This is a genomic window from Nostoc sp. JL23 (assembly GCF_017115065.1).
Lineage (GTDB): Bacteria > Cyanobacteriota > Cyanobacteriia > Cyanobacteriales > Nostocaceae > Nostoc > Nostoc punctiforme_A.
Window position 1 is genome coordinate 1 of sequence record NZ_JABXKN010000123.1, and the last position, 51,828, is coordinate 51,828.

Sequence of the window (51,828 nt, forward strand, 5' to 3'; positions counted from 1 at the left end):
TATCTAGCATCTATAGATTCCATAGGTGATATTTTTTGTCAATGCGTAAGTCCTAGTCACAATGTCGGAGATATTTTGCTCAGTTGCTAACTCTACAGTTAACCCACATTCCCCAATTAACTGATGATTTTCTTGCAGTGCTGATAAACATAACCGGATATTCTCTTTCGGTACACCATCCAGATGCAGCCAATGAGCAAATTTCAGCGCGTCATCGGCTGGCCCCCCACCCGTGACATTCCAAGCAGTTTCGTGGTACTTTTCAATACCCACAATTAAGCCAAATGTCCGCTCAGGTTTAGCCATCAACTGCATGATGACTTAGCCTCTCACGTTATGGGGAAAAAGACCTAACCCCCTAACCCCCTTCCCGACGCGGGAAGGGGGAAAATTTAAAGCCTCTCTGCTTGTAGAGGCTACGGTGTACACACAAGTCTGGAGTAGTTTACGAATCTGGTTTTTACCCCACCCTAACCCTGCCCTTGTAAAGGGGAGGGAACTGGATTTCCGGCTTCCCCCCTTTCCAAGGGGGGATTGAGGGGGGTAATTTGACTTGTCTGTACACCGTAGCCTTGTATGGCAGAGGTTTGGAGTGGGGTTTTCTAGATACCGTAAAAAGTAAACCATTATGGCAACCTCGAAATAATCGCCTCCCAGGTTTTGGCATTTGTCCAATAAGCACCGTGGGAACGGGGAAACGGTTGTCTACTATCCACTTGCACATCCTGCACGCGATCGGGGAAAATTCTATTACCCACGTAACTGAGAAAATCCCGTAAATCGTAGATATTCAACCATTGCGGGAAATGCTCTGGCAATAACTGCCCATATTCTAAGCTGTAGAGGGCGTTAATCTCATATAAAAATGGTGCTTGCGAACCAACTGTTACCAATAATTCCACCTGAGACAACTGCTGCTGCACTAGCAAATCTACACAAGCGATACCTCCCAAGCTATGGGCGATTAAAACCACTGGCGGTTCTGCTTGGGCAATTTGTTGCTGGATAAACGCCCTGATTTTTTCACCCCGCGTCTGATACAACAAAATATCACCGGGCATAGGCGAAATTTTATCAGTTAACTCAAGGCGGTTTCCTCTGACATAATTTGTTCCGCCGTGCTGTGCTAGTGCAACAAATGGCTTTAATAACCAGCCACCCAATCCTAACTCCGCCTCTGTCAAAGCCAGAGTCAGCAATTCCACAACTTTGTCGCGCAACTGGGCATCGGTGAGTATAGGGGGAAATTTTTCTTGCTGTTCGCTAATAAACATTGCTTGAGCCACAACTGCTCTAGCTATTGGTGCATAATATTCACTCAAATCAGATTCGGAAACTGTGAGCAACGCCTGATGATACGGTTCACTGTGGATAACTGCCTCTCGTGCTGGCTCAAATACCTAATTATCTGAAAGGTTTCGTTATATTCTCGTTCTCTAATGCCTGTGCCATGTACAAATATTACAGTAGTCATTGTGATAAGGCTGGCTAGCGATCGCAATCCTCTGTATTATTCCTCACTACTTTTTCTGACACAAGTTGATTTTAGGGACTTCTAATTATCTAAATAAACGAACCACAGAGCCGCAGAGAACACAGAGAGAGGAGAAATGAGAGGGGTTTTGTGTCTGTTTTGGGATATTTTTTATTTGGAAGTACCTTATTCACTTTGTTTATTGAAAACTTCTAAAATCTGTCGGCAAATTTGTTTGAGCTTATCCTCGATTTCATCAGAAGGCGAAGATGCGCCGACAACACTCCAGTTTTCTACCGTAGAAAGTCGCCACGCTTCGCCGCGATGATCAAATCCAGCTACCTCCACGCCGATCGCACGCCGGGAATTATTGATGGGATCTTGATAAAATCGGATTTGAATCAAAATACTGCGACTTCGCCAAGATTTGCTAATACCAGGAAAGTGAAAGCCAATATCTATAGAATCTGGATCGACTAACTCCCTAGTTTCCGGGTCATTTTTCCAGGGTTTTAGATCGGATTTGGCATCAGGAAACTCGAATTTGAACAAATTAACTACCGTGGCAATGTTGCTGGCGAGTTCAAGGTTCGTTGCCTGTTCAGCTGCGTTCACTAAAAAACACTCCTATATTGCGTCGGCATCTTCGGGGATGTGAAGACAGAAAAACCGCCAGAAGGCTTATATATATTGGTGTTTCAGCTTATCAAGACCTTTAAGATTTAGCAACTCTAAGTCATATTTCCCTAACAATATCAGTTAACGTGAGTTCGACAAGTTTTATTTGACCTCTCCCCCAGTCCCTCTCTGTGTCGGAGAGGGGAGCAAAAAGCTGAATTTTTCCTTGCTCCTCCCTTTCCGTTTCGGAGAGGGAGGATGGGAGGGAGAGGTTCATCGAACTCACGTTCAGTTACTAACAGAAACCAAATATCGCTTCTTGTTGGGACTGCCTAACACCTATTAAGTAATTGTACTTAAAAATTACTCAAAAGCAGATGGAACTCTGCTCTTTGGAGAAAATATCAAGATTTTCTGCAAAATCCTTGGCTGACAAGAACGATTGACTGCGCTAGCGATCTAAAATGACACTGTGAATCGGTAAACCAAAAGCAATTAAGTTGAATATATGGTGCGTCAACGCTCGATTTTTTCATTTTTCCTAGTACTATTGGCCACATTCCTGATTAGTTGTGGTGGCCCTGGTGTTGCGGTGGCACCTCCGACTTACACAGCAGTACAACTTGAAAAAATTCAGGCTTATGTTCCTGAAATTCAGGCTGTGCGCGATCGCTCACAAGAGTTGACAAACCTGATTAAAAGAGGTGATTGGATCAATGTGCGTAATTTTATACATGGGCCCATAACAGAAGCAAAGCTGAATCTGACTTATGTCACTCCTAACCTTCTACCCAAAGACCAACCCACAGCACGTCAAATAACGCGAGATTTTTTTAAAGACCTGGTTAAACTCGATAAAGCTACTAGTGCTGGCAATCCTCTAGTTGCCTTGAACCAATCCCAAGCTGCTTTCGCAGAGATTGACAAATTTCTCCAACTGCTTCCGAAAAAAGAAGAGAGTTAGGAGTTAAGAGTTAGGAGTTAGGAGTTAAGAGTTAGGAGTTAGGAGTTAAGAATTTTTAACTTCTCACTTCTAACTCCTCACTTGAAACACAAGTTATGAATGTAGTTATTATCGGTTGTGGTGTGGTTGGGGCTGCGATCGCTTACGAACTGAGTCTAGTAAAAGGGCTGAAAATTACAGTTTGCGATCGCCAACCACCAGCACAAGCTTCCACGGGCGCTGCACTTGGCGTTTTAATGGGCGCAATCAGCCAAAAAATCAAGGGTAAAGCTTGGCAGATGCGACAAACCAGCATCCAACGCTATGAAACCTTGATTCCTGAACTAGAAGCTTTAACAGGTCGCAAAATCCCTTTTAATCGTCAGGGAATTCTCATGCTTTTGTCTGATTCTTCCCTAGAGGGAATGTCAGCATGGGAAAAACTTGTAGAAGTTCGCCACTCTCAAGACTGGAATTTAGAAATTTGGGACACTGCTAAACTCCAGAATATCTGTCCTCAAGTCTATTGCGAAAAAATTACTGGCGCTGTCTATTCTCCCCAAGACCGTCAACTCGATCCAACAGCCCTGACATTAGCTTTAGTTGAGGCTGCCCAGCGAAATGGTGTAACTTTCAAATTTGGCGTGACTGTTTTGGATGCCTCAACTTCAACACCTGAATTTTGCAATCAACTTGAGACTACAGAAGCAAAAATAGCCGCTGATTGGTTTGTAATTGCAGCAGGGTTAGGTTCAACACCGCTAACGGCAAAATTAAATCAGATAATTGATATCCGCCCTGTACTTGGGCAAGCGTTGCACATGCGTGTGGGGCATCCATTAGGCAATCCCGATTTCCAGCCAGCGATAACGGGTAATGATGTTCATATTGTTCCTGTGGGCGGCGGAGATTATTGGGTAGGCGCAACAGTGGAATTTTCTAGCAATGGCGATGAGATACCGCCAAATCAAGAACTTCTGGAATCTGTTAGAGAACAAGCGATCGCATTTTGCCCAGAATTAGCCACAGCAAAAATTATCCGCACTTGGTCAGGGTTACGTCCCCGCCCTGAAGGACGACCAGCCCCAGTTATTGGTAAGTTGCCAGGGTTTAGTAACGTCCTCCTAGCTACCGGACACTATCGCAACGGCGTTTTACTAGCACCCGCTACAGCTTATGCGATTCGTGAGATGATTATTTCTCAGGGAATAGGGGGATGAGGGAGCAGGGGGAGCAGGGGAAGCAGGGGGAGTGCGGGAAGAAAGAATAACTAATGCCCAATGCCCAATGCCCCATGCCCAATTCCCAATGCCCAATATAGGAAAATAACGTGTCAATAACAGAACATAAAATCAATGTAGATTCACTGGAATGGTTTTATCGGGAATCTTTACCAATCGGTAGAAGTGACTTAGCGCCTGTGTTGTTGCTACACGGCTTAGTTTCACAAAGTTATAGTTGGCGTCATATTATACCTGCGTTGGCGAATCAGGGGACAAGAGCGATCGCTCCAGATTGGATTGGTTACGGCTTTTCTGCTAAACCAGAAAAACGAGATTTTGCTTACACTCCCGATGCTTTTATCACAGCTTTAGAAGGATTTATTAAAGCTTTAGAACTCGAGCATTTTTCTTTAGTTGTCCAAGGTTTTTTAGGTTCTGTAGGACTACAATATGCTTTGCGTCATCCAGAACAAATTGCTAATTTAGCTATTTTAAATACACCAATTTCAACAGATGCTAAATTACCCTGGAAAATTAAACAAATGGGTTTACCTTTAGCAGGTGAAGTCATGACCCAAGACCCCTTATTAGTCGATCGGACGCTAGAAGGCGGAAGCCGTTATCGCATAGGAGATAAGGATTTAGATATTTATCGAAAACCATTTTTAAAAAGTTCTTCATCTGGTCGAAGTCTCTTAGCAAGTATTCGCAATTTACAGCTTGATTCAGCCATGACAGAAATACAAACTGGCTTTAAAGAATGGCAACAACCAATTCTAATTCAATGGGGTATGATTGACCCTTGGCTACCTATAGATATTGCCGAAAACTTTGCCAATTCCGTACCAAATACTGAATTAATAAAACTTAATAACGTTGGACATTATCCTCAAGAACATTACCACGAGGCGATTTTGGAAGACCTTTTACCCTTTGTACGTCGTAAAGATGTTCATTGACAATATAGCTTTGGCAAAAATCGATATTATAAAAATGGATGTCACGATTCAAGAGTCAGAATTCAGAATGGGCTAAACGCCCCGCTACCGATAATAGGAGTCAGAATCAATTAGTAGAGGATGCAAAATCATCACTGTAGTTCGCTAAATGGAAGATTGAGTGGCAGAATTCAAATGTTATTTATTGTTAAAACTCCATCCTTTAATAGGTGGAATATTCTGAATTCTGAATTCTGGCGACTGACTACTTTTTATTACCATTAAAAATGGATCACAACCACAAGTAAAGGAGATTATGATTCGTGGCTTATTCATGGTTTAAAGCCTTTCATATTGTCGGGTTTGTAGTTTGGTTCGCTGGTTTATTCTACCTTGTACGTCTTTTTATCTATCACGTTGAAGCGAACGTTGAACCTGAACCAGCACGAACGATACTGAAAAATCAGTATCAAATTATGGAAAAGCGCCTTTACTCTATCATCACTAACCCAGGAATGTTTGTGACGATCGCAATGGCCATTGGTTTAGTAAGCACTGAACCGGATATTTTAAAAGAGGGTTGGTTGCATATCAAACTGCTGTTTGTGGCTATTTTAATTGGCTATCATCATTACTGCGCTCGGCTGATGAAGAAATTAGCAGTAGATGAATGTCGCTGGAGTGGTCAGCAATTACGTGCTTTAAATGAAGCGCCTACAGTTATGTTAGTAGCGATCGTGTTGCTGGCTGTGTTTAAGAATAATCTCCCTACAGATATCGCTGCTTGGGCTATTTTCGCTATGATTATTTTGATGGCAGTCACTATTCAACTTTACGCCAAAAAACGCAGGCTGGATAAAGAGAAATTGACGGCACAAATAGGGCAACCACAAGAGCAAAGTTAGACATTGAGTTCATTCACTTACGGTTACTCACCGCATCACCCCACCCCGTTTTGTCTAAAGCCAAAACTGGGGTGGGGTAAACCGTATGTGGTACATGTGTTTGAGCTTAAGTTTACACCAATGAACTATGCGCCTCTACTACACGTTGCATCACAACAACAAGTACTACCAATTAACTATTACTTCATTCTGGAAACTTTACAGTAAATCATCTCCAGGAATCACGGTAGTGTAGAAAGTATATTTACGATTAGCCACATAACGGCGGTCTTGTTTAATAATTGCCATAAACTCTCTATGTCCCTCACGGGTACGCCCCACTAAACAACCCGCGCTAGCAAGGCGAATATCATTCCGGGGGAAATCAAAGCCGTAGTGTTGATTAACGTAAAAATTATCACCTGTATCAAGTTTGTCGCCAGTCCGTGTAAAATCTTTATTGAAATCTCTACAAACAGTTATATCTCCAACTTGCACTAACGCTTCATGAGGTTCGGCTGTGCCGTGAGTACCAACAGCCCAAGCTTTGTATTGTCCAAACTGAATCCTAGCTGCTCCTTTGGGATTCATCGGATTATAAGTGTAGTACCTCCCTGGTTCTGTAGTCGCTTCCCAGTGATCTACGATTTTGGGAACGCCATTTACTACTTCAATCACAATACGGCGATCGTTAAATTGATTGGGTGTATCACTGTTGAGAGTCCAGTCTGCATCTATGCCCTCTACATAAACAATGTTGTATTCTTTGGGATTGGTAAATACCTGATAACCTTTGGATAGCATGTATTTCACAATCTTACTAGCGATGTCATTGCCTAGTTTTAAGGGGGGTTTAGGAAGATCGTCTATTTTGGTTTCAATTAGTTTTTTGGCTGTGACTGCTCCTAAAAAGCCACTCTCTTCAGTCTTTATTAATTCTTGAAATTTTTTGAGAGCTATCACAGAAACAGGGCCAAATTTACCATCGGCTGGAGGTTCCAGCAAACCTAAGCCGTTTAACAATATCTGAATCTGACGAGCTAAGTCTGCATCTTCTGCGATCGCATCAAATGACCATTTCTCATCTTTTCCCAAGAAATCTTGTAGTTTCATTATGCACCTGCTTTCATTTATTGAGTTCTAAGTATAAACATCATTTTAAAAATTGATGTCGTCTAAAACTATACTCTAACCTCAAATATGATGTCATCTGGAGTCTGCCAGCACAGTTGCAAAATGAACTGGAACGAAAGCGAGATGAATCATTGACACATCGGCTAGGAGATAGCAATCAAGAAGAAAAACCCATTATCAATAGTCAATCTGCAATGGAATTCGAGAAGGAAATTTTCATCTCTTATGCTTGGGGCGGAGAAAGTGAGCAATTTGTCAATAAACTAGATGGGACTTTCCAGGCAAAAGGAATCAAAATCATCCGCGATAAACGCGATTTGGGCTACAAAGGACTGATTAAAGCTTTCATGGAACGGATTGGACGCGGTAAATGTGCGATCGCGGTTATTAGTGACAAGTATTTAAAATCTCCCAATTGCATGTTTGAGCTAGTGCAAATTGCTAAAAATGGAGAGTTTTATAATCGGATTTTCCCGATTGTGTTAGCGGATGCCCAAATTTATAAGGCTGTTGCAAGACTTAAATATATTAAGCATTGGGAAGACGAAATTAAAGAATTAGACGAAGCTATGAAAGAAGTTGGTGCAGCTAACTTACAGGGATTTCGTGAAGAAATTGACCAATACACCGAGATTCGCAACACGATCGCGGAACTGACTAACCTGCTAAAAGATATGAACACGCTTACCCCTGATATTCACAGCGAATCAGACTTTGAGGAGTTGCTGAATGCGATCGCACACCGTTTAGATGAGTAAAAATAGCCTATTGGTTCGGCTTAGAGGTTGAGCAATGTCTCCGACAGGCTATGCCTACGCCCTTTTAACTCGACAATTTGTATTCTGAGGTGCAAGCTTTAAGTTCAGAAGCAGAATGATGAGGGTTAAAGGTGCAACTTTGAGGGTTAAAGGCGCAACTTTGAGGATAAAAGGCTCAACTTCGAGGATAAAAGGTGCAACTTCGAGGATAAAAGGTGCAACTTCGAGGATAAAAGGTCAAGCGATCGCCCTTTTAACTCGACAACTCGTGTTCAAAGGTGCAAGCTTCGAGTTCAAAAGTTAAACAGTGAAGGTTGAAAGTAAATCTTTGGCTCTTTAATTCACTTTGGAGTTTCCACTGTCCAATCCTGTGTCATCAAGTTTGGAACTTTGCTAAAGTCGCTAGTGTTGCGAGTCAATAATACTAAGCTCCGTGAAAGTGCAATCGAAGCTATTCTTTAATCCATTGTGGCTATGCGAACCCTTTGCGCTCGTAACCCTTCAAATATGGTTATTGCTCCAGCATCAAATGGTAAAATTGGTGCTGCCGAAAACCCCCGAATGATTTCCATTAGTAGAGTATATCCCCGAACGACATCAGCAGGTGTTTGGGAACGAGTAATAAAGGTATGAGCGCCAATTACTTGCTCATGGAAACTAACAATAGAAAAAGCAAAATCTGTAGCCTGATGCTGGGCAATATGAGCAGCTAATGTTAAAAACTCTGTTCCTGAGCGTCTTTGAAGAAAACTGATATGGTCAGTGTCCAATAGATATCTCACAGTTGTTCGCCAGTCTCTTCTGTAAATATGTCAGCGTGGCGTAATGACCGACCATACTCTAAAGCTTCCAAAAATGCTGGTTCATCAGAGATTGAGCCAATAACCTTTTCCAGCCAATTACTATAGGTAGGCGCATCAATAACTTGATGTTTGATATCTGCAACTGTTTGTTCAAGAATCGCTAAACGTTGTTCAAGATTTGCTTCATCTAACATAATTTTCTTTGAGACTCTAGTTTCAATGTTAATGCTTATCCGCGCCTGGACAACGCGGATGAGCATCTTGTCCATCACAATAAACTAAGGTTAGGTGTAGCTGTAGTTTTAGCCTGATAAGCCTTTTTGACACCAACCCAGTTACTAGCGATGGGCATTCGCCAACCAGTTCCAAAGGCGCGATCGGTGATTTTTAAGCCGGGAGGTGCTTGTCGCCGTTTAAATTCAGCCCGCGCCACCATTTGGATTACTCTGTCTACAATCACCGGATCGTGACCGGCTGCAACAATTTGCGCTGCTGATTGGTGGTTGTGAACTAGGCGTTGCAAAATATCGTCCAAAATTTCGTAAGGCGGTAGAGAGTCTTGATCCACTTGGCTTGGTTTGAGTTCGGCGCTGGGTGCTTTAGTCAAAACGTTTTGCGGGATGATTTCATTATTGCGATTTAACCAATGGCAAAGTGAATACACGCGGGTTTTAGGAACATCTGCAATCACCGCTAACCCGCCATTCATATCGCCGTAGAGAGTACAGTAACCCACAGCCATTTCTGACTTGTTACCTGTAGATAAAAGCAAATAACCAAATTTATTAGCGATCGCCATTAATAAATTACCGCGAATCCGAGATTGGATATTCTCCTCAGCCAGTCCAAACTCCGTACCCGCAAACAAATCACCTAATGTTTGATCGAAGCCTTGCATTAACTCGCCAATTGGTAAAAGATTAGTCTTAATCCCCAAATTTTCGGCTAATGCCACAGCATCACTGATGGAATGCTCCGAACTGTAAGGGGAAGGCATGAGAACGCCAAGGACATTTTCTTTACCAAGTGCAGCAGTTGCGATCGCAGCTACTATTGCAGAGTCAATCCCGCCACTTAAACCCAACACTACTTTAGAAAAGCGACACTTACGAGCGTAATCTCGCACTCCCAAAACTAAAGCTTGCCAGATTTCTTCATCTTCCGATTCATACACAGGTGCTATAGTACCTAATTGAAAATCACATTGGGTTTCATCAAATTCAACAACTACTAAATCTGTATCAAAGCCACAGGCGCGACACATAACTTCACCTTGACGATTCAAGGCAAAACTCTGCCCATCAAAAATTAGGTCATCATTTCCCCCAACCTGATTAGTGTAAATCATCGGTTGTTGAAAACGTACTGCACTATGCCTGAGCATAGTTTCACGAAACTGCTGCTTGCCAACTGTGTAGGGCGAAGCAGACAAATTGACAATCAAATCTACACCCAAAATTGCTAAGTCAGCAATCGGATTTACTGTATAACTACGTTTGCCCCAAAATTCCTCGTCGTTCCATAAATCTTCGCAAATAGTTACGCCAATATCGATATTATCTAAAGTGAAATAATTAGCTTGCAAGCCTGGTTCAAAATAGCGACGTTCATCAAAGACATCGTAAGTAGGCAAAAGTCGCTTGTGAAAAACTTGCTTTACCTGGCCATTTTCTAACAAAGCCATGCTGTTAAATAAGCTTTTACCGCCACTAATATGTGCATTGAGGTTCGGTTCAACAGTTCCTACCAACACAGCTAAATTTGGTGGTAAATCCTCAGCCAAGTTTTGTAAAGTGATGCCCATTGCTTCCACAAAACTAGGATTTAGTAATAAATCTCTTGGTGGATAGCCACACAAAGAAAGTTCTGGTGTCAACAACAAACGCGCACCGCTAGATGCTGCGCGTTGTGCTGCCTCCAGGATTTTTTGGGCATTTAAAAGCAAATCACCAATAGTAGGATTAATTTGAGCGATCGCAATTTTCATATTATTTGTCATTTGTCATTGGTCATTTGTCATTTGTCAAGAGTCATAAGTTACTCTGGACTTAAGACTTTTAACTCTGGACTTGGGGTCGAGATTGATTAAATAAACACCAAAGGTTTATCTTTTAAGGGAGCAAAAGCTTCGGCGTCAAACTTATACAAGCTAGCCGGACGGCCAGCACCCCGTGATACTTTAATTCCGGTATCGCATAAAAAACCTAACTTGAGTAGACGCGCCCGAAAATTAGAATAATCGGAAAAGTTATCACCTAAAACTGTGGCGTATAACTGATATAAATCATTCAAGGTGAACATTTCTGGCAAGACTTCAAAAGCCACCGGGCTATACTCTAATTTATTTCGTAATCGCCTGTGTCCATAAGCCAGAATTTCGTTATGGTCAAAAGCTAATTGCGGCACTTGTTTTACCGGATACCAAGCTATGCCAGTCATGCGATCGGCAATCAATTCGGCTTCTTCAAATCGCACTAGGGCAAAGTAACTAACTGATAAATAACGCACACCATAACTATCAGTTGCTTCCCGTGGATCGCGATTTGGCCCGCCAAATGTATACAGTTGTTCTAAATAGAGATTGTTGACCTTAATTTTCTCCGCCATAATGCGATAAGCGGCATCTTCTAAAGACTCTCCTGGACGTACCAAAGTACCAGGAAGACTCCAATGATTTAAAAATGGTTCTTGCTGTCGCATTACGAGTAGAACTAACAGCCGATTTTGTACAGTATCTACAGAAAAAATTACATTATCAACACCAACCTTGAAATCGGCCAAAGGTTGTTGGTTTAACGGAGTTGGTATCTTTTTTTGTGAACGTCCTGGCATTCGTACAAATGCTCTCGATTAATATAGGCAACTACAGGGGCTGTGAGGGCATGGGGATCTCCATGTTCGCGGTACGCTGTTGAGGAAACATCTAGACCGGTCAGACTAGCGATCGCAATTTTCCCTCCCAGCTTTTGCACTACCTCTGAACTAGATTCATCTATTGCATATCCGGGTCGCGGTACAATCAGTAGTTGCACTTGCTGTAACAAATCTTCAATGCGATACCAACGTGGTAGCTGACTCAGTAAATCTGAACCAATGATCATCGTTAATTCAGCGTCTTCACCCCAAATAAGCTTCGCTTTTTCCACTGTTTCCAGCGTTCGGAAGCTACTCAATTCTTGTTCCAAAGCAATATTGTGCCGTGGCGCGTCTATATCCGCAATCAACAGTCGCAACATTGCCGCCCGATGTTCTAAGGGTGTTTGATGAGACTTAAACGGATTATCCGCCGCCCAAACCGCAACCCAATCATAACGCTCAGACAACCAACTCAGAATTTTTTGATGTCCCGCAGTTGGTGGATCGGCACTAGTTCCAAACAAAGCAATTTTCATCATCTTACTTTGCGTCCTTTGCGTCCTTGGCGGTTCGTTTCTTAGTTTCTTCAGTCAACACCCGTAACCCCTCAGAAATTTCCACCTGCATCGAGACAGGATCGTGCAAACGCCGTGTTTCCTGTGGCAAACTCGCAACTGAGGCGGCGGTACGCTGACGAATTGTTGCCAACGACTCCAACGCCTGCACCCGTTTACCTTCTTGCACTACCAACTGCAACAAAGGTTCTTCTTCCACAGAACTTTCACCTAAAAGTCCCAACCTGTCTGCTTTTACCTTACCTCCCGTAAACGAGCGAAAAATCTGCTTCCGTCCTGGATAAGTAACTTTACCACTTGACTGCTTCATCACTGGGATGCCATCAATGTCTACAAGTTTATAAACTCCGTTGACAGGCGAACCTGTAACTAGTCGCGTTCCCAGCCCGTAACCATCAATTTCGGCCCCAGCAGCTTTTAATCTGGCAATTTCCCACTCATCCAAGTCGCCACTGGCAAAAATTGGCACACCGGGAAGGAGCGATCGCACCTGCTTTGATAAGGTAACTAAATCTCCTGAGTCTAATCTCACTCCTGTTAATTGCATTTCCCCGGAATTTACTTTTTCCGCCAAGCGCTGGGCAGCAGCAATGGTATCGTAAGTATCAATCAGCAATGGCGCACCCGGAAAATATCGATGAAATGCACTAAAAGCTTGTTCTTCAGTGCCTTCTATTGCTGACAATGCCATCACTAAGGCGTGTGCCATCGTACCACTTGGCTTTTCTCCCAGTTGTAGTGCTGCTAACACATTGGAAGTGGAATCTAACCCACCCGCCAACGCCGCCCGCGCCGCCCACAAAGACCCTTGGGGGCTAAATGCCCGTCTTGTCCCAAATTCTAAAAGTGTTGCTGATTCCCCCGCTACATCCCGCAACCGGGCTGCTTTTGTGGCAATCAAAGTCTGGTAATTAATCGTATTTAAAAGGTAAGTTTCCACTAGTTGCGCTTGCCAAAGGGGTGCTTCCACCCGCAACAGTGGTTGATTGGCAAACACAGCCGTCCCTTCCGGTACTGCCCAAACATCACCCGTAAACTTTCCCTCAGCTAAAAGTGACCAAAAGCGATCGCTTGCGTGAGCGAAAATTCCCGTTGCCTGTAATGCCGCAATTTGCGCGGAACTAAAGCGGATTTTGGCTAAATATTCTAATGCCTGCGTCAGCCCCATTGCAATCAAATAACCAAAACCCTCTGGCAATCGTCTGACAGACAATTCAAAGCTTGCCCGTCGTTGTTCTATACCTTCGCCTGTGTAACAAGCTGCCATTGTTAACTGGTAAAGGTCGGTCAGCAAGCTGTAGTCATCGGCAGAAAGGTTTAGTTCCTGGTTCTGCTGGCTTTGCTGTTTATATACATAGTCCAAATCTGGCAAAGTTGTCATGCAAGAGCTTCCTTACAAGATGCTTCTTTTATTTATGGTAATATTTACCATAAATAATGTCAACTCCCTGCAAGTATATTGCCTGAGATTGCTGTAGAGCAGTAGATTTATCGCTAGCTTAATACTAACTTCATCAAATACTTAATATTTTTTAATAGTGATGGCGCGCAATAATGTTAATTAGAGCGGGTGGCTAATCAAGGAAAATAATATCCTGTCAGAGAAAGTTTGTTTTGCTTCGCTATTTTCCCAAATGGGTTGAAAGAAACAACTATGTTACAATTAGAATCGAAGAGAAGAGTTTGACTTTTTGACAAGCTAAAGTATTGCAAAGTTATCTGAATAAACATTGCATATAGTCTCAATATATTGAGAATAAGAGCAAGGCTTGAATATCAGTATTACAGTATAGCTAGCACAATTAAAGCGACTCAAAAATAAGGAGTCCAATATTATGGCTATTTCCAACATCATTGCGAACATAACCAAGTATATTTCTGAAGCTGCAATGCGGATTTTTGGGCCTAATGATGACGCTTATCCTGCTACAGGTGTACAACCTTTTACAGGTGAACCTTACGATAAGCGTAAAGATGATAATAATTAGGTGCTGATATAGTAGGTGCTGATACGGCATGTGAAAAACATTTATGAACGAAAAGATCCCCGACTTCTTCAAGAAGTTGGGGATCTGATTTTCTCGGTGGAGGGGCAATCAAATAGAATTGCTATAATTGCGTTGCGATTTATATAAACTACTTGGCAACAGATTGTCCAGTCGAAAATATTTGTTGTGCCGTTAATTGCAAGTTAGGAAAGATTGAGGAGATAAGTCGATCGTTGTTTTGAAATAATTGTTTTTGATACTCATCCTCTATTAGGTTACAAATTGTCACCGTTGGCTGTTTGGGTTTCCCAATATATTCTCTGCCACCAAGACCTAAATAATCAACAATCCAATATTCAAGAACTCCTAACAGGGCATAGTCTTCAGCTTTCCGGGCGTAATCATTCTGCCAGTTTGTGCTAACAATTTCAGCAATCAGTTTTATTGAGTTTCCAGATGTAATTACAGGCTCTTGTTTCCACAACGGTTCATTAATCAATTGAGTTTGGTCTAACACAATTACATCGGGGCGAAAAGCTGTTTCTGTTCCTAAGAGTTTGATTAGACAGCGATGGGGAATAAAATAGCTTAGATCCTGACGATCAATTTCTACATTCAGTTTTCGCCCAATCAATGCAGATACTTGCTCGTGTGGCCCGGTTGGTTCCATCTCAATTAATTCACCATCAATTAGTTCATAGCGATCGCACTCACCGTACTGGCTAATAAATTCATCAACATTTAGAATTTTTGGGGCTGATTGAACCATTGTGATTATTCCTCAAGGTACGAGCCAGTAAGGTAAGGCGTTATAGCGATGAATTATGCTCAATATAAGAGCGCAGAGCAGAGTTAATTAGAGTTTCGTAGCCTTTTCCTTTGCTTTTAAACCTAATCCAAAATATCTCGATCTAGTTTAATTAATGTGGCTTCTTGGCTAACAGCTTTTACCCTTTTGGCTGTATCCCACAATTGCCGATCTAATTCAGGAATATCTGAAGTATCAATCGCTGTATCAGGGATATTTTGGAGTTCTTTAAGTCGACTGGGCGAGATGCTCATAGAGTCAAGTGTAATAAATAAAATAAAGGCATGAGGAAAAACTCACGCCTTTTTATTTAAACTTTTTTCCCACCGCCTGCTAAGAGTTCCAGAATGACTCCATTTGTCCAGCCGAAGCCAACTTCGTTAGAACTATATCCAAAGGAGATTTCATCGGAAACGTTGGCAGAACAGCGTTCAACATCATATTTCTCAACTAGGGTATTGTGACGCTCGAATTCTTTAATTACCATAGCCAGAAATTTGTTGGCAATGCGATCGCCTTCTGTATGAAACCCATAACGGTGAAGTCCCTGGATAGCAATGAACGTCAATGGTGCCCAACCGAAGGGAGCATCCCATTGGTTTCCGGTGATATGAGTACTGGTAAGAATTCCGCCTGGGGCTTCAAACAAAGAGAGATTTTCCACGACGCGCTGCGCTTGGGCTTGAGAAGAAATTCCTAGCCACAGGGGATAGAATGTGGTAGCAAATTCGTAGCAACGGCGTTTTCCACTCTGGAAGTGATAGTCGCAATAGAGTCCTCGTTCTTCATTCCAGAGAAATTGATCGATCCGATCGCGCCGATATGCACCGCGATCGCGCCATTGTTTTTCTAGTTGTTCGTTCCCCAAAATAGCGTTAATTTGCGCTAAGTCTTGTTCTACCTGATATAGCAAACTGTTGAGGCACACAGGAGCATAGTGGAGGATATCAGCACTGAAGGGGCCAAATCGGTTGGTGATATCAAAACCGGACTCGCGCATGGTGCGATCGGCCTTGTAAAATAGATGGGTCAGTTTGTCATCTTCCCGATCGTAGTAAAGATTAACGTCGTAATCGTCAATCTCAAAGGTTTGGTAATATTCCTTGACGCGATCATAGTGGCTTTTTCCCTCCTCATCTCGCTCGGAGAACACAACTTCTGGCGCGGGGCCTTCGCCAAAGGCATAAAATCTGGATAAGCCGGTTCCGGGATTCAAATGGGGCGGTACTACCCAGTAATAATAAAATTGCTCTAGCAGTGGTACGGTTGATCTCAACCACTCTTCATCCTGGGTGTGCTGGAATAGTGCCAAAACCATCATGCTGAGGACGGGAGGTTGCGATCGCGACAGCATATAAGTCCGGTTGGCGTTGAGGATCGTGCCGTAATGTTGCACTTGGTACAATAATTGGTCAACCTGGCTTTGCGCTAGCTCCCATTCTTCATCGTGCAAAAGTCCTAGTAATATAAAGTAGCTGTCCCAGCCATACATTTCGTTAAATCGACCACCTGGTACGACGTAAGGGCCTGGTAGGTATAGTAACCCATGCTGTTTAATCGCTTCGACTTCTGCGGGCAAAGTGCGAATTTCTAGCTGTTGCATATCTTTGGAAGATAGCGATCGCTCTAACACTGTCTGAATGTTGGGACAATCTTCTAAGGGGGAAATGTAGACGATCCAGGGAGTGCCTGGTTTGTGGTCTAGTTTGGTATCTTTGGCAGATTGTAATAAGTGTTCGTGCGATCGCGTTAAGGTTTTCCAGGTTTTTTTGATATGGGCCCGCACGCTGTCAATCCGGGTGGTGGTAAGTGCTGGGGGAGTGATCATAATTCAATTTGACGGGGTGTGAGGAGGTTGGAAGAATTTTTTTTAAGGCAGAGGAACACATTCGCAAAGCGTCTCGTAGAGAAGGGAATCGCAGAGATACGCAGAGATTTGACGGCATTTCTCTGCGTGAGATAGATTTATCTTTTTACTCAGCGCTACTAACTAATAGGGCGACTGGAAAATGAGCGAGGGCAGATCCGATAGATAATGTTTCTGTTGCCTGTAAGGGTTCTTGAGTGATGACGTTTTTCCAGGTGAGGGGAGTTCCAGGGGGTAGTAGCAGGCGTGTATCTTGCCATACTGACAAGCCGTTGGGGTTTTCTCCTGGCTGGATGAGGCTGGTTAAAAAGCGAGGTGCGATCGCGATCGCTGTTTGATTCCCCTCGCGCCGTGCAAAGGCGATAATGTGATTGGCGTAGGTTCCTTGAACTTCTAACGGTACATAGTCGCCATCCTGGAATAATGAGACATAGTTTGTTCTGGCTTGGAGTAATTGAGCCGTTAAAAACAGTTTGATTCTGCCGTCTGTTTTGTCGTTTAGTAACTCCTGAATTAATCCGAGAATGTCTGTTTTTACCTGTTCGCGGATGGCGCTTAAGTAAGTACGTCGCTGTTCAAAATCCACGGGACGGCGATTATCTGGATCGACTAGACTCAGTTCCCAAAGTTCCGTTCCCTGGTATAAGTCGGGTACGCCGGGTGCGGTAATCTTCAGTAGAGTTTGGGAAAGGGAATTGAAGATACCATACTCTGCAATTCGCGCTTGAAAGGGACGAAAGGCTTCTAGAAATTCGCCGGAGATAGCAGGATTTAGTACTTTCTCAATAAAGGAGGTACAAGCTTCCTCATACTCGCTATCAGGTCGTAACCAGGCTGTATGCACCTTCGCTTCTCGTATTGCCTTTATTATATAGTCCTTTACTCGTTCCACGAAGGATGCATGGTCTTGTTCGGCAAAAGGAAACGCCCCTACTAGGGTTTGATAGAGAAAATACTCATCGTTGCGATCGGGTATAGCGAAGCCGTGGCGATCGCTACGATGTCCCCGATTAATCGCACTCCAGGTATTTACCTGCTGATCCCATTCATCGGGGATTTCTGAGAGGACATTCAATCTGGCCCGCACATCTTCGCCGCGTTTGGTGTCGTGGGTAGCTGTGGTGTTCATTGTGTGAGGCCAGGTTTCTTGATGCTGTTTGTTAAATGCATGAAATTTGGCTAAGTTGATGCCAAAATGACCAGGATTTCCCCCGACTTCATTCAGCGACAGCAACCGATTGTAAACATATAATGTGGTGTCTTCTACGCCTTTTGCCATTAGCGGGCCGCTGTATTGCTGCATCCGTAAGACAAAATATATCCACTGTTCGCGTTCTGTTTGAGTCAGAGAATTATCAAACTCTAACAGCATTAACTTTTCAATAAAGGTCAGTTCGTTTTGCAATAGGGGCGCTTGTTCTTTGGCTTGGCGAATTACTTCTTGAATGGTAGCGCGATCGCTATCTCCAATTCCATCGGGGGTAATGTAGGTGCGGTAAATTGGGAACAGTGTCAAAACTTCGGCGATCGCTCTTTTTAATCCATTCAGTGTAAAATCATTGCCATAGCGATATTTGCTGGAAACGTTCTTTAACAAAAGAGCCAGATTGTCAATATCACCTGCTAAATTCTTTTCCAAAATCAGGTGCTTTTTATCTTTTACTACCGATGCATAATCTACTCTGGAACTGATAAAGTTTTGGTAAATTTTATCAAAGGATAATTCATTTTCTGTTTGACAAAATACCCCATTTACATAATTTAAAAAGTCATATCCAGACGTACCTTCTATTTCCCAGTTTTCTGGCAGTTCTTCGGTGAGTTCTAAAATCTTCTCGACGGTGATATAAACATCTCCTGTCTTTTCCCGCAGCCTTTCGAGATATTGGATTGGGTTATAAAGTCCATCAATATGATCGATGCGTAAACCTGTAAATTTGCCTTCCTCAACCAGCTTTTGAATTAAGCTATGGGTATTATTAAAAACCCGCAGTTCTTCAACTTTAACGGAAATCAGTTCATTGACAGTAAAGAAACGACGGTAATTCATTTCCTCTGCGCCAACTTTCCAGAAGGCGAGGCGGTAAAACTGGTCGTTCAGTAATTCATCTAGGAGGTTAAAGCTTTCTGAATTACCGGGTTCTCCGTTAAAAGTTTCGATATTTTCGTCAATTAACTCGCGGATAGCATCGTTTGTATTATAGAGTTCCCAAAGTAATCCTTTAATAAATGCGATTTGGTCTTGTCGCTGTTTTCCTGCAACTTCTGAGGGCACACTTTTGAGAATGTAGAGAATCCCCAATAGTTTAATAAAATCGGGATGATTGCGTCCCAGTGTACGCGTGAGTTTCCCTAAATTATAGGTGATAAATTTTGTGTAAGATTCTAAGCGCAACGGCAATTTCAAGCTGTAATAGTTGACGGTTAAACCGTTTTCTTCGTATTGCAGTTGAATATGTCCGTTTTCCAGGGATGCACCATAGAAATCTCCCAGTAGTGGCGCAAGAATTCGCTCTTGGCGATCGCCAAAGGGAGCATTCCAAGAAAGGTCAAAGTAGTCGGTATAGCTGGAATCTGGGCCGTGTTCCAATACGTCCATCAAGTAATCGTTTTCGCTGCTATAAGCCATGTGGTTGGGCACAATATCTTGTAACCAGCCCATACCAAGGGATTGGATTTCATCAACTAATGCATCAAAGGATTCATTAGTTCCCAGTTCTGGGTTAAGTTGAGTGGCATCTACTATATCGTAGCCGTGTGTACTCCCGGATCGTGCTTTGAAAATGGGGGAGGCGTATAAATCAGAAATACCCAAATCTGCTAGATAGGCTGCGATCGCTTTGGCGTTGTCAAAGCCAAACTGAGGTGTAAACTGAATTCGATAAGTGGCGGTGGGAATTCGCATAGTTTTTTAAAGTCGAGAGTAAGGGGAATGAGGGAAATGGGGGAGTTTGAGGTTTTGAGCTTGAACGTTGAGCCTTTTATAGGATGTTTGAAAATTCCTCTTCTCGGTAGTGAAAAGTTCTAGATCCCCCTAAATCCCCCTTAAAAAGGGGGACTTTGATTCCGTTGATTCCGGTTCCCCCCTTATTAAGGGGGGTTAGGGGGGATCAATAAGTACCTAAAATCACAGCCAACCACTTTTCAAACAACCTCTTAGCTCAAACATTAAGCCTTTATGCTTGAACCTTAAGCCTTATTGCTCAAACATTAAGCCTTTATGCTTGAACCTTAAGCCTTCTTGCTCAAACATTAAGCCTTTATGCTTGAACCTTAAGCCTTCTTGCTTGAACATTAAGCCTTATTGCTCAAACATTAAGCCTTTATGCTTGAACCTTAAGCCTTATTGCTTGAACATTAAGCCTTATTGCTCAAACATTAAGCCTTTATGCTCGAACCTTAAGCCTTATTGCTCAAACATTAAGCCTTTTTACTTGAACCTTTAAGTTCTAACTCTTCGCCTCATCCTTTTTCATAGAGTACTAAACTAGTAGGTTGCAATTTCACTTCTTGACCCACAGACAAATGTTCAGCAGCTTCAGAACCATGCCCAGACCATGAGGTATCAGCAGAGTCCAACAACTTATTATTAGCATTATGCTTAAACGGCAGAGTCACTGTCACTGGAGACGAATTGAAATTCATCACAAATATTAGTTCACTTGATTCGCACCAACGGCGCACGATGACCAACTTCTTATCTTCATCGCTAGTCGCTTCGATGAAATTGCGGTCTTGGTTGAGAAGTGCTGGATGCGTCTTGCGTAAATTAATTAACTGACGATACCAATCCCACAGAACTTTGTGCTTACCTTCATTGCGTAATTCCCAATTAAGTTTAGACTTGAGGAAAGTTTCTGCCGATTCGGGATCTGGGGGATCGTCTGCATAGTGGAATGCTTCAAATTCTTGTTTGCGTCCGGCTCGAACTGCTTGAATTAAATCGGGATCGGAGTGACTGACAAAGTAAATGAAGGGTGCAGTTTCGCCGTATTCTTCTCCCATAAATAACAGAGGTAAGTTGGGCGATAGCAGCATAGCGCCAGCAGCTAACTTTAATCCTTCAAAAGAGATCCGCTGGGTGAGGCGTTCTCCTTTCATTTGATTGCCGATTTGATCGTGATTCTGAATGCAGACTGTAAACTGTGATAAAGGGCGATCGCGGCAAGATACGCCATGAAACCGTTTGCGATCGGGCGAGTACTTCCAATCGTAGACAAAAGTATCACTATAAGCTTTTGCTAAATCAGCCAACTGCCCAAAATCTTGATAATATCCTTGGCGATCGCCTGTCAACAGTGTATGCAATGAATGGTGAAAATCATCACTCCACTGAGCATCAAGACCATATCCACCCAATTCTGCCGGACGAATTATTTTCGGATTATTCAAGTCACTTTCAGCAATTAAATGGCGTTTCCATTTTTGCCCTTGTTGTGAAAAATGATGAACTGCTTCCGCCAATTCCCATAAAAAATGCTTCGCCCCCAAGTCGTAAATTGCTTGAATGGCATCCAGGCGCAATGCATCAATGTGGAATTCACCCAACCAGTAAAGCGCATTTTCGATAAAATAATTTCGCACACCCTGACTATGGGCATCGTCGAAATTCAGTGCTTCGCCCCACGGCGTTTTATAGGTTTTAGTAAAATAGGGCGCGAACTGACTCATATAGTTGCCTTCTGGCCCAAAGTGGTTATACACCACATCCAGCACAACGGCGATATTATTTTGATGGCAAGCATTTACCAGTTGCTTGAGTTCGGCTGGACTACCGTAGGAATTTTGGACAGCATAAGGATAAACGCCATCATAGCCCCAGTTGCGATATGCAAGAGTTGCTTCAACATGAGTGTCTCCCGGAAACTGGGAGATGGGCATGATTTCAATGGCGTTAATTCCCAGTTCCCTCAGTTCTGGTAAACGGGGAATGATGGCGGTGAAACTTCCTTCTGGGGTGAATGTGCCAACGTGAACTTCATAGAAAATCATCGACTCTACAGGAATCCCAGTCCACCCTTCATCAGTCCACTCAAAATGTTGATCGACAATTTGCGACGGCCCATGCACCCCTTCCGGTTGATACTGCGATGCCGGATCGGCAAAGTTGTCTTGGCCATTCAAGACATACCGATAAAGCGTACCCGGATATACATCGTTGACTTTCGTGTGCCAGTATCCCTCAGATTGAGGCTTGAGGGGAATTAACTGCTGTTCTGGCGTCAAAATTTTTACCGTGACGCTATCTAATAGCGGAGACCAAACTGTAAATTCACACTCTCCGTTACCCAAGTATTGAGCACCAATTTTCACGCAGTATCCTCCCGTCAGTTCAGTTTGTTGTGCCAAATTGCGGCGCGATGGCGTACCCGCCCTTTCCGGTGGCGATCGCAAATGTCATTGATTGCACAATGTTTACAAACACGCCAGATAGCATAATGGTTGGTCTAGCAGACTTTTTGCTAGCATCTGGAGGCGGATTTTTTACCAGAAAAAATTCTGTCTAATGACCAAAGAGGCAGGGGAGCAGGGGGCAGGGGGCAGGGGGAGAAAGATGCTGGAATTCCCCCGCACTCTAGGGTTATGAGCTAATAAATGTATTTATGCTCAAGGAAAAAATATTTATTTTGAGCGAAAAGTGCGACGATAAATAATGCGTATTTGTCTCAGAGCCAATACATTTATTTATGGGGTTTCCCTTCATCCCCCTGCCCCCTGCTCCCTGCTCCCCCTGCCCTCTGCTTCCTGCCTCAGACTGGGAATACCTTCACCTTTACTACCTACGGCTTGCAGCTACCATCAACACAGTACGATGATTGATATGTATTAGAACGTTCACCAAAGAGTGCATAGCGGTTATCGCGGATTTGTTCGTAAAAGCGATCGCCTGCCCATTTCATCCCCGGTAATGCTCGATAAGCGTCTACAAATATACTTCCTGCTGGCAATAACCGCCCAATTTCTTCTGCTGCATTACTGCCTTGCCAGCGTCTCTGAGGTTCATTACCATCAATTAAAATCACTCCCTGTTCGCAATCTTGGGCTGAAATTCCCCACTGTAAAAGTGTCTGCTCATCTTGCATGGGACTATAGCGAAATAACTTTCCTTGGTCTAAGGTTTCTAGCAATTGCACCAGGCTAACGCAGAGATTACAATTCCCGTCGTAGATTACGTAGTAATTCATAAAAATAATGGCTCTTTGGCAATGATAAGTTAGATGTGTCTAAACACAGCTTTGGTATTCTAGCTTAGAAAACTGTAGCGATCGCTCTTACCTCACCGAATCATCCCCAGCCCCCAATCCCCAGTTCAAATATGCATAATGTCGTCTAGCTTAAGTTGTAAATTTGGCAAGACATCAGAAGAAATAGTATCTCCTAAGCGATATTGTTGTTGCTGGTACACACCGTTAACTAATTGACAAACGGTAAAGGTTGGTTGTTTGGGATTGCCGATAAACTTATAGCAGTCCTAAATCATTCGTGAAAATTATATCTCTCTTTCTTCTTTCTTTCCTTTGTATCCTTCTCTTCGAGACGCTGCGCGTTGGCAGAGCCTCTCGCAGAGAAGGCGTCCTTGGCGATTCGTTTCCTAATCTATATTTTTCACAACTCAAATAGGATTGCTATAACAGGTCGATGCATTAACATAATAGGTCGATGTATTAACATAACAGGTCGATGCATTAACATAGCAGGTCGATGCATTAACATAGCAGGTTGATGCATTAACATTGCAGGTCGATGTATTAACATTGCAGGTCGATGTATTAACATTGCAGGTCGATGCATTGGCATTGCAGGTCGATGCATTAAGTCAAACATCGCTCCCAGTTTCCAGTTATCATGCCTTTGGAATGGTATTTGCTTAGTTTTTTCATTAATGAGAAAATATTCATGAGATATAAACTCTTGGGCAAAAGCGGGTTAAGAGTCTCTGAACTCTCCTTGGGAACCATGACCTTTGGTGAAGATTGGGGTTGGGGTGCATCTGTTGACGAAAGTCGTAAAATTTTTGATAGCTATGCAGAAGCAGGGGGAAATTTCATTGACACCGCCAATGGTTATACCGATGGTAGCAGTGAAAAAATTGTCGGCGAGTTGATTGCTAAAGAACGAGAACGCTTTGTAGTTGCGACAAAATATTCCTTTCCCTTGCGGATGAATGATAAAAAGGGCGACCCTAACGCCAGTGGAAACCATCGCAAGAATTTAATTCAATCTTTGGAAGGTAGCCTGAAACGGCTGAATACCGATTACATTGATTTATTCTGGTTGCACGCTTGGGATTTCACAACACCGATTAAAGAAGTCTTGCGATCGCTTGATGATGTAGTGCGTCAAGGTAAAGTACTTTACATCGGCATTTCTGACACACCCGCTTGGATCGTTTCCCAAGCTAATACCATCGCCCATTATCAAGGATGGACGCAGTTTGTCGCCCTGCAAATTGAGTATAGTTTAATTCAGCGAACGCCAGAGCGGGATTTGCTACCGTTGGCTAAAGCCTTCGATTTAGCAGTAACACCGTGGTCGCCTTTAGGTGGTGGTGTCTTGACAGGCAAGTATAATCAGCCTTCTCAAGGAGGCGGTGAACAAGGGCGACTCGAAACTTTGGGCGGAGGGATTTCTGAGAAGAATTTAGCGATCGCTCAAGTTGTTAGTCAAGTTGCGTCAGAAATTGGCCATACACCTTCACAGGTAGCATTAGCTTGGTTACGCGCTCAAAGTGGTGTGATTATTCCAATTATTGGGGCACGTAAGTTAACGCAGTTTCAAGATAACTTAGCTTCAATAGAAGTCAGCCTCTCGCCAGAACATCTGCAACGATTAGATGAAGTGAGTCAAATTGAACTGGGTTTTCCCCATGACTTTTTGCACAATGACGTAATTCGCGATCGCCTTTTCGGTGGTACATTCAATACCATAGATAACCATCGTATCTGACTAATAGTCATATACAGTAACACATTCAGCCATTAATATAATCTGTCGTCAGAGAGTTTCGCACAGGCAACCAAAATCTGTAAAGTTAGATGCAGAAGGCATTAACGTAGAACTATGAGCGACAACACCATTACATCACGTCTGTACCCTACCCGCATTGATATTCCCGCCGAAGCGCGAGTACAAATCGTGGTACTTCTCAACCAAACCTTGGCAGCTACTTCGGATCTAAAAACCCAAGCAAAGCAAGCGCACTGGAATGTAAAAGGAACTGACTTCTACCAGCTACACCTATTATTTGATGAACTTGCTGGGGAATTGGAAGGATACATCGATATGGTAGCTGAACGCGTTACAGCTTTAGGCGGATACGCTTTTGGAACAGCCCGCGCCGCAGCTAGTAATTCAATTTTGCCAGAATATCCCTTAGATATTTTGGATGGTAAAGACCATGTAACAGCCTTGTCAGATCGTTACGCATTTTATGCTAAACATCTCCGAGACGCGATCGATAAAACTGATGAATTAGGCGACCTCGATACTGCTGACCTTTACACCGAAATTTCCCGCACCATTGACAAACGACTCTGGTTCTTAGAAGCTCATCTGCAAGTAGCAGAAATTAAGGCAGAGAATGGCAAAGCGGCTACTACTAAAACTCAAAAGATACCTGCTGGTGTAAAGTAAGCACTTTTGAGAGACACTTAATTTACTAATAGGGTGCATTAGACTAAAGTTTAACGAACCCTATGATAACGGTATCTTAATGTGAGTTCTACAAAATTCTCTACCTATAACTAAAGTTCAAAAGTGTCTCTCTCCGACTCGGAGAGGGGCATTTTTATGTGGTAAAACTAGGCAGAGGTTATTAGACCTCTTGCACAAATGCAAAATTCGCCCTCATCCTCAACCCATTCTCCCCATATTGGGAGAAGGGGAGCTAAATTCAAAGTCCCTCTCCCACAGGGAGAGGGATTTAGGGTGAGGGCATTTATTCAGCGAATTAGACAGACATTATATAAGTCGTGGAATTCACGTTACCTCGATCGGATTTTTGAGAAGTATATAACACGCCCTAGCAGCTAATCTTGTTGTGCAAAAATTTAAATTGTAGTAATTTAGTTTTCCAAGATTGTATTTTCTTCAATTAAAAATATCTGTCAAATTTCACAGTATCTTTTTGGTAAGTACGCCACTTTTAAGTGCGTACTTTTCATTTTATGTGTATATACTTTACTATTTAAATAGTTACAAATTAGGTCTAATCAATCAGAAGTCTAAACTTTGAATTCTAAATTCTTCTAAAAACAATTAACAACGAGGTAAATTTATGTCTCAAAATACAATTACCCACTTAATTCACGATCGCAATGCCCGTGGTCACGCGAAAATGGGCTGGCTCGATAGTTATCACACATTTTCCTTCGGTAGTTTTTACGATCCCAACCGCATGGGATTTCGCTCTCTGCGGGTAATTAACGACGATCGCATTGCCCCTGGTGCTGGATTCCCTACCCACAGCCATCGTGACATGGAAATCCTCACATACGTCTTAGAAGGTGCTGTAGAGCATAAAGACAGCTTGGGTACTGGCTCAGTGATTCGCCCTGGTGATGCCCAGATTATGAGCGCTGGAACTGGAATCAGCCACAGTGAATTTAATCCCTCACCAACAGAACCACTACACTTACTACAAATCTGGATTCTTCCCGATCGAGAAGGGTTAGCACCAAGATATGAACAAAAGGCTTTTCCTCTAGAAGAAAAGCGCGGCAAACTTCGCTTAATCGCTGCTAAAGATGGGCGCGATGGTGCTGTGACAATTTACCAAGATGTTGATTTATACACATCTGTTTTAGAGTCAGGTGATGTTGTTAATTATCAAGTCAAACCCGGTCGTTATGCCTGGTTACAAATAGCCCAAGGCATAGTTAACTTAAATGGTGAAGAACTCAGAGCCGGTGATGGTGTACAAATCAACGGCGAAGAACAGCTAGAAATTAGCACCAACATCGGCGGCGAAATCTTGCTTTTCGATTTAGGCTAATATCGCAGCCAAAAGAGGGTTAGAAACCACGTCTAAACAAAACCTGCTTCTGCAGGTTATAACAAGGGGCTTAAGCCCCTTGTTTTGTCTTAGTCCGCGCAGACGGACTTTGCCTGTGTAAAATGAGACTGTTGGAATATATCCAAATCACGGCTATACTTTCTCATAAAACCACCAAAATACTTGGGGGCAATGGCCAAAAAGTTCTTAGTTTGGGAAAGATATATCAGACTTTAATAACTATTAGAGGTGGCTGTAATGCCGACGATTCATTTTGTGGATGGTGAAAAAGGCGGGGTAGGAAAATCTCTCTTTGCCAGGACAATGATTCAGTACTGTTTGGATAAGAGAATTCCATTTGTACCAGTGGAGACAGATAGATCGAATCCAGATGTAGCAGGGGTATATAAGGAGATATGTAAATATGCTGTGTTTAGTGAGAATGAACGACAGGCAAATAAGGCAGATAGAATATTTGAGTGGGCGATAGAGAAGCCAGTAATTGTGAATTTAGCCGCACAATCGCATAGAGCAGTACAAGGGTGGATTGAATCTAATCAATTACTTGAACTAGGAAGTTCGCAGGGAGTGATGTTTTGCAAATGGTTTGTATCTACAGGAGGATACGACAGCATCAACCTGTTTGCTCAGTCAGTGAATACCTACGGTGACAAAATCCCTCATATTCTGGTGAGGAATTTAGGGCTGTGTGATGATTGGGAGCATCTAGAGTCAGACTCCAACTATCAGAACATAGTAAATAAATATCAGATAAAAGTTATAGATTTTCCGAAGTTAGCATACAGAGAAAGAAACATAATTGACCAAAATCGCCTGACTTTTGCAGAGGCTAGAGAATATAAAGAATTTGGGATAATTGGAAAACAGAGAATAGTGAATTTTCTGAAGCTTGCTTATGGTGCTTTTGAGAAAGTAGGTATCTGGTATGAAAAAGTTGAGTAGTCATTAGTCATGAGTCATTGGTCATTGGTCATTGGTCATTGGTCATTAGTACCCATGACTTAGGACAAACTTTAGCAGGAGATTGGATGGGGGTGCGATGGCGTACCCAGCCGCCGTAGGCGATCGCTTTGCGAATTTGACTACAATTCTTAGAAAGAGTAGCAAAAACCTAAATGTCTAAAAAGTCCGATTCTCAGTTTCAAAATCTCTTTAGTTCACCCAAATCAACCAACTGGGACGAAAGATTAGCCCAAATAGCTTATCGCTTTAACCGAGAATATCAACGTGAAACCTTTGAACTCCCAGAAGAAGTACAAGCGATGCCGATATTCCGCGAGTGGATTTCTGGAAGTTTCTCAGGGAGAATTGCTTCCCCTTTCTGGGAAATTGCTAAACCTCAAAAAAACCAGCACTGTATAGATATTGGCTGTGGGATCAGCTTTTTAATCTATCCTTGGCGGGATTGGCAAGCGTTATTTTATGGGCAAGAAATCAGTAATGTGGCACGCGATACCCTTAATTCTCGTGGGCCACAGTTGAATTCTAAGCTGTTCAAAGGGGTTGAGTTGGGAGCAGCTCATCAGTTAAACTATCCATCAGAGCAATTTGATTTAGCGATCGCCACCGGATTTAGCTGCTATTTTCCCCTCGAATATTGGGATGCTGTACTAGCAGAAGTCAAGCGGGTATTAAAACCAGGTGGACATTTTGTGTTTGACGTTCTCAATCCAGAACAGCCTTTAGCAGAAGATTGGGCAGTTCTGGAAACTTATTTAGGGGCTGAGGTGTTTTTAGAGCCTTTGGCTAAGTGGGAAAAAACGATTAAGGCCGCTGGTGCTAAAGTCGCAACGCATAAATCAGGGGAATTATTCGAGGTGTATAAGGTGCGATTTTAAAAATCTTATTACTCAGGGATAAGTGGACTTGATGGATCTAAAGAAGTTGTAAAAACAAAATAGATTACCCCAGTTCCGAGAATCATCACAGCGAGACTGAACAGCAACACCCAACGGTCTGTTGGTTCGTAAGTATCTTCTTCGATATCACGACGCACAGCAAAATAATGTACTGTTGAGAGCCACACCGTGATTAAACCCACCAGCGAGAAGACTAAACCTAACTTCCAGCCGTTGCCAGGACGGGGTACTAAAGGTACATGGAAGGCACGCAAACGTACAATAACAACACCAAAACCTAAAAGAGCGATCCCTGTCCGCATCCAAGCGAGATAGGTACGCTCATTTGCTAAGTGATCTCGGATTCTGGACGGATTCAGTCGTCCTGGCTTTTTTTTATCTTTTTCTTCTTCTGTAGGTTTCAATTTTAACTGCATCAATAACACCCTTATCCCCAAAGCGGCTCTTATCAAAAAAATGCGAAGGTAGTAGAAAATCTCTTTCCAGATGACTTGCACCCAGCACAATAGTTGCGCTAATGAAATATGCCTGTTGTGATTGTACATTTTTTCCAAAATTTATTTTAATGCAGATATCAAAATAAAACAAGCCTAAAATTGAGGATAGATAAATTCAAAAAAAATAGCCAAGATCAGAGAGATGTTTCACCAGTGTTTGTCCTGTTTTTCTCTGATTTTGGCTGTTACCCTATTTAAATTCAGAACAATCATTCAAAAATAGACTATGCAGTTCTATTTCAAGACTGATTGCTAGGCGCATTAGGAACTCGTGTATTTATGAGATCCTGCGATATATCTGGGATAAACCAGTTAGCCTCTTTGCTGTTTAGAACTTTTACAGTCGGGACATTCAATTCAATCGCAGCAGTATCTGGATTCCTCTTAATTACCAATTGAGTTCCATCAAGGATCTTCAGAGCCGCCGCTCCTGTCAATTCTTCACCTTGCCCATTAGGACTAGAAGTGAAATTTGCTACCTGGACATCATTCGGTAGATAGATGCCATCACAATCCCAGTTATTTTTAGTGGACTGACCATCAGCTAGAAAATATAGACCATTCTCGTATACGGCATCTTCATCTTCTTCATCATTTGGTCTTTTACCGTATACCGCTATGGTATTACCTGTTTGGTTGTTGCACTGACCCCAATTGATTCCCGTCTCTAAAGCATATTTTTGCAGTGTTAATTCCTCGGTTCTCTTTTTAATTTCTTCTGGTGTCAGACCTTCAACTTGAGTTTGAGTATCTTTAGTCTGCGAGAGTTGCTTAAGTGCTTTAGTGACTTCGATGTAATCAGGGTTTTTGCTAAATTTTGGTCTATCAGCAAAAGAAGGTTGAGCAAAGGCTAGATTAGCGACAATCATTAAGACAATTAGCAGAGATTTCCAGATTTTCATGTTTTGATTCCTGTTGATGGGTAAGATATTTTCCAGTTTAGAATTCGTTTTGCTCAGAAAATTGATGATGCACTTCTTTATTAGACACTTAATTTTTCTTGTTCTTCACTCGACGGCTGAGTATTGAAACCTAAAATCAATGAGAATATATAACTAGAAACTACAGATAAAAGAGTCCAAGTAACATTTTCCGTGACAATAAACACGCCCAAACCAATCAAGATACAAGGGACAAAAGTGCTGCCATTTTCAGTTAAAAAGTTGGCGATCGCAGGCAAGTAGGTTAACTTATAAGCGGTATAACACCATACACCAACCAGGGTAAAGAATACACTTATAATCACCAGCAGACTATCGAATTCTGAATTGGCAAACAGGGGCACATAGATGCTGATATTGTCACTGCCGTTAGCAAAGGCGATCGCAGCAACATTGCAAGTTTGCGGAGAGACAAAACTTCTAACTATAGAGGGACAAGACGGCTCGGTTTCTTCTTCGGCTTCCTCTGGTGAATCCTCTTCGCGTTTTAGTAAACTGCTTACCCCAATGATTATTGGCATTAACCCAAGTAGTCTAATCCAGTCCTGCGGTATGATTAGTCCACCGAAGAAACCGGGAAGGCTAGCAACGATTAATGCTGCAAAACCGAGATACTGACCAGCAAGGATGTGACGACTGCGAAACGTTTTGCTTATTTGTGAAAAAAGTAACGTCAGTATGACAATATCATCGATGTTGGTGGCAGTGAATGCGGTAATCCCTGTGGTAATTGCAGTTACTAAATCGTTCATTTGTGGATGTCCTTATGTTCATGCTTGGGCATTGGGTATGGGGCATTGGGCATTGGGCAGAGGTGCAGAGGGAAAAAACTTACTGCAACTGCTCCACTGCTCTTTACTTGGCCCTTTGATTTTGTGCCTGCCGAAGCTTTGATTTATACTTTAGTCAAACTAACCGATAGAATCAAATGCTTTTATTTGTCAAAATGATAAATGAAAGTGATTAAAATTTTGACACCAAGTCTTAGGGATACGATAAATGGCAGGAATGACGCTTGAGCAGCTAAAAATATTTCTGGCTGTGGCGCAGAACTTACACTTTACTCGCGCAGCAGAGGAGCTTTATATTACACAACCTGCCGTCAGTGCAGCGATCCACAACCTAGAACAAGAATACGGAGTGAAACTATTCCATCGGATTGGTCGCCATATCGAGATTGCTGAAGCGGGTAAATTACTGCAAGTGGAAGCGCAGAAAATTCTCGATCAAGTTTCCTTGACAGAAAGGGGATTGCGAGAATTGAACAATCTGCAACGGGGTGAATTGAAATTAGGGTCGAGTCTGACAATTGGTAACTACTGGCTACCAAGTAAGATTAGTGAGTTTAAGAGCCAATATCCTGGTATCCAGATTGACTGTACCCTTGCCAATGCAGAAACGATTTGTGTTGGTACAGCGATGGGACAGTTTGATTTAGGTTTGGTGGAAGGTGATGTAAAGCCAGCGCTTCAGAATACTCTAGAGTACGAAATAGTGGCGAGCGATCGCTTGCAAATTGTGGTCGGTCAAAAACACCCTTGGTTTGAGTGGGGAGAAGTTGATTTAAGTCAACTAACCCAAACTCCTTGGGTGATGCGGGTGCGCGAATCTGGAACCCAGCAAAGGTTTGAGGAAGCGTTGCAAAATTGGGGCATCAATCTCAGCGAACTGAATGTAATTTTAGTGTTTACCAGTGGTGAGATGGCAAAAGCCGCGATTGAAAATGGCGTAGGCGCAACTGGAATTTCTGAGTTGATGGTAAAAAAAGAAATCCAGTTGGGGACTTTGCGGGCAATTCGAGTTATTGATAATAGAGAAGGTAACGGTGCGATGCCTACGGCGGGCTGCGCCTACGCAGAAATAGTTCGACCTTTTTTCAAAATCAAACACCGTCAGCGTTTTCAAACTGCTCTTTCCAAAGTCTTTGAACAAATGTTGATATCGTCTATGTTGGATAGTTCGCATCAACATTTATCAGTTATTTGAAGGAGATTGGGTATTGGGCATTGGGCATTGGGCATTGGGCATTGGGCATTGAGAATTGATCAATAATTAATAATTCTTCTTCCTCTGCTCTCTGCTCCCCTACTCCCTACACCTTCCGCATATTTCTACTGATCGGGTCAAAACCTCTAGAAAACCGCGTACTTTCATCATAGTAAGCACCAGTCAGATTAGCTCCATACAACTTGGCATAGTTGAGTTTTGCTCCTCGAAGATTTGCTTCATTCAGATTGGCACCGCTCAAATTAGCTCTGGTCAAATTCGCTTTGGCTAAATTAGTACTACTCAAATCTGCTCCCCAGAGTTTAGCTTTAGCTAAGTTAATTCCACTCAAGTCAGATCCCCATAAATTAATTCCAGGCAAATCGGCTCCAATCAGCTTGTCCCCACTCAAGTTGACGGCTGGAAAATATCTTTCTCCTGCGGCAAAACGCCTTTTTAAATCTTCAGCATTCATGCGTCACGTTGACCTTCTTTAGCAATACAGAAGTTATTTGTTCCCATTCTTGGCTTAGTTCTCCTGAAAATTCTGGCTGACCACTGCGTTGATACCAGAAATGGGCATTGTTCAAATCGCCTTCTTTGCGGTGCAGATAAGCATGAACCCAGGCACTATCAGCATCACTGGCATTTGCAACTATTTCATGAGCCTTGCTCCAATCACCTTTGTTGTCATACCACATTGCTTGCAGTCCTTTTGGTAGTGTCTGAGGACATAGACGCTGTTTTTCGATCAATCGCAGGAATTCCTCTGTATTCACGATCGCCACCTAACAAGAATCAAACTTCTATCTCTAAGATACTCTCAGCTTCAGGGGAGCAGGGGAGCAGGGGAGAAGTTGCAGTAAGTTTTTCCCCTCCGCCCCTCCGCCCGAATGCCCAATGCCCAATGCCCTTCATCTCTACTTAACTGGAATAACTTCAAACTGGAAAGTACCGATCAAACGGTTATCAATATAGACTTCTATTCTATGCTTACCAACCGGATCGCCAGGGGCGATTGTCCAAAAATTCTCAATTACACCTTCTGGAGCCGACTGTGTGCGCCGTGTTACAGATGTCTTGCCGTCTGCTGATATTGAGAAATCTTCACCATTATCTGTACCCCAAGTTTCTGGAGGTTTTGGTAAATACAAGACTTCACGCCATTTCACTTCACCTTGGTAGTTTTTGAGTTTAATCCGCCACCCGTAGATGTTTCCTTCCTGAAGTGGCACTCTTGTTGTCTGGAAAATAGTAACGTTTCCTTTGGAGTCAACTCTCTTCAGACCAAACTCGGTGTTACTGACAGTAATCTGTTTTGCATTCGTTGGCGTCGGAGATGATATAACATTTTCTACCAAAACAGAAGTAGCGTTGATTGGCTCAGAACCTATGACCCCAGATATTAGCCAAAAAGCAGCTAGCACAGCAGTAGTAGTCCAAATTCTCATTAGTATGGTTTTCCTGTCAGACTTTTGGTACTTATTCAAGTAATCTGCCATGTTTTCCGGGTCAAGGTTAGCGATGGTTAGACAAAGACGAAATTGCTTTGAGAAATTTGGCGGATTTAATCAACCCACTGGCTTTGGTCAACATCCAATTTAAAATCAGTAAATCATAGTCTTTGCAAAGGCAAACCATTGCGCCAACGTTTTTCCCTCTGCGTAGGCGTAGCCCGCCGTAGGCATCGCATCTACTGCATACCCATTCCTCACCGTCTTACTCTACAAGAGACTTCACGAACGGGATAGTGTGGCATGGATGTAGTATTCTAAATCCTGAATTCTGAATTCTGACTCCTTCTTTATCTCCTCCTTTTCTAATCACACTTTGTACATGAGATACCAAGTTGGCGGTAGCCTCCACAGCGACGATCCCACTTATGTTGTGCGTCAAGCTGACGAAAAACTTTATAACAGTCTGAAAGATGGTAATTTTTGCTACGTCTTCAACTCTCGCCAAATGGGTAAATCGTCCCTACTACAGCGAATAAGTCGTTGTCTCAAGTCAGAAGGCTATAAATGTGTTTACTTAGATGTGACGCAATTGGGTAGCGAGGATACCACATCAGCACAATGGTATAAAGGAATCATTGTCAGCATATTCTACGGGTTAAATCTGGCGGAACACGTCAACTTTAAGCAATGGTGGAATATGCAAACAGGTCTTTCTCCTATACAAAAACTACACCAGTTTGTTGAGGAAGTATTGCTGCCAAATGTCAAGAGCGATTGTGAAGGCGGCGGCGAAGCTAAAGGCATTTTCATTTTAATTGATGAAATTGATAGTTTGCTGAGTTTGAATTTTCCGGTCAATGACTTTTTTGCCTGGATTCGTCATTGCTACAATCAGCAGGCATACGATCCGAATTTTCAACGCCTGGGATTTGCATTGTTTGGAGTCGCCAGTCCATCTGACTTAATTGCTGACAAACGCCGGACACCTTTTAACATTGGGACAGCTATAGAGTTATACGGCTTTCGATTGCATGAAGCTAACCCATTGCTAAATGGGTTACAGGGAGCAATCAGCCAACCAGAAGTTGTGCTGCAAGAGGTGATCTATTGGACAGGGGGGCAACCGTTTCTAACTCAAAAACTCTGTCAATTAATTCTCCAAACTGCCTTAAATACATCAGAGCGGAAAATTATCCTATCCCCAAAAACTGAGGCGTATTGGGTAGAAGAATTGGTGCGATCGCACATTATCCAACACTGGGAATCACAAGATGAACCCGAACACCTCCGCACGATTCGCGATCGCCTACTTTTTAACCAACAACAAGCTGGACGGTTGTTAAGTCTTTATCAGCAGGTATTGCAAGCAGAGGAAATAGAGGACGCAAAGAATAAAAATACTAGCGACTCTTGGTATCCTCTACCTCCAATATCTCCCGTGCCTACCGATGATAGTCGAGAACAGACGGAGCTTTTACTATCGGGATTGGTGGAGAAACACAACGGCTATCTCAGAATTAAAAATCCCATCTACCGCAGTATTTTTAATGCTGAATGGGTATTAAAGCAGTTAGACAATCTGCGCCCTTATTCACAGCCATTCAATGCTTGGGTAGCATCGGGCTTTCAAGATGAGTCACGCCTGCTACGGGGTAATGCCTTACAAGAGGTCTTGGACTGGACTCAGCGTAAAAGTCTCAGCGATTTGGACTATCGATTTTTAGCAGCCAGCCAAGAACTGGAACGTCGGGAAGTCAAGCAAAAACTGGAAGTGGAACGACTCAAAGAAACTGAAGCGCGATTGGCGAGTGAACAAAAGAGCGCCCGCCTTCAGCGACGACTCCTGCTAGGGGTAAGTTTGGCTCTAGTAGCAGTTATTATCTTGGGGTTCACAACACTCTATGCCGCAGGGCAAGCATCGCTGAGTGAGGTATCGGCGGCATCTGCTTCCAATGGGAGTTTTAAATTCCAATCAACGCTTAGATGCACTGGTACAAGCAATCCGAGCCAGACAGAAATTTCAACGGCTCGATCTGCAAAATTTGGCAGATGCCAATGCCCTGGATCTCCAAACCTGCAAAGTATTAGAACAAGCTGTCTACGGTGCTGATGAATTCAATCACTTATCAGGGCATCAAGGGATTGTCTTAGGCGTTGATTTTAGCGCTGATGGTCAGTGGATTGTCTCATCTAGTATCGATCGCACAGTCAAGCTATGGAAGCGGGATGGAACACTGGTGAGAACGCTACCACATACTGCAACCATACATAGCCGTTCGCTTCAGCCCCGATAGTCGCCTGATAGTCGCTGCTGGCATTGATGGCGCTATCCGTCTTTGGACGATCGATGGTAAATTGTTGACCATTTTTAAAGGGCATAAATCTGCGGTGTGGCGAGTTGCCTTTAGCCCAGATGGACAAACGATCACTTCTGCCAGTGGCGATTTTAGCGTCAAGCTTTGGCAACTAGATGGTACTTTAATCAGAACTCTTAAACATGAGCGTGATGTGTGGGGAATTGCCTTCAGCCCTGATGGTAAAACCCTTGCCTCTGGGGGAGATGACCAACTTGTGATTCTGTGGGATCTAGAACAAATTCTCCATCTCAACCTGCTGAAATACAGTTGTGATTGGGTGCAGGATTATTTAAAGACTAATATAACAGTAGAAAAGAGCGATCGCTCTATTTGCAATTACAGTCTTTTTCTTTTTCATTGATTTGAACTATTATCCCTTGTTGGGGCGGCTGCAAAACAATACCTTTATTAAGTGATTTTTTGGTCAAACTCCGCTACACTGTTCGCAGCGTCACAAGTGGGCGGATGGCACTAAAAACAGTAAAGGCGAAGCGACCAGATATTATTCTTTTAGATATCAAGATGCCAGAAATGGATGGCTATCAAGTTTGTAGAACTCTGAAAGCAGATGAAGTTCTACGCACCATTCCGGTTATTTTTATTAGTGCTTTAGATGATGTTTTCGATAAAGTGATAGCCTTTGAGTCAGGGGGCATAGATTACATCACCAAACCCTTTCAGATGGAAGAAGTTGTAGCGCGCCTAGAAAATCAATTAACCATTCAACGTCAGCAAAGGCTTCTAGAACAAGAAAATATTAAGCGTAAGGAAACAGAAGAGATACTGTATCAGTCCAGGGCAATGCTAGCCAGTATTTTGAATAGTTCACTAGATGGTATTGCCGCTATGCAAGCTGTTCGCAACCCTACAACCGGGTACATTGAGGATTTTCGTTGTTTAGTTGTGAACTCTGTCATTGCTAGAGCCTTCGGAAGCAAATGTGAAGAGATGATTGGCAAATTAGTACTCAAAAAACTCTTAGCCCATCTAGAACCAGAACTCTTTAATCACTTTGTTAATCTTGTTGAAACGGGGGAAGCTTTAAAACGGGATTTTTACCATCCATTAGGCAATTCTTGCTGGTATCACTTTGTTGCAGTCAAACTAGATGATGGTTTTGCTATTACCATACGCGACATTACTGGACGTAAACAAATTGAATTGGCTCTCCAAGATGCCAATCAGAAACTAGAACAACTGGCAAATTTAGATGGCTTGACTCAGGTGGCTAACCGTCGTTGCTTTGATGCACGACTAAAAGCAGAATGGAAACGCCTTGCACGAGAACAACAACCCCTGTCACTGATTATGTTTGACGTTGATAAATTCAAACTTTACAACGATTACTATGGTCATCTTGCAGGCGATGATTGTCTAATGAGGATAGCGCAAAGAGTTCAACAGACAATTTATCGTCCTGCCGATTTAGTGGCGCGTTATGGTGGAGAAGAATTTTTGGTACTCTTGCCTAATACTGACTTAACGGGAGCGATTAAAGTAGCCCAAAGTATTCAGCAAGCAATTCATGCTCTGGCTATTCCTCATGTACAGTCTGATGTCAAGAATATCATCACCGTTAGTTTAGGAATTACCTCTCGCATACCCATTTGGAATATCAAGCCAGATACACTCATTGCCTCAGCAGATAAAGCACTGTACCATGCCAAACAAAATGGGCGCGATCGCTATTCTAATGATTGAAACATTTTTTATGGCCATACCTTCATTCCCGCCATTACTACATCAGTAACAATCACATCCGAGGCTTTTTTATACAATTATACTAAGCTACAAGCACGTTGCAACGCTTGCTGAAGTAAAGATTGATATTCTTTATCCCCAACCCGATAAGCGCCAAACCTTTCCAAATGGGGATTCATCATTTGGGCATCAAAAAATACAAATTCCCTCTGACGCAATCTTTCTACCAACTTGACCATCGCCACCTTTGAACCTTCGGGAATGCGGTAAAACATCGACTCGCCAATAAAAGCCCCACCAATCACAATCCCTAAAATTCCCCCAGCTAATTCGTCACCCTGCCAAGTTTCAAAACTGTAAGCGTAACCCTTCTGGTAAAGTAGCCAGTAAATCTTTTCCAATTCCGGTGAAATCCAAGTTGTCTCTCTGTCAGCACAGCCAGCGACTACAGCTTGGAAGTCCCGATTAATCGCCACAGTAAACCGTTCTTGATTCAGAACGCGCTGTAAAGACTTGGGGTAGCGAAACCGCTCATCCAAAGGAATAAAAGTCCGATCGCGACTTCCGTACCAACTCAAGCGATCGCGTTCATCAGCCATGAGAAAATAGCCTTGGGCATAGCCCTCAACAATAGCGGCGATATCATATTGCATAAATAAATATAAAAAAACACTCTTAGAAACGCAATTTGATGCTAAGAGTCAACCTCAGCGTTCCTCTGCGTTTCCCTCCGCGTCCCTCTGCGTTAAAAAAAATGACTCAACCAATTCCACCCATCACCCTACCACCGCCCGAAAACCCCCTACTCGAAGGTGAATGGTTACGAGAACGCTTACAACGGTGGCTAGATACAGAATTTATCCCCGAAGCAGTCAACCAAAATATTGCCCAACGAGCCGCACAGATTTTTGTGCGTCAACGGATGGAAGGAGAAAATGACCTTGGTTCTCTGGTAATTGCCATTGTCACAGAGATGCAGTCCTATGATTTTTCCAATAGCTTCTACGGAGAGTTTGCGATCGCCAACGCCGTCAGCGATCTACTCTTAGAAAGTCTGGGAATTGATAAGTGTTGTGGTCAATAATATTTTGTCATTAGTCCTTTGTTATTTACCAATGACTAATGACTAATGACTCTTGACTACCAACTAGACTTAACAACTCCAGGTAAAAGGCCTTCATGCGCCCATTCTCGCAGTACGTTCCGAGACAACCCAAAATCGCGGTAAACACCTCTAGAACGACCAGTCAACCAGCAACGGTTGCGGTGACGGGTAGGCGCACTATTCCGGGGTAGCTGTTGAATCTTCCGGTGGATTTCTAGCTTATCCAAAGGAGATGCTGCACTTCTGAACTCTTCCAAAAGAGCTTCCCGCTTGTCAGCATACTTTTCTATCAACCTAGTGCGCTTTTTCTCGCGCTCAATCATGCTCTTTTTAGCCATATATTCTCTAACTTATTTAAAGACACCGTTTTCCATTCTACAGTCTCTCCATCAATTCTGGGGTTACTTGTGTCGCTTATCCGACAACCACTGGCTTATTTGCACCAGGACATAAATCAGCAAGCTCACAAGCAATGCAGACGGGAGAGCGTGCTTTACAAATAGCACGACCGTGATAAATCAGCCGAATTGACCAATTTTCCCAATCAGGCTGAGGCAATAAACCCATTAAATCTTGCTCAATCCGAACCGGGTCTTTTGCTTCAGTTAAACCCAAACGTTCGGTGAGGCGCTTAACGTGAGTATCTACTGTCACGCCAACATTAATACCATAAGCATGAGCCAGAACGACATTTGCTGTCTTGCGCGCCACACCAGGAAGCTTTAATAATTGCTCCATTTGGTTGGGGACAACAGAGTTAAACTCAGTGACAATCATCCGACAGGCGGCTTGAATGTTCTTGGCTTTATTGCGATAAAACCCAGTTGAACGCACCAAACTTTCTAATTCTACCAAGTCAGCGATCGCTAAACTCTCAGCATCAGGAAACTTACCAAATAAAGCTGGTGTCACCTTATTCACTCGCTCATCAGTACACTGAGCAGAGAGAATCGTTGCCACCAACAATTGTACTGGCGTTGAGTAGTTCAAAGAGCAAGTAGCATCTGGATAAAGACGCTTCAGACGAGCTAAAATTTCTATTGCCCGTTGCTTTTTAGATAACGATTTGCGGGTAATGCTCACTGGAACAATTTTTGTACCCACTCCAATTGGCTAGTTAATTGGGTAGTTTCTTTGACTATCAGAAAAATTCCTAAGCCTAAGAGTAATACCAAACCAGTTTGCATTACACCTTCTTGAATCCGGGACGGTACAGGCTTACCGCGCAAGCCTTCAATCAGCAGAAAAGCCAGTTGTCCGCCATCCAAGGCTGGCAAAGGCAAAATATTGATAATAGCCAAATTAATGCTGATAATTGCCGCAAAAGACAACAGATTTACACTATTGTCCTCAGCTAATTTCGCACCTATTTTGACGATATTAACTGGCCCAGAAACTTGTCCAGCAGTTTGTTGAAAATTGGTAATCAACTGTCCAAAACCGCTCAGTGTCCCAACAAATAATTGTTGAAACCTGTTAGCAGCAAGACCGAAAATTTCAAAAGGACTATTCGGACGGCGATAAACTGCTGTAGCATTTGGACTAAGTGCCACACCAACTACACCTTTGCCATCGGCTCCTAGCTTTGGTGTTAATTTCAGGGTTTGTTCTTGATTTTCGCGCAGAATTTTCAGTTCTATTTGCTGATTGGGATGAGTTTGAATTTCTTTTGTCAGCAAAGGAGTTGATTTATCAGAAGCCGGGAGTTCTTGACCATTAACAGCCAGAATAATATCTCCTTCCCGAATTCCTGCTTGATAGGCAACAGATTCTTGATTAACAGGCTGTACAATCACACCAGCTTGATAGTTTAATTCTTTGGGAATACCAACGATACCCAATTGCAGAACCAGCACCAAATAGGCAAATATTAAATTTGCGATCACTCCGGCACTGATGACAATCGCCCGGTCTAAAACTGGACGGTTACGCAGCAGATTTGGGTCATTGGGTGGAACATCGCTATCGGGGTCATCATCAGGAAAGCCCACAAAACCGCCCAAAGGAAAGGCGCGGACAGCATATTCGGTTTGTGAACCTTGGTACTTCAAAAGAACTGGGCCAAAACCCAAAGAAAAACGGTTAACGAGAATGCCTTGAGAACGTGCTGCAACAAAATGCCCCAACTCGTGTACCAAGATCAAAACAGCCAAGACTGCGATCGCTGCTAAAACTGACATAGAGTAAATTTAGTGAAGATATTAAGCTATAGTTATCTCCATTCTAATTGGGCATTGGGCATTGGGCATTGGTAAAAGACTAAGGACAAATTACAAAAGTTCACGCCCAAAATAAGGTTGCAGGACTTCTGGTATCCTCACCGTCCCATCAGATTGTTGATAATTCTCCAAAATTGCTGCCATCGTCCTTCCCACCGCCAAACCCGAACCATTCAGAGTGTGTACGAACTGAGTGCCTTTCTTCCCCGCCTCTTTAAAGCGAATATCAGCCCGTCGCGCCTGGAAATCTATAGTATTGGAACAGCTAGAAATTTCGCGGTATTTGCCAGAAGAGGGCAACCAAACCTCTAAATCATAAGTTTTGGTAGAGGCAAATCCCAAATCTCCAGTACTTAAATTTACTACTCTGTATGGCAACTTCAACGCCTGTAAAATTGCTTCTGCATTCCCTACCAATTTCTCCAGTTCATCAAAAGACGTACTAGGTTCGACAAATTTCACCATTTCCACCTTGTTGAACTGATGCAGGCGAATTAATCCCCGCATATCACGCCCATAGCTACCAGCTTCGCGGCGAAAACAGGGAGTATAAGCACAGTGGTAAATAGGCAAATCCTCAGCAGCGAGAATTTCACCCCGGTAGAGATTTGTAACTGGAACTTCAGCTGTCGGAATCAGCCATAAATCATCATCAGCGCATTTAAAGCTTTCTTCTGCAAACTTGGGTAACTGACCGGTCGCCGTCAAAGACTCAGTATTAACTAACAGCGGTGGACTGACTTCCACATATCCAGCCTGAGTATGGAGACTCAGCATAAATTGAATTAATGCCCTCTCCAATGCCGCACCAGCGCCCATCAATGTCACAAATCGACTTTGGGCAACTTTTACAGCTCGTTCAACATTGAGAATACCCAGCTTTTCGCCAATTTCCCAGTGAGGGAGAATATTCGGATTTTGGGGAATGTACTCATCACCCCAACGGCGCACTTCTACGTTATCTTCCTCATTCTTTCCAAGGGGTGTAGAGTCGCTTGGCAAGTTGGGAAGTGCCAACACAAGTTGAGCAATTTCGGCTTTGAGGTCTTTTTCTTGGGGTTCCAGTTGACTCAACGTCACTTTTACAGAGTTACCTTCATCCCGCAAAGCTTGAATTTCTGGGTCTTGAGGATTGATCCCAGATTTAATCTTCTGACCGACAATTTTACCAATTTCGTTGCTACGGGCTTGGAGTTGACTACGCGTCCCCTCAAGTTCCCGTTGTTGCCGATCTAACAGTAATATCGGTTCTATGTCGTATTTACCACTACGACTATTCAATCGTTCTTGAACTAATTGCGGATTTTCCCGTATTTGCTTGATATCCAGCACAGATTTTTCTCAGTTTTTAGCCTATTATCTACCTGCCAACACATCAGCATATACTGATTTTGGCTTCGTGTGAGCAGAAAAGCAAGCATTTCAATTTTTCTAGCCCTGGCAAGATTGGCAGGGCTAGAAAAATTGAAAATCCAAAATTTGGGATTAATCTTCTGATTTTCTAGACTCCTGAGTGTTTGCAGGTGAGGGTAGCCAGTAGGCAAGTACACCTGATAAATCACTCCAGTACACTGCCTGATTTTGGCTATTATCGCGTTCCATAAAGATTAGGGAACTACATAATCCAATCATCAATGTGCTAAAAAGTACTTGTATACCAAACTTCCAAATTTCTAGTTTTTTCATAGTGTAAGACCTCTAATAAAGATTAATTCACCCTGATAACGGTTCTAATATCACTCTTTAGATGGGTGCTAATATAACTGGTATTATTATCCACACTCTAATTTAATAATTTCGGAAAACTTCAATCAACATATTTGAATTATTGCTACCGCTGAAAAAGAGGAGAAAAGAAGTCAAAGAAATTGCTAATTTTTGACTATTACCTTTTCTTCTGACCAAAACAGAAAAGGATACAAGCCCCTAAATTTATTTATAGACAAGAAAAAAGATTTATTTCGAGATACGAAGCATGAGAAATAATTTATCCTTATTTCAAGCCCCTAAATTTATTTATGGGGATAATAATTTTGAATTTTGAATTTTGAATTTTGAATTCCCTGAAGGGGTTGACTCCCTTTTTTAAGGTCGGTTAATGCGATTGAGTAACCAAAGTGACGCCACCAGCCCTGCAAAGTGGGCTGAGACGGTGTTGGTGTTTGCCTGTACTACAAGCATATCTAGACCGCTAATAATTCGGGTAGGGTCAAAAAATTGGGTAGTTATCGCTTGTGGAGATATGGATCGCGCTACCAGTGTGCCAACGATCGCTTGCGCCCCCAAAAGGGTCACTAGAGTTCCTCCTAAATTCACCCACACACCTAAGCGTAATACTTGCACAGTCTCGCTTTTGCGAGGGCGGTTGCTGGGATTGGAGGATTCCAATTGCTTGCCAATTCTCGTGTAACGGTAAGCTAAATAAATCCCCCCACCTAAAACAACCAGTCCACAAATTGCTAAAAATACACCAAAGCCAGTCCCAGGATTATTACTAGGACTGCCAGTTCTTTGATTAAAGATGGCGAACAGTAGCACAATTATGCTAGAAACAACGCCTAGTACTAGCTGAATCCAGAAGCTAATCCAACCTGTAAGGCGAAAAGTTTGGGCAATTGCCCTAAGAGTTGAGGAAGATGATGGGGCATCGGGAGTTTGTGACATAGCGATCGCTAATATGCTGGGTGCTTGATAAAAGAAGACGAGGATGAGAGGACGAAAGAATGCGAGGACACGGAGAGTTCTTTCCCTACCTCTCCCCTCTCCTGTCTTCTTTCCCCTAGTATGTAGCGCCTTCTTTGATCAATTTACTATTACACTTGCCAAATAAGACAAGAAATTCTGCGATCGAGGAAATCAGAAATGGTTACTGCTTAAGTATGTCTACTGACGTAGCAGCTTGATCCCAGATATATCCCTTCGCTGAAGATTTGAGAATTTACATTGGGAAAATCACTGTAAAACAAAGTGTTTATTAAGTTTTACAGACAAAATAGCATTTTACCTGTAAAATTTCTTCGATGGCATTTTATTGCTTAAGCAGTTCTAAGCAGCTCAGCATCAGTTAACACCAAGATAGTGACTCTCTCACTGTCTGTTCGCTCCTCACCACACCGTATCGAGCTTGAGTGAGGGTACATTGTTTTGTGCCCTTAAAACTCGCAAACTCGCCCCACAACTTCACAGGCGTGGGTAATTGTTTGATGTTTACGCAATGGATATCTAGTCTAAGTAGCTCTATATGTATTACTCGCGTAGTAGTAGCACTGTATACTGGCTACAAGGATTGTAGACTTTACCCTAAGACATTTTTTTAGCCATTCACTAACCATGAAACTTGAGGATATATATCAATTTTTTGAGAATCCTCCGCCAACTTACCTTTGTCAGGAACTAGCAGTTTGTTACATACTGTCTGTTTTATTACAAGGTGAATCCTACGGAACCGAGTTGATCGAGCAATTAGAAACTGAGTATCCCGTCTATCGGCTTTCAGATACCGTACTTTACAGTGCAATTAAATTTCTGGAAGACCAAAGTGCAATCACTGGATATTGGAAGAAACTCGAAGGACGGGGACGCCCCAGGCGGATGTACCAAGTTTCTCCTGAATGGCAAGTTCAAGCTCAGGATTTAGCTTTTCTTTGGCAACACTACATCAACGGGAGTAAAAAGTAACGAATCATTGATAATGAATAAGTCTCCTCCAGTCAAACACTAACAATTAGTTATGGATACTGCTATTCTGCCTTCTACGTTCCTGCTAACCTTGTTGTTATCGGTTGGGCTGTTTTTCTTTATTCGTGCCTCGACTAAAGACCGCACAGAAATGGCTCAACTAGTATCTGAGCAAGATGAAGCTATTTTAATGTCTCAATTAAAAGAGTATTTTCGATCGCGGTCTTACCGAGTTGCAGCCGTAAACCGAGAACAAAATCAGGTAACTTTTGAAGGTAATGTTCGCCCCAGTTGGTTCTTAGCTATATTTCTAACTTTACTGGCAGCGACTGGGATTGTTTGTCTATCTCTGGTTACATCCCTGCTTTTTCCTAGCCTCAGTACCCTTGTTCTGGCGATGGTACTGCTGTCGCCTTTAAGTGGTCTATTTTATTGGAAAAAATCTGGAAGACTTGAGAAGGTGTCGCTCAAAGTAGAAACAACTCAGAGCGAACAAACCTCCTCAAGTAAGATAACTGTAGTCGCCCATCGAGATGAACTCAGTGAGTTGCAGAGGACTCTACAGCTCAAGCCTGGGAAATAATTTTTGATTTTTGCGACCATCTCTTAACTATGATATGCAGACTTCTGACCTGACCTACTCTTTAGGTAATGGAAAGTAGGAAGGAGAAAATCAAGATTGCTGCTTTGTCAGTTTTCCCCACGACTTTGGTCGTGGGGAAAAAATTTAAATTCATTAACTTAAATTCATTGACAGAGCAGACTTTAACCATCTACGGCATAAGAGCGCAACTTCACTAGCACTTTTAGACACGCTTGGCTCTATACCCAGTTCCTTTTTGCATGATCAAATTAGTATCAACCCATGCAATCTAGCGTGGTTTGAAACAGGTTCACTTTCCAACTACCTGGACTAGATTTACTGGCAAATCAGCTACAAACTAAAAAAAAATTAAATTTTGCATAAACTTAGCAATTTTGCCAGTTAATAATAGTCAGGAGCCACATTCAATGCCCAAGATGACCATCTATGGTTCACCGACTAGCTAAAGCAAGAGGTTCTTGACCTGGTGAAGGTTCTAACACCCTCAAACTAGGAAACAAGAAATGATTTTCCTCTACGTATTGAGCACCAAACAGTCCCTTTTCTGCCCAGAAATAACGATCTGTAGTGTGTTCATTTCGCTTTACAAGTAGCAACGCTGGTGGCAAAATCCCTTCAGCTTGAATGAATCTTCTAGCTGCTGTTACAGGCTTTTCTTCGCCACTTTCGATGCTATATTGAGGCACGTGCTCCAAAATGCGCCGTCCTTCCTGACGACGACGACTCTTCCTTTTGCGTCTCCTTGCCAATCTATTGTCCTCCTCTTTCAAGCTATAGATTGTAGTGATAGCTACAAAATCCGTCGTCATTATATAGGTTCTAGTTCAGAATATCAATAGTTTTTAACCTTTTAATATAAGAAAGTTAATATCTTTGAAACATAGAGAAAATAAAATCACCTAAGAATATAATCTCCTAGTACAAACCATCTCTAAGAAAATTTTAGTTAAGCTTTATTAAATGAATGAGGTAAAAATTAAGTATCCTCTCTTACATCATGCCTCAAAATCTATAATCTTGAGCAAGAGCTAAAAAATGTTAATGTCTGCCAGTTCCGATTTTCTTGCTCTGTGTCGAGAGCAAATAGCGCTACTAACCCAAGGGCTGGGAGCAACTTTAAGTATTGTGTACCTAACACAAGAATTGGTAGATACTCCGTCCGGCGATGCCAAACTGATTCCTGTGGTGATTTACCCGGAAACAACATTATTGCCGCCAGGAGAGGAAACTATTGAAGCGACGGCATACAAGCAACTTCAACTTGGAAATGCGTTTATATTACCCAATCATCAGGGAAGGTTATTGACAGCAGGTTCAGAATCTCCAACTTCGTCACGGGAGTCTGAGATACCAGATGCGTCTCAACCCGATCTCAAAGAGGAATACCTACTTAGTGGCAACCAAATTGTTTTACCTCTGATTTATGAGGGTGTGATGATGGGGTTACTAGTGACAGGTAGGAAAGACCGGGTATGGAATGAACACGAACAAAGTCAGATTCAACGGATAGCCCAAACATTAGCGATCGCTTGTATTTTAGATCAGCGGCGAGCATGGTTTGAGCAACAGTTGCGTGAGCAACAAATTCTTCAAGAAAAACAGCGGGATTTGCTGGATAACCTATTGCATCAGTTTCGTAACCCATTAACGGCGTTACGGACTTTTGGCAAACTGCTATTAAAACGACTACGACCAGCAGACACTAACCGGGATGTGGCAAATAGTATTGTCAGAGAAAGCGATCGCCTTAAAGAATTACTGCAACAATTTGAACAAGTAATTGACTTGACACAGGCAGATTTAGCACCACTACATCTACCAGAAGATGAAGTATTTGTAGAAGCAACTATCCAAAAAGACGCTAAACCGCCGCTATTATTACCGGGAACGGGAGATAAAGCAGTTGACTGCTCGTTAGCAGATATATTAGAACCATTATTAATATCAGCCAAAGCGATCGCCCAAGAGCGAAAGCTAAAATTAATAACAGAAATTCAACAGAATTCATCCCTAGTACGTGCCAATGTCAAAGCATTACGAGAGGTGTTAACTAACATTATTGATAATGCTTTGAAATACACTCCCACTGGTGGCAAAATTTTGATTCAGGCGGGGCAAGAAAAAGCTCATTTTCAGGGAATAGTTATTAGTGATAACGGACCTGGCATTCCACCCCAGGATTTAGAACATCTTGGAGAACGACATTATCGGGGTGTACAAGCGCAAACAGAAATCCCCGGCACAGGTTTGGGGTTAGCGATCGCTAAACAATTAATAGAGCAAATGCAGGGCGAAATCGAGGTTTTCAGCCCTGCAATCAACTCTAAATTCACTTCACCCAACGCACCGGGAACTACGTTTATTATTTGGTTGCCGGAAGTTCAAAATTAGTCATTTGTCATTTGTCATTTGTCATTTGTCCTTTGTAAAGACTAATGGCTAATCACTGAAGTAGAGAGTTGGTCATTTGTCCTTTGTAAATACTAATGACCAATGACTAATGACTATCTTAGTGAAACCAACAAATTTTGATTGATTGTCATTTGTAAATCGGTATTTGGGTCAATGGCGATTAAGTCAACACTATTCTTGCCGAAGAACAGACCAACCAATGCACCGATACCAGCACCACCCAAGACTTCTTCTGTGGCAATGGCGCGATCGCCAGTGACAGCAGATACCGCAGTTGCTGCACCTGCGCCCAATACAGTATTCTTGATAATTGAACCAAGACTAGTACCCTTATTGACGGTTTCAGTTTTGGTAATCACGCCAGAAGTAGCGTTCAGCTGATACTCTTGACCACTGGGTAAAACCAGTTTCTCGGCAACGAATTGAGAACCACCCGTAGCAGGTTTGAGTTGACCAATAACCTGACTACCAGCAGGAATCACTACAGATCCATCTTGCGTAACCACGTTTTGAGATACTGTTAATGTCAAGGGCGATGTTTCATCCTTTGTTACCAGAATTTTTTCTGCCTTGTCATACTTCACAGCAATAGCAGTCCCTTGGGGAATTGTGACTGATGCAGATGTTGGAGTAGTAGATCCGACAGCCACAACATAGGGTGAGTTAATTGCTGAGGCTTGATTAGAACTAACCAATGCTTGGTAGATAAAAGCTGCTACCTGAGCGCGAGTGGCGGTTGCAGTTGGATTTAGTAACTTCACGTTCGGATAGTTGACCACAATTTGCTTTTGGGTTGCCGCTGCGATCGGGCTACGGGCATAGCTAGCGATGTTAGAGGCATCGTTGAAGTATTTCAGAGTGCTTTCAGTATTACCGCTAGGACTATATTTCAGACCGTTAGCGAGGGCAACCAAAACCTGTTCGCGGGGAATAGCTTGATTAGGCTCAAAGCGATTTCCAGGATAACCAGACAAAAAACCAATGGTATAAGCTTGCTGAATCGCACTGGATGCCCAATAGTTGCTAGGCACATCAGCAAAACTGATTGGCTGCCGTTGCTGTGCTTTTTGGAAAGCTTTGTTGACCATCGCGGCAAATTGAGCGCGTGTCACCGGTTCTTCTGGGCGGAAGCTACCATCAGGAAATCCGGCAATTACACCTCGCTGTGACAATTGTTGAATAAATTGTGCTGCCCAATAGTTAGATGAAACATCAGAAAAAGTAGTTTGAGCTAAAGATGGCGAAGCTGTAATGAAAGGCGCTACAGTACCGACTGTGACGCTCAAAGCCATAAGTGCAGCTGTTCTAGATTGCCAACAATTTAAAGTAAACATTAATTTTTAACTCCAGTCACAATTAGTTTTTTACTGTTAATTAATTAGACATTTACTGAAGCATGAGGTTCCCAATTTTTAGGTTTTTTGTAAAAACCATTACCTTAGTTATATAGTCATGGTCAAAAAATCTCTGTCAAACGAAGTAGGCAAGTAGGCGAGAATGAAACAAAGTAGATTAAGTAATGTAAAAATTTTAAGATTATTTTATCACAAGGGCTTCAGTTCTCTCTTCTCTACAAGAGACTGCGCCGAAAAGACGCTACGCGAACAAGTAAGGGCTAAATTTCTCTCTGCAAACCTTCGATTATTTACGCATATTTACTTATAGACTATAAATAGTCTAATCACCGTATTATCTCTTGGCACAATTAAATGAGTATTTCAAGAAATATGGATACTGAGTCAGACGATACAGAGTATAGAATAGTTGCTTAAAAATAGAAGTTTTAAGTGTAAAAATGAAGACGATCGCACACTCTAGTTAAAGTGGCGATCGCCTCTATTGAATAACTATTTAAATCAAGAGATTCTAATTGTGACTGATACAGGTGTTGAAGTAGTAGACCCGACAACTACTATATATGGCGAATTAATTGCTAAGTTTTAACACGACATAGGGTGAGTTAATTGCTGAGGCTTGATTAGAACTAACCAATGCTTGGTAGATAAAAGCTGCTACCTGAGCGCGAGTGGCGGTTGCAGTTGGATTTAGTAACTTCACGTTCGGATAGTTGACCACAATTTGCTTTTGGGTTGCCGCTGCGATCGGGCTACGGGCATAGCTAGCGATGTTAGAGGCATCGTTGAAGTATTTCAGAGTGCTTTCAGTATTACCGCTAGGACTATATTTCAGACCGTTAGCGAGGGCAACCAAAACCTGTTCGCGGGGAATAGCTTGATTAGGCTCAAAGCGATTTCCAGGATAACCAGACAAAAAACCAATGGTATAAGCTTGCTGAATCGCACTGGATGCCCAATAGTTGCTAGGCACATCAGCAAAACTGATTGGCTGCCGTTGCTGTGCTTTTTGGAAAGCTTTGTTGACCATCGCGGCAAATTGAGCGCGTGTCACCGGTTCTTCTGGGCGGAAGCTACCATCAGGAAATCCGGCAATTACACCTCGCTGTGACAATTGTTGAATAAATTGTGCTGCCCAATAGTTAGATGAAACATCAGAAAAAGCAGTTTGAGCTAAAGATAGCGGGGAGCATCCCACTTTGATGAGTTTGTCTTGCAAAGGATAATTCACTGGATCGCAAACAAAATCTGCTGACTTAGCCTCTATAGATGTCCGCGTTGGCGGATTTTGTTTCTCTAGCGATTTCCAATTCTCAGAGATTTTTTCGAGAGTGGGATGCTTACTTAAAAACTGTGAGTCTGCAACAATATCGTGAGTCCCCTTGACACTTATCTTAGAACTATTCAGATAAATATTGTAATCATAAACAACGTTTGCATTTTTAGTGTTATTGTTAATATTTTTTCCAGGAAAAGCATAGAGAATGTTCCTTAAAATTCTGACATCGGATGAGGTATGAGCAAATATTTGCCCACCATTAAGTTCTGGACTCTGATTATTCAAAAAAGCTGTGTTATTTACAATATCAACATGCTCACTTAAAAATGCATGAATTCCTGAACCACCATTATTAAATGCAAGATTGTTTTTAACTAAAGTACGTCCTTTATATGCACCCAATTTTGAGTTTTCATCATTTCTTGTACTATCGATAATAATGCCATTGCCGTCTGTGATATTTCCAACTGCAATCCAAGGGATGTACATGCGATTGTTGTAGGTCTTGTTGTTGGTAACAAACATCTTATATCCCTGGTTGTTGTCAGAATTCCAATTACTCAACATTGAAATGCCACTGCAACCATAAACGCTGTACCAGGCATTATTAAATACCACATTATTATCTATTGTCACATAGTCCGCTTGAATCGCTGAAATACCTGCTCCTCCACAGTCATGTACTTTGTTGTTCAGAATACGGATGTGATGAACATGACCATTCGTTCGACCATCAACGTTGATGCAGTTTCCATTCGTCAGTGGGTTTTGTTTGTTAGTCTTCTCACTCATCGCGTAATCAAGGGTGATATTGGCATTGTTTCCTATAACCTCTAGCCCGTTGATCTCGATATATGAAGCTTTATTTGAAATTGTGATACCATTCCATGTATTGTGCTGAATTTTTGGGAAATGCCCAGGATATGCTTTATACCTAATCCATGCATTTGCAGTCCCAGAACGTTTAATACTTACTACACTCCCAGCTTTGTCTGTATTTGTGTATACTCCGTTCATAATCAGTACTGTATCGCCAGGGTTCGTAAGGTCTGCTGCCTTTTGAATTGTTTTAAAGGCGGATGAAGTAGAAAGTCCGCTATTATTGTCGTTTCCAGTACCACTAACATAGTATGTTTTCGGTGTTGAATTGGCGCTGATTAGCTCACGGCTAGATAGGCTCACTTCCTTGTTAGTGGATGCCTGACGGACGTTTTCAACTAAAGATACTTTTATATTGTCTCCCGGAACCAAAAGACTTAATAATACGGGAATTGCAAGATATGTGCTTAAATTTAAACCTTGAATTACCACAAGAAAAAGCTCCTTGATCGCCACTACTTAACAAAAGTATCAGGATATTCCATGATTTTGAATACTCTTTTAGATACAGAATACAATAGAGGCAACTTTTAAATAAGTATTACAATCAATATCGATATTAGACTCATCCTTAATATAAATAACATGGGATAATAAAAAGCTGGAGTAAAAATT

General features: G+C 42.4%; 51 protein-coding genes and 3 pseudogenes. 21 read left to right on the top strand and 33 right to left on the bottom strand.

Annotated features, from left to right (window positions below; translation table 11 throughout):
* Nucleotides 1–3: 3 nt before the first annotated feature.
* From HWQ42_RS24555 to HWQ42_RS24565, 3 genes are all read right to left on the bottom strand, one after another.
* Nucleotides 4–306 (bottom strand): hypothetical protein, encoded by a 303-nt coding sequence (locus tag HWQ42_RS24555; protein ID WP_292816875.1) that lies wholly within the window; start codon nucleotides 304–306, stop codon nucleotides 4–6.
* Between the two features lie 320 nt (nucleotides 307–626).
* Nucleotides 627–1,322 (bottom strand): alpha/beta hydrolase, encoded by a 696-nt coding sequence (locus tag HWQ42_RS24560; RefSeq protein WP_292816876.1) that lies wholly within the window; start codon nucleotides 1,320–1,322, stop codon nucleotides 627–629.
* 338 nt (nucleotides 1,323–1,660) lie between these two features.
* Nucleotides 1,661–2,089, bottom strand: coding sequence for a hypothetical protein (locus tag HWQ42_RS24565; protein ID WP_292816877.1), 429 nt, complete (start codon nucleotides 2,087–2,089; stop codon nucleotides 1,661–1,663).
* Between the two features lie 511 nt (nucleotides 2,090–2,600).
* Between HWQ42_RS24565 and psbQ the strand changes: the two genes are divergently transcribed.
* The 4 genes from psbQ (at nucleotide 2,601) to hemJ (ending at nucleotide 6,101) form a co-directional block, all read left to right on the top strand.
* Nucleotides 2,601–3,056: a photosystem II protein PsbQ gene (gene psbQ, locus HWQ42_RS24570; RefSeq protein WP_292816879.1), complete on the top strand. Its 456-nt coding sequence runs from the start codon at nucleotides 2,601–2,603 to the stop codon at nucleotides 3,054–3,056.
* Nucleotides 3,057–3,151: 95 nt separating this feature from the next.
* Nucleotides 3,152–4,255, top strand: coding sequence for an FAD-binding oxidoreductase (locus HWQ42_RS24575; RefSeq protein WP_292816881.1), 1,104 nt, complete (start codon nucleotides 3,152–3,154; stop codon nucleotides 4,253–4,255).
* Nucleotides 4,256–4,365: 110 nt separating this feature from the next.
* Nucleotides 4,366–5,217, top strand: a complete 852-nt coding sequence (locus HWQ42_RS24580) for an alpha/beta fold hydrolase (protein WP_292816882.1) — start codon at nucleotides 4,366–4,368, stop codon at nucleotides 5,215–5,217.
* A gap of 302 nt (nucleotides 5,218–5,519) precedes the next feature.
* A complete protein-coding gene (gene hemJ, locus HWQ42_RS24585) occupies nucleotides 5,520–6,101 on the top strand; it encodes a protoporphyrinogen oxidase HemJ (RefSeq protein ID WP_292723578.1) in 582 nt (193 codons plus the stop codon).
* Between the two features lie 198 nt (nucleotides 6,102–6,299).
* On the opposite strand, the gene HWQ42_RS24590 is transcribed toward hemJ, so the two are convergent.
* Nucleotides 6,300–7,193: a peptidoglycan-binding domain-containing protein gene (locus tag HWQ42_RS24590; protein WP_292816883.1), complete on the bottom strand. Its 894-nt coding sequence runs from the start codon at nucleotides 7,191–7,193 to the stop codon at nucleotides 6,300–6,302.
* Nucleotides 7,194–7,309: 116 nt separating this feature from the next.
* On the opposite strand from HWQ42_RS24590, the gene HWQ42_RS24595 reads away from it, so the two are divergent.
* Complete coding sequence (locus HWQ42_RS24595; protein ID WP_292816884.1) at nucleotides 7,310–7,972, top strand: toll/interleukin-1 receptor domain-containing protein; 663 nt, start codon at nucleotides 7,310–7,312, stop codon at nucleotides 7,970–7,972.
* Nucleotides 7,973–8,430: 458 nt separating this feature from the next.
* Here HWQ42_RS24595 and HWQ42_RS24600 read toward each other — a convergent pair whose 3' ends face one another.
* From HWQ42_RS24600 to HWQ42_RS24625, 6 genes are all read right to left on the bottom strand, one after another.
* Nucleotides 8,431–8,754, bottom strand: coding sequence for a type II toxin-antitoxin system VapC family toxin (locus tag HWQ42_RS24600; protein ID WP_292816885.1), 324 nt, complete (start codon nucleotides 8,752–8,754; stop codon nucleotides 8,431–8,433).
* Nucleotides 8,751–8,969, bottom strand: coding sequence for a transferase hexapeptide repeat containing protein (locus HWQ42_RS24605; protein WP_292816886.1), 219 nt, complete (start codon nucleotides 8,967–8,969; stop codon nucleotides 8,751–8,753). The genes HWQ42_RS24600 and HWQ42_RS24605 overlap by 4 nt, the downstream gene beginning before the upstream one ends.
* A gap of 74 nt (nucleotides 8,970–9,043) precedes the next feature.
* The gene (locus HWQ42_RS24610; RefSeq protein ID WP_292816914.1) at nucleotides 9,044–10,762 is read right to left on the bottom strand and encodes an NAD+ synthase; all 1,719 of its coding nucleotides are present in this window, start codon (nucleotides 10,760–10,762) and stop codon (nucleotides 9,044–9,046) included.
* 98 nt (nucleotides 10,763–10,860) lie between these two features.
* Nucleotides 10,861–11,607, bottom strand: a complete 747-nt coding sequence (locus HWQ42_RS24615; protein WP_012411955.1) for an NUDIX domain-containing protein — start codon at nucleotides 11,605–11,607, stop codon at nucleotides 10,861–10,863.
* Complete coding sequence (locus HWQ42_RS24620) at nucleotides 11,568–12,167, bottom strand: nicotinate-nucleotide adenylyltransferase (RefSeq protein WP_292816915.1); 600 nt, start codon at nucleotides 12,165–12,167, stop codon at nucleotides 11,568–11,570. The genes HWQ42_RS24615 and HWQ42_RS24620 overlap by 40 nt, the downstream gene beginning before the upstream one ends.
* Nucleotides 12,168–12,171: 4 nt before the next feature.
* Complete coding sequence (locus HWQ42_RS24625; RefSeq protein WP_292816887.1) at nucleotides 12,172–13,587, bottom strand: nicotinate phosphoribosyltransferase; 1,416 nt, start codon at nucleotides 13,585–13,587, stop codon at nucleotides 12,172–12,174.
* A gap of 454 nt (nucleotides 13,588–14,041) precedes the next feature.
* On the opposite strand from HWQ42_RS24625, the gene HWQ42_RS24630 reads away from it, so the two are divergent.
* Entirely contained in the window at nucleotides 14,042–14,194 is a 153-nt protein-coding gene (locus tag HWQ42_RS24630; RefSeq protein WP_167306193.1) for a hypothetical protein, read from the top strand.
* Nucleotides 14,195–14,342: 148 nt separating this feature from the next.
* Here HWQ42_RS24630 and HWQ42_RS24635 read toward each other — a convergent pair whose 3' ends face one another.
* From HWQ42_RS24635 to treZ, 5 genes are all read right to left on the bottom strand, one after another.
* On the bottom strand, nucleotides 14,343–14,963 hold the full coding sequence (locus HWQ42_RS24635; protein WP_292816888.1) for a Uma2 family endonuclease: 621 nt from the start codon (nucleotides 14,961–14,963) through the stop codon (nucleotides 14,343–14,345).
* Nucleotides 14,964–15,085: 122 nt separating this feature from the next.
* Nucleotides 15,086–15,256: a hypothetical protein gene (locus HWQ42_RS24640; RefSeq protein ID WP_292816889.1), complete on the bottom strand. Its 171-nt coding sequence runs from the start codon at nucleotides 15,254–15,256 to the stop codon at nucleotides 15,086–15,088.
* A 56-nt stretch (nucleotides 15,257–15,312) separates the two neighbouring features.
* On the bottom strand, nucleotides 15,313–16,830 hold the full coding sequence (locus tag HWQ42_RS24645) for a trehalase family glycosidase (protein ID WP_292816890.1): 1,518 nt from the start codon (nucleotides 16,828–16,830) through the stop codon (nucleotides 15,313–15,315).
* Between the two features lie 145 nt (nucleotides 16,831–16,975).
* A complete protein-coding gene (gene treY, locus HWQ42_RS24650) occupies nucleotides 16,976–19,774 on the bottom strand; it encodes a malto-oligosyltrehalose synthase (protein WP_292816891.1) in 2,799 nt (932 codons plus the stop codon).
* Between the two features lie 557 nt (nucleotides 19,775–20,331).
* Nucleotides 20,332–22,182, bottom strand: coding sequence for a malto-oligosyltrehalose trehalohydrolase (gene treZ, locus HWQ42_RS24655; RefSeq protein WP_292816892.1), 1,851 nt, complete (start codon nucleotides 22,180–22,182; stop codon nucleotides 20,332–20,334).
* A 47-nt stretch (nucleotides 22,183–22,229) separates the two neighbouring features.
* Between treZ and HWQ42_RS24660 the strand changes: the two genes are divergently transcribed.
* The gene (locus tag HWQ42_RS24660) at nucleotides 22,230–22,376 is read left to right on the top strand and encodes a hypothetical protein (RefSeq protein WP_292730439.1); all 147 of its coding nucleotides are present in this window, start codon (nucleotides 22,230–22,232) and stop codon (nucleotides 22,374–22,376) included.
* A 273-nt stretch (nucleotides 22,377–22,649) separates the two neighbouring features.
* Here the strand turns inward: HWQ42_RS24660 and HWQ42_RS24665 are convergent, their stop codons facing one another.
* Together HWQ42_RS24665 and HWQ42_RS24670 are read right to left on the bottom strand one after the other, a co-directional pair.
* Nucleotides 22,650–23,054 carry a thiol-disulfide oxidoreductase DCC family protein gene (locus HWQ42_RS24665; RefSeq protein WP_292816893.1) on the bottom strand — a complete coding sequence of 135 codons (405 nt, stop codon included), beginning with the start codon at nucleotides 23,052–23,054 and terminating at the stop codon, nucleotides 22,650–22,652.
* A 125-nt stretch (nucleotides 23,055–23,179) separates the two neighbouring features.
* Nucleotides 23,180–23,332, bottom strand: a pseudogene (locus HWQ42_RS24670) (Uma2 family endonuclease); the annotation flags it as partial.
* A 434-nt stretch (nucleotides 23,333–23,766) separates the two neighbouring features.
* On the opposite strand from HWQ42_RS24670, the gene HWQ42_RS24675 reads away from it, so the two are divergent.
* From HWQ42_RS24675 to HWQ42_RS24695, 5 genes are all read left to right on the top strand, one after another.
* Complete coding sequence (locus HWQ42_RS24675; RefSeq protein ID WP_292816894.1) at nucleotides 23,767–24,816, top strand: aldo/keto reductase; 1,050 nt, start codon at nucleotides 23,767–23,769, stop codon at nucleotides 24,814–24,816.
* A gap of 114 nt (nucleotides 24,817–24,930) precedes the next feature.
* On the top strand, nucleotides 24,931–25,503 hold the full coding sequence (gene dps, locus HWQ42_RS24680) for a DNA starvation/stationary phase protection protein Dps (RefSeq protein ID WP_292730449.1): 573 nt from the start codon (nucleotides 24,931–24,933) through the stop codon (nucleotides 25,501–25,503).
* A gap of 643 nt (nucleotides 25,504–26,146) precedes the next feature.
* On the top strand, nucleotides 26,147–26,863 hold the full coding sequence (locus HWQ42_RS24685; RefSeq protein ID WP_292816895.1) for a pirin family protein: 717 nt from the start codon (nucleotides 26,147–26,149) through the stop codon (nucleotides 26,861–26,863).
* 276 nt (nucleotides 26,864–27,139) lie between these two features.
* Entirely contained in the window at nucleotides 27,140–27,826 is a 687-nt protein-coding gene (locus HWQ42_RS24690; RefSeq protein ID WP_292816896.1) for a mobilization protein, read from the top strand.
* Between the two features lie 173 nt (nucleotides 27,827–27,999).
* Nucleotides 28,000–28,722 (top strand): class I SAM-dependent methyltransferase, encoded by a 723-nt coding sequence (locus HWQ42_RS24695; protein ID WP_292816897.1) that lies wholly within the window; start codon nucleotides 28,000–28,002, stop codon nucleotides 28,720–28,722.
* A gap of 8 nt (nucleotides 28,723–28,730) precedes the next feature.
* Here HWQ42_RS24695 and HWQ42_RS24700 read toward each other — a convergent pair whose 3' ends face one another.
* The 3 genes from HWQ42_RS24700 to HWQ42_RS24710 form a co-directional block, all read right to left on the bottom strand.
* Entirely contained in the window at nucleotides 28,731–29,159 is a 429-nt protein-coding gene (locus tag HWQ42_RS24700; protein ID WP_292816898.1) for a DUF202 domain-containing protein, read from the bottom strand.
* A gap of 320 nt (nucleotides 29,160–29,479) precedes the next feature.
* Entirely contained in the window at nucleotides 29,480–30,142 is a 663-nt protein-coding gene (locus HWQ42_RS24705; protein WP_292816899.1) for a hypothetical protein, read from the bottom strand.
* Between the two features lie 80 nt (nucleotides 30,143–30,222).
* Nucleotides 30,223–30,933: a cadmium resistance transporter gene (locus HWQ42_RS24710; protein ID WP_292816900.1), complete on the bottom strand. Its 711-nt coding sequence runs from the start codon at nucleotides 30,931–30,933 to the stop codon at nucleotides 30,223–30,225.
* A 247-nt stretch (nucleotides 30,934–31,180) separates the two neighbouring features.
* Here HWQ42_RS24710 and HWQ42_RS24715 point away from each other — a divergent pair, with 247 nt between their 5' ends.
* The gene (locus HWQ42_RS24715) at nucleotides 31,181–32,167 is read left to right on the top strand and encodes a LysR substrate-binding domain-containing protein (protein WP_292730468.1); all 987 of its coding nucleotides are present in this window, start codon (nucleotides 31,181–31,183) and stop codon (nucleotides 32,165–32,167) included.
* Nucleotides 32,168–32,273: 106 nt separating this feature from the next.
* On the opposite strand, the gene HWQ42_RS24720 is transcribed toward HWQ42_RS24715, so the two are convergent.
* The 3 genes from HWQ42_RS24720 to HWQ42_RS24730 all read right to left on the bottom strand — a co-directional run bounded on the left by HWQ42_RS24720 (nucleotide 32,274) and on the right by HWQ42_RS24730 (nucleotide 33,618).
* Complete coding sequence (locus tag HWQ42_RS24720) at nucleotides 32,274–32,642, bottom strand: pentapeptide repeat-containing protein (protein ID WP_292816901.1); 369 nt, start codon at nucleotides 32,640–32,642, stop codon at nucleotides 32,274–32,276.
* Complete coding sequence (locus HWQ42_RS24725) at nucleotides 32,632–32,946, bottom strand: hypothetical protein (RefSeq protein ID WP_292730474.1); 315 nt, start codon at nucleotides 32,944–32,946, stop codon at nucleotides 32,632–32,634. Before HWQ42_RS24725 ends, HWQ42_RS24720 begins: the two co-directional genes overlap by 11 nt.
* A 141-nt stretch (nucleotides 32,947–33,087) precedes the next feature.
* Nucleotides 33,088–33,618 (bottom strand): hypothetical protein, encoded by a 531-nt coding sequence (locus HWQ42_RS24730; protein ID WP_292816902.1) that lies wholly within the window; start codon nucleotides 33,616–33,618, stop codon nucleotides 33,088–33,090.
* Nucleotides 33,619–34,003: 385 nt separating this feature from the next.
* Here HWQ42_RS24730 and HWQ42_RS24735 point away from each other — a divergent pair, with 385 nt between their 5' ends.
* The 4 genes and pseudogenes from HWQ42_RS24735 to HWQ42_RS24750 form a co-directional block, all read left to right on the top strand.
* Nucleotides 34,004–35,734, top strand: coding sequence for an AAA-like domain-containing protein (locus HWQ42_RS24735; protein WP_292816903.1), 1,731 nt, complete (start codon nucleotides 34,004–34,006; stop codon nucleotides 35,732–35,734).
* Nucleotides 35,667–35,918, top strand: a complete 252-nt coding sequence (locus tag HWQ42_RS24740; RefSeq protein WP_292816904.1) for a hypothetical protein — start codon at nucleotides 35,667–35,669, stop codon at nucleotides 35,916–35,918. The genes HWQ42_RS24735 and HWQ42_RS24740 overlap by 68 nt, the downstream gene beginning before the upstream one ends.
* A gap of 7 nt (nucleotides 35,919–35,925) precedes the next feature.
* The gene (locus HWQ42_RS24745; RefSeq protein ID WP_292816916.1) at nucleotides 35,926–36,342 is read left to right on the top strand and encodes a hypothetical protein; all 417 of its coding nucleotides are present in this window, start codon (nucleotides 35,926–35,928) and stop codon (nucleotides 36,340–36,342) included.
* Between the two features lie 44 nt (nucleotides 36,343–36,386).
* A pseudogene (locus tag HWQ42_RS24750) lies at nucleotides 36,387–37,682 on the top strand (diguanylate cyclase); the annotation flags it as partial.
* A gap of 77 nt (nucleotides 37,683–37,759) precedes the next feature.
* Here HWQ42_RS24750 and aat read toward each other — a convergent pair.
* Nucleotides 37,760–38,335 (bottom strand): leucyl/phenylalanyl-tRNA--protein transferase, encoded by a 576-nt coding sequence (gene aat / locus HWQ42_RS24755; protein WP_292816905.1) that lies wholly within the window; start codon nucleotides 38,333–38,335, stop codon nucleotides 37,760–37,762.
* 101 nt (nucleotides 38,336–38,436) lie between these two features.
* On the opposite strand from aat, the gene HWQ42_RS24760 reads away from it, so the two are divergent.
* On the top strand, nucleotides 38,437–38,766 hold the full coding sequence (locus HWQ42_RS24760; protein WP_012410384.1) for a hypothetical protein: 330 nt from the start codon (nucleotides 38,437–38,439) through the stop codon (nucleotides 38,764–38,766).
* 56 nt (nucleotides 38,767–38,822) lie between these two features.
* Here HWQ42_RS24760 and rpsN read toward each other — a convergent pair whose 3' ends face one another.
* From rpsN to HWQ42_RS24790, 6 genes are all read right to left on the bottom strand, one after another.
* A complete protein-coding gene (gene rpsN / locus HWQ42_RS24765) occupies nucleotides 38,823–39,125 on the bottom strand; it encodes a 30S ribosomal protein S14 (RefSeq protein ID WP_012410383.1) in 303 nt (100 codons plus the stop codon).
* Between the two features lie 76 nt (nucleotides 39,126–39,201).
* Complete coding sequence (nth, locus tag HWQ42_RS24770; RefSeq protein WP_292816906.1) at nucleotides 39,202–39,891, bottom strand: endonuclease III; 690 nt, start codon at nucleotides 39,889–39,891, stop codon at nucleotides 39,202–39,204.
* The gene (gene rseP / locus HWQ42_RS24775; RefSeq protein WP_292816907.1) at nucleotides 39,867–40,967 is read right to left on the bottom strand and encodes an RIP metalloprotease RseP; all 1,101 of its coding nucleotides are present in this window, start codon (nucleotides 40,965–40,967) and stop codon (nucleotides 39,867–39,869) included. The genes nth and rseP overlap by 25 nt, the downstream gene beginning before the upstream one ends.
* 90 nt (nucleotides 40,968–41,057) lie before the next feature.
* Nucleotides 41,058–42,338: a serine--tRNA ligase gene (serS, locus tag HWQ42_RS24780; RefSeq protein ID WP_292816908.1), complete on the bottom strand. Its 1,281-nt coding sequence runs from the start codon at nucleotides 42,336–42,338 to the stop codon at nucleotides 41,058–41,060.
* A gap of 153 nt (nucleotides 42,339–42,491) precedes the next feature.
* The gene (locus HWQ42_RS24785; protein WP_292816909.1) at nucleotides 42,492–42,692 is read right to left on the bottom strand and encodes a hypothetical protein; all 201 of its coding nucleotides are present in this window, start codon (nucleotides 42,690–42,692) and stop codon (nucleotides 42,492–42,494) included.
* A 399-nt stretch (nucleotides 42,693–43,091) separates the two neighbouring features.
* The gene (locus HWQ42_RS24790; RefSeq protein ID WP_292730500.1) at nucleotides 43,092–43,670 is read right to left on the bottom strand and encodes a DUF3611 family protein; all 579 of its coding nucleotides are present in this window, start codon (nucleotides 43,668–43,670) and stop codon (nucleotides 43,092–43,094) included.
* 666 nt (nucleotides 43,671–44,336) lie between these two features.
* Between HWQ42_RS24790 and HWQ42_RS24795 the strand changes: the two genes are divergently transcribed.
* Nucleotides 44,337–44,684 (top strand): PadR family transcriptional regulator, encoded by a 348-nt coding sequence (locus HWQ42_RS24795; RefSeq protein WP_292816910.1) that lies wholly within the window; start codon nucleotides 44,337–44,339, stop codon nucleotides 44,682–44,684.
* 52 nt (nucleotides 44,685–44,736) lie between these two features.
* A complete protein-coding gene (locus HWQ42_RS24800) occupies nucleotides 44,737–45,267 on the top strand; it encodes a cofactor assembly of complex C subunit B (protein ID WP_292816911.1) in 531 nt (176 codons plus the stop codon).
* A gap of 452 nt (nucleotides 45,268–45,719) precedes the next feature.
* Here the strand turns inward: HWQ42_RS24800 and HWQ42_RS24805 are convergent, their stop codons facing one another.
* Entirely contained in the window at nucleotides 45,720–46,037 is a 318-nt protein-coding gene (locus HWQ42_RS24805; RefSeq protein WP_041566316.1) for a DUF3155 domain-containing protein, read from the bottom strand.
* Between the two features lie 286 nt (nucleotides 46,038–46,323).
* On the opposite strand from HWQ42_RS24805, the gene HWQ42_RS24810 reads away from it, so the two are divergent.
* On the top strand, nucleotides 46,324–47,679 hold the full coding sequence (locus HWQ42_RS24810; protein WP_292816912.1) for an ATP-binding protein: 1,356 nt from the start codon (nucleotides 46,324–46,326) through the stop codon (nucleotides 47,677–47,679).
* 113 nt (nucleotides 47,680–47,792) lie between these two features.
* Here the strand turns inward: HWQ42_RS24810 and HWQ42_RS24815 are convergent, their stop codons facing one another.
* Both HWQ42_RS24815 and HWQ42_RS35615 read right to left on the bottom strand, forming a co-directional pair.
* Nucleotides 47,793–49,034 carry an S-layer homology domain-containing protein gene (locus HWQ42_RS24815; RefSeq protein WP_292816913.1) on the bottom strand — a complete coding sequence of 414 codons (1,242 nt, stop codon included), beginning with the start codon at nucleotides 49,032–49,034 and terminating at the stop codon, nucleotides 47,793–47,795.
* A gap of 610 nt (nucleotides 49,035–49,644) precedes the next feature.
* Nucleotides 49,645–50,259, bottom strand: a pseudogene (locus HWQ42_RS35615) (S-layer homology domain-containing protein); the annotation flags it as partial.
* Nucleotides 50,260–51,828 lie beyond the last annotated feature (1,569 nt).

What these genes read in the sequence shown, in the direction of transcription:
- HWQ42_RS24700 (WP_292816898.1), bottom strand. Translation starts at nt 29,159, where the DNA reads ATGCAGTTAAAATTGAAACCTACAGAAGAAGAAAAAGATAAAAAAAAG.
- HWQ42_RS24705 (WP_292816899.1), bottom strand. Translation starts at nt 30,142, where the DNA reads ATGAAAATCTGGAAATCTCTGCTAATTGTCTTAATGATTGTCGCTAAT.
- HWQ42_RS24590 (WP_292816883.1), bottom strand. Translation starts at nt 7,193, where the DNA reads ATGAAACTACAAGATTTCTTGGGAAAAGATGAGAAATGGTCATTTGAT.
- HWQ42_RS24685 (WP_292816895.1), top strand. Translation starts at nt 26,147, where the DNA reads ATGTCTCAAAATACAATTACCCACTTAATTCACGATCGCAATGCCCGT.
- HWQ42_RS24555 (WP_292816875.1), bottom strand. Translation starts at nt 306, where the DNA reads ATGGCTAAACCTGAGCGGACATTTGGCTTAATTGTGGGTATTGAAAAG.
- psbQ (WP_292816879.1), top strand. Translation starts at nt 2,601, where the DNA reads ATGGTGCGTCAACGCTCGATTTTTTCATTTTTCCTAGTACTATTGGCC.
- aat (WP_292816905.1), bottom strand. Translation starts at nt 38,335, where the DNA reads ATGCAATATGATATCGCCGCTATTGTTGAGGGCTATGCCCAAGGCTAT.
- HWQ42_RS24615 (WP_012411955.1), bottom strand. Translation starts at nt 11,607, where the DNA reads ATGCCAGGACGTTCACAAAAAAAGATACCAACTCCGTTAAACCAACAA.
- HWQ42_RS24620 (WP_292816915.1), bottom strand. Translation starts at nt 12,167, where the DNA reads ATGAAAATTGCTTTGTTTGGAACTAGTGCCGATCCACCAACTGCGGGA.
- HWQ42_RS24640 (WP_292816889.1), bottom strand. Translation starts at nt 15,256, where the DNA reads ATGAGCATCTCGCCCAGTCGACTTAAAGAACTCCAAAATATCCCTGAT.
- HWQ42_RS24610 (WP_292816914.1), bottom strand. Translation starts at nt 10,762, where the DNA reads ATGAAAATTGCGATCGCTCAAATTAATCCTACTATTGGTGATTTGCTT.
- treY (WP_292816891.1), bottom strand. Translation starts at nt 19,774, where the DNA reads ATGCGAATTCCCACCGCCACTTATCGAATTCAGTTTACACCTCAGTTT.
- HWQ42_RS24710 (WP_292816900.1), bottom strand. Translation starts at nt 30,933, where the DNA reads ATGAACGATTTAGTAACTGCAATTACCACAGGGATTACCGCATTCACT.
- HWQ42_RS24675 (WP_292816894.1), top strand. Translation starts at nt 23,767, where the DNA reads ATGAGATATAAACTCTTGGGCAAAAGCGGGTTAAGAGTCTCTGAACTC.
- HWQ42_RS24760 (WP_012410384.1), top strand. Translation starts at nt 38,437, where the DNA reads ATGACTCAACCAATTCCACCCATCACCCTACCACCGCCCGAAAACCCC.
- HWQ42_RS24665 (WP_292816893.1), bottom strand. Translation starts at nt 23,054, where the DNA reads ATGAATTACTACGTAATCTACGACGGGAATTGTAATCTCTGCGTTAGC.
- rseP (WP_292816907.1), bottom strand. Translation starts at nt 40,967, where the DNA reads ATGTCAGTTTTAGCAGCGATCGCAGTCTTGGCTGTTTTGATCTTGGTA.
- HWQ42_RS24810 (WP_292816912.1), top strand. Translation starts at nt 46,324, where the DNA reads ATGTTAATGTCTGCCAGTTCCGATTTTCTTGCTCTGTGTCGAGAGCAA.
- HWQ42_RS24715 (WP_292730468.1), top strand. Translation starts at nt 31,181, where the DNA reads ATGGCAGGAATGACGCTTGAGCAGCTAAAAATATTTCTGGCTGTGGCG.
- HWQ42_RS24720 (WP_292816901.1), bottom strand. Translation starts at nt 32,642, where the DNA reads ATGAATGCTGAAGATTTAAAAAGGCGTTTTGCCGCAGGAGAAAGATAT.
- dps (WP_292730449.1), top strand. Translation starts at nt 24,931, where the DNA reads ATGAGCGACAACACCATTACATCACGTCTGTACCCTACCCGCATTGAT.
- HWQ42_RS24575 (WP_292816881.1), top strand. Translation starts at nt 3,152, where the DNA reads ATGAATGTAGTTATTATCGGTTGTGGTGTGGTTGGGGCTGCGATCGCT.
- HWQ42_RS24605 (WP_292816886.1), bottom strand. Translation starts at nt 8,969, where the DNA reads ATGTTAGATGAAGCAAATCTTGAACAACGTTTAGCGATTCTTGAACAA.
- HWQ42_RS24785 (WP_292816909.1), bottom strand. Translation starts at nt 42,692, where the DNA reads ATGAAAAAACTAGAAATTTGGAAGTTTGGTATACAAGTACTTTTTAGC.
- HWQ42_RS24815 (WP_292816913.1), bottom strand. Translation starts at nt 49,034, where the DNA reads ATGTTTACTTTAAATTGTTGGCAATCTAGAACAGCTGCACTTATGGCT.
- HWQ42_RS24735 (WP_292816903.1), top strand. Translation starts at nt 34,004, where the DNA reads ATGAGATACCAAGTTGGCGGTAGCCTCCACAGCGACGATCCCACTTAT.
- HWQ42_RS24635 (WP_292816888.1), bottom strand. Translation starts at nt 14,963, where the DNA reads ATGGTTCAATCAGCCCCAAAAATTCTAAATGTTGATGAATTTATTAGC.
- HWQ42_RS24695 (WP_292816897.1), top strand. Translation starts at nt 28,000, where the DNA reads ATGTCTAAAAAGTCCGATTCTCAGTTTCAAAATCTCTTTAGTTCACCC.
- HWQ42_RS24730 (WP_292816902.1), bottom strand. Translation starts at nt 33,618, where the DNA reads ATGAGAATTTGGACTACTACTGCTGTGCTAGCTGCTTTTTGGCTAATA.
- HWQ42_RS24630 (WP_167306193.1), top strand. Translation starts at nt 14,042, where the DNA reads ATGGCTATTTCCAACATCATTGCGAACATAACCAAGTATATTTCTGAA.
- HWQ42_RS24625 (WP_292816887.1), bottom strand. Translation starts at nt 13,587, where the DNA reads ATGACAACTTTGCCAGATTTGGACTATGTATATAAACAGCAAAGCCAG.
- HWQ42_RS24660 (WP_292730439.1), top strand. Translation starts at nt 22,230, where the DNA reads ATGGCGTACCCGCCCTTTCCGGTGGCGATCGCAAATGTCATTGATTGC.
- rpsN (WP_012410383.1), bottom strand. Translation starts at nt 39,125, where the DNA reads ATGGCTAAAAAGAGCATGATTGAGCGCGAGAAAAAGCGCACTAGGTTG.
- HWQ42_RS24795 (WP_292816910.1), top strand. Translation starts at nt 44,337, where the DNA reads ATGAAACTTGAGGATATATATCAATTTTTTGAGAATCCTCCGCCAACT.
- HWQ42_RS24800 (WP_292816911.1), top strand. Translation starts at nt 44,737, where the DNA reads ATGGATACTGCTATTCTGCCTTCTACGTTCCTGCTAACCTTGTTGTTA.
- HWQ42_RS24645 (WP_292816890.1), bottom strand. Translation starts at nt 16,830, where the DNA reads ATGATCACTCCCCCAGCACTTACCACCACCCGGATTGACAGCGTGCGG.
- HWQ42_RS24790 (WP_292730500.1), bottom strand. Translation starts at nt 43,670, where the DNA reads ATGTCACAAACTCCCGATGCCCCATCATCTTCCTCAACTCTTAGGGCA.